General features: G+C 68.7%; 49 protein-coding genes and 2 riboswitches (1 of these 51 cut by a window edge). Of the genes, 20 read left to right on the top strand and 29 right to left on the bottom strand.

The features are described 5' to 3' along the window. On the bottom strand, positions 1–287 hold the 5' portion of the coding sequence (locus tag E3T19_RS18455; RefSeq protein ID WP_134409537.1) for an SDR family oxidoreductase. Its footprint begins 1,285 nt before the window's first position; the window shows 287 of its 1,572 coding nt (coding positions 1–287); the start codon lies at positions 285–287; its stop codon lies beyond the left edge, outside the window. A 109-nt stretch (positions 288–396) separates the two neighbouring features. On the opposite strand from E3T19_RS18455, the gene E3T19_RS18450 reads away from it, so the two are divergent. Next, positions 397–1,302 (top strand): TOMM precursor leader peptide-binding protein, encoded by a 906-nt coding sequence (locus tag E3T19_RS18450; protein ID WP_166788925.1) that lies wholly within the window; start codon positions 397–399, stop codon positions 1,300–1,302. On the opposite strand, the gene E3T19_RS18445 is transcribed toward E3T19_RS18450, so the two are convergent. Both E3T19_RS18445 and nudC read right to left on the bottom strand, forming a co-directional pair. Continuing rightward, on the bottom strand, positions 1,193–2,914 hold the full coding sequence (locus E3T19_RS18445) for an ATP-dependent helicase (protein ID WP_241980347.1): 1,722 nt from the start codon (positions 2,912–2,914) through the stop codon (positions 1,193–1,195). The two genes, E3T19_RS18450 and E3T19_RS18445, sit on opposite strands and share 110 nt — an antisense overlap. After that, entirely contained in the window at positions 2,907–3,869 is a 963-nt protein-coding gene (gene nudC, locus E3T19_RS18440) for an NAD(+) diphosphatase (RefSeq protein WP_134409535.1), read from the bottom strand. The genes E3T19_RS18445 and nudC overlap by 8 nt, the downstream gene beginning before the upstream one ends. Before the next feature lie 93 nt (positions 3,870–3,962). Here nudC and E3T19_RS18435 point away from each other — a divergent pair, with 93 nt between their 5' ends. Beyond that, a complete protein-coding gene (locus E3T19_RS18435) occupies positions 3,963–5,201 on the top strand; it encodes a phosphotransferase (protein WP_088455641.1) in 1,239 nt (412 codons plus the stop codon). On the opposite strand, the gene E3T19_RS18430 is transcribed toward E3T19_RS18435, so the two are convergent. Then, positions 5,090–8,500: an ATP-dependent DNA helicase gene (locus E3T19_RS18430; protein ID WP_134409534.1), complete on the bottom strand. Its 3,411-nt coding sequence runs from the start codon at positions 8,498–8,500 to the stop codon at positions 5,090–5,092. The two genes, E3T19_RS18435 and E3T19_RS18430, sit on opposite strands and share 112 nt — an antisense overlap. After that, positions 8,497–11,913, bottom strand: coding sequence for an ATP-dependent DNA helicase (locus tag E3T19_RS18425; protein WP_241980346.1), 3,417 nt, complete (start codon positions 11,911–11,913; stop codon positions 8,497–8,499). Before E3T19_RS18425 ends, E3T19_RS18430 begins: the two co-directional genes overlap by 4 nt. A 39-nt stretch (positions 11,914–11,952) precedes the next feature. Here E3T19_RS18425 and E3T19_RS18420 point away from each other — a divergent pair, with 39 nt between their 5' ends. Further along, positions 11,953–12,177, top strand: coding sequence for a DUF3107 domain-containing protein (locus tag E3T19_RS18420; RefSeq protein ID WP_088455638.1), 225 nt, complete (start codon positions 11,953–11,955; stop codon positions 12,175–12,177). Between the two features lie 7 nt (positions 12,178–12,184). Further along, complete coding sequence (locus E3T19_RS18415; RefSeq protein WP_088455637.1) at positions 12,185–12,487, top strand: hypothetical protein; 303 nt, start codon at positions 12,185–12,187, stop codon at positions 12,485–12,487. A 67-nt stretch (positions 12,488–12,554) separates the two neighbouring features. On the opposite strand, the gene E3T19_RS18410 is transcribed toward E3T19_RS18415, so the two are convergent. Further along, positions 12,555–13,256, bottom strand: a complete 702-nt coding sequence (locus E3T19_RS18410) for a ferritin-like fold-containing protein (protein WP_240632414.1) — start codon at positions 13,254–13,256, stop codon at positions 12,555–12,557. A 183-nt stretch (positions 13,257–13,439) separates the two neighbouring features. Between E3T19_RS18410 and E3T19_RS18405 the strand changes: the two genes are divergently transcribed. Beyond that, entirely contained in the window at positions 13,440–14,930 is a 1,491-nt protein-coding gene (locus E3T19_RS18405; protein WP_134409533.1) for a DEAD/DEAH box helicase, read from the top strand. Positions 14,931–15,109: 179 nt separating this feature from the next. Here the strand turns inward: E3T19_RS18405 and E3T19_RS18400 are convergent, their stop codons facing one another. After that, positions 15,110–15,982: a PHP domain-containing protein gene (locus E3T19_RS18400; RefSeq protein ID WP_134409532.1), complete on the bottom strand. Its 873-nt coding sequence runs from the start codon at positions 15,980–15,982 to the stop codon at positions 15,110–15,112. Positions 15,983–16,037: 55 nt separating this feature from the next. On the opposite strand from E3T19_RS18400, the gene E3T19_RS18395 reads away from it, so the two are divergent. Beyond that, entirely contained in the window at positions 16,038–17,096 is a 1,059-nt protein-coding gene (locus E3T19_RS18395) for an endonuclease/exonuclease/phosphatase family protein (protein ID WP_134409531.1), read from the top strand. A 42-nt stretch (positions 17,097–17,138) separates the two neighbouring features. Next, a complete protein-coding gene (locus E3T19_RS18390) occupies positions 17,139–18,695 on the top strand; it encodes an aminopeptidase P family protein (protein WP_134409530.1) in 1,557 nt (518 codons plus the stop codon). 105 nt (positions 18,696–18,800) lie between these two features. Here E3T19_RS18390 and E3T19_RS18385 read toward each other — a convergent pair whose 3' ends face one another. Next, the gene (locus E3T19_RS18385) at positions 18,801–19,502 is read right to left on the bottom strand and encodes a general stress protein (protein ID WP_240632413.1); all 702 of its coding nucleotides are present in this window, start codon (positions 19,500–19,502) and stop codon (positions 18,801–18,803) included. Positions 19,503–19,682: 180 nt separating this feature from the next. On the opposite strand from E3T19_RS18385, the gene E3T19_RS18380 reads away from it, so the two are divergent. Genes E3T19_RS18380 through E3T19_RS18365 form a run of 4 tightly spaced genes read left to right on the top strand, consistent with a single transcriptional unit; the run spans position 19,683 to position 24,413 of the window. Further along, the gene (locus E3T19_RS18380; RefSeq protein ID WP_088455632.1) at positions 19,683–21,014 is read left to right on the top strand and encodes a magnesium transporter MgtE N-terminal domain-containing protein; all 1,332 of its coding nucleotides are present in this window, start codon (positions 19,683–19,685) and stop codon (positions 21,012–21,014) included. Further along, entirely contained in the window at positions 21,001–21,642 is a 642-nt protein-coding gene (locus E3T19_RS18375; RefSeq protein ID WP_088455631.1) for a DUF1003 domain-containing protein, read from the top strand. The genes E3T19_RS18380 and E3T19_RS18375 overlap by 14 nt, the downstream gene beginning before the upstream one ends. Further along, entirely contained in the window at positions 21,635–22,804 is a 1,170-nt protein-coding gene (locus E3T19_RS18370; protein ID WP_241980345.1) for a P-loop NTPase, read from the top strand. Before E3T19_RS18375 ends, E3T19_RS18370 begins: the two co-directional genes overlap by 8 nt. 43 nt (positions 22,805–22,847) lie before the next feature. Next, entirely contained in the window at positions 22,848–24,413 is a 1,566-nt protein-coding gene (locus E3T19_RS18365) for a succinic semialdehyde dehydrogenase (protein ID WP_241980344.1), read from the top strand. A gap of 95 nt (positions 24,414–24,508) precedes the next feature. Here E3T19_RS18365 and E3T19_RS18360 read toward each other — a convergent pair whose 3' ends face one another. Next, positions 24,509–25,162: a hypothetical protein gene (locus tag E3T19_RS18360; protein ID WP_134409529.1), complete on the bottom strand. Its 654-nt coding sequence runs from the start codon at positions 25,160–25,162 to the stop codon at positions 24,509–24,511. A gap of 204 nt (positions 25,163–25,366) precedes the next feature. Continuing rightward, positions 25,367–25,750: a twin-arginine translocase TatA/TatE family subunit gene (locus tag E3T19_RS18355; protein WP_088455627.1), complete on the bottom strand. Its 384-nt coding sequence runs from the start codon at positions 25,748–25,750 to the stop codon at positions 25,367–25,369. Between the two features lie 88 nt (positions 25,751–25,838). On the opposite strand from E3T19_RS18355, the gene E3T19_RS18350 reads away from it, so the two are divergent. Continuing rightward, positions 25,839–26,471: an O-methyltransferase gene (locus E3T19_RS18350; protein ID WP_088455626.1), complete on the top strand. Its 633-nt coding sequence runs from the start codon at positions 25,839–25,841 to the stop codon at positions 26,469–26,471. Between the two features lie 76 nt (positions 26,472–26,547). Here the strand turns inward: E3T19_RS18350 and E3T19_RS18345 are convergent, their stop codons facing one another. From E3T19_RS18345 to dapE, 3 genes are all read right to left on the bottom strand, one after another. Continuing rightward, positions 26,548–26,724 (bottom strand): DUF3117 domain-containing protein, encoded by a 177-nt coding sequence (locus E3T19_RS18345; RefSeq protein ID WP_088457918.1) that lies wholly within the window; start codon positions 26,722–26,724, stop codon positions 26,548–26,550. A gap of 62 nt (positions 26,725–26,786) precedes the next feature. Next, positions 26,787–28,028 (bottom strand): hypothetical protein, encoded by a 1,242-nt coding sequence (locus E3T19_RS18340; RefSeq protein WP_241980343.1) that lies wholly within the window; start codon positions 28,026–28,028, stop codon positions 26,787–26,789. Positions 28,029–28,031: 3 nt separating this feature from the next. After that, the gene (dapE, locus tag E3T19_RS18335) at positions 28,032–29,144 is read right to left on the bottom strand and encodes a succinyl-diaminopimelate desuccinylase (protein ID WP_103459493.1); all 1,113 of its coding nucleotides are present in this window, start codon (positions 29,142–29,144) and stop codon (positions 28,032–28,034) included. A 31-nt stretch (positions 29,145–29,175) separates the two neighbouring features. Between dapE and dapD the strand changes: the two genes are divergently transcribed. Next, positions 29,176–30,159: a 2,3,4,5-tetrahydropyridine-2,6-dicarboxylate N-succinyltransferase gene (dapD, locus tag E3T19_RS18330; RefSeq protein ID WP_088455624.1), complete on the top strand. Its 984-nt coding sequence runs from the start codon at positions 29,176–29,178 to the stop codon at positions 30,157–30,159. Between the two features lie 60 nt (positions 30,160–30,219). Here the strand turns inward: dapD and E3T19_RS18325 are convergent, their stop codons facing one another. The 5 genes from E3T19_RS18325 to E3T19_RS18305 all read right to left on the bottom strand — a co-directional run bounded on the left by E3T19_RS18325 (position 30,220) and on the right by E3T19_RS18305 (position 34,690). After that, positions 30,220–31,515 carry a citrate synthase gene (locus E3T19_RS18325; RefSeq protein WP_198414983.1) on the bottom strand — a complete coding sequence of 432 codons (1,296 nt, stop codon included), beginning with the start codon at positions 31,513–31,515 and terminating at the stop codon, positions 30,220–30,222. A gap of 275 nt (positions 31,516–31,790) precedes the next feature. Then, complete coding sequence (locus tag E3T19_RS18320; protein WP_088455623.1) at positions 31,791–32,165, bottom strand: hypothetical protein; 375 nt, start codon at positions 32,163–32,165, stop codon at positions 31,791–31,793. A gap of 54 nt (positions 32,166–32,219) precedes the next feature. Continuing rightward, a complete protein-coding gene (dapC, locus tag E3T19_RS18315) occupies positions 32,220–33,332 on the bottom strand; it encodes a succinyldiaminopimelate transaminase (protein WP_134409528.1) in 1,113 nt (370 codons plus the stop codon). A gap of 2 nt (positions 33,333–33,334) precedes the next feature. Continuing rightward, on the bottom strand, positions 33,335–33,658 hold the full coding sequence (gene fdxA / locus E3T19_RS19230; protein ID WP_066594116.1) for a ferredoxin: 324 nt from the start codon (positions 33,656–33,658) through the stop codon (positions 33,335–33,337). Positions 33,659–33,694: 36 nt separating this feature from the next. Next, entirely contained in the window at positions 33,695–34,690 is a 996-nt protein-coding gene (locus E3T19_RS18305) for a hypothetical protein (RefSeq protein WP_134409527.1), read from the bottom strand. 173 nt (positions 34,691–34,863) lie between these two features. Between E3T19_RS18305 and efeU the strand changes: the two genes are divergently transcribed. The 3 genes from efeU to efeB are packed head-to-tail and all read left to right on the top strand — an operon-like array spanning position 34,864 to position 38,267. Continuing rightward, a complete protein-coding gene (gene efeU, locus E3T19_RS18300; protein ID WP_088455620.1) occupies positions 34,864–35,727 on the top strand; it encodes an iron uptake transporter permease EfeU in 864 nt (287 codons plus the stop codon). A gap of 37 nt (positions 35,728–35,764) precedes the next feature. Then, on the top strand, positions 35,765–36,934 hold the full coding sequence (gene efeO, locus E3T19_RS18295) for an iron uptake system protein EfeO (protein WP_134409526.1): 1,170 nt from the start codon (positions 35,765–35,767) through the stop codon (positions 36,932–36,934). 1 nt (position 36,935) lies between these two features. Then, positions 36,936–38,267, top strand: a complete 1,332-nt coding sequence (gene efeB, locus E3T19_RS18290; RefSeq protein WP_134409525.1) for an iron uptake transporter deferrochelatase/peroxidase subunit — start codon at positions 36,936–36,938, stop codon at positions 38,265–38,267. Positions 38,268–38,373: 106 nt separating this feature from the next. Here the strand turns inward: efeB and E3T19_RS18285 are convergent, their stop codons facing one another. From E3T19_RS18285 to E3T19_RS18260, 6 genes are all read right to left on the bottom strand, one after another. After that, on the bottom strand, positions 38,374–38,832 hold the full coding sequence (locus E3T19_RS18285; RefSeq protein WP_134409524.1) for a hypothetical protein: 459 nt from the start codon (positions 38,830–38,832) through the stop codon (positions 38,374–38,376). 113 nt (positions 38,833–38,945) lie between these two features. Continuing rightward, positions 38,946–40,856: a translational GTPase TypA gene (gene typA, locus E3T19_RS18280; RefSeq protein ID WP_088455616.1), complete on the bottom strand. Its 1,911-nt coding sequence runs from the start codon at positions 40,854–40,856 to the stop codon at positions 38,946–38,948. Positions 40,857–41,102: 246 nt separating this feature from the next. Then, positions 41,103–42,851, bottom strand: coding sequence for an ABC transporter ATP-binding protein (locus E3T19_RS18275; protein WP_088455615.1), 1,749 nt, complete (start codon positions 42,849–42,851; stop codon positions 41,103–41,105). Further along, entirely contained in the window at positions 42,848–43,792 is a 945-nt protein-coding gene (locus E3T19_RS18270; RefSeq protein WP_088455614.1) for an ABC transporter permease, read from the bottom strand. The genes E3T19_RS18275 and E3T19_RS18270 overlap by 4 nt, the downstream gene beginning before the upstream one ends. Next, entirely contained in the window at positions 43,782–44,711 is a 930-nt protein-coding gene (locus tag E3T19_RS18265; protein WP_088455613.1) for an ABC transporter permease, read from the bottom strand. Before E3T19_RS18265 ends, E3T19_RS18270 begins: the two co-directional genes overlap by 11 nt. 115 nt (positions 44,712–44,826) lie before the next feature. Continuing rightward, positions 44,827–46,446, bottom strand: coding sequence for an ABC transporter substrate-binding protein (locus tag E3T19_RS18260; protein ID WP_134409523.1), 1,620 nt, complete (start codon positions 46,444–46,446; stop codon positions 44,827–44,829). A 313-nt stretch (positions 46,447–46,759) separates the two neighbouring features. Here E3T19_RS18260 and E3T19_RS18255 point away from each other — a divergent pair, with 313 nt between their 5' ends. Both E3T19_RS18255 and E3T19_RS18250 read left to right on the top strand, forming a co-directional pair. Then, positions 46,760–47,152 (top strand): thiol-disulfide oxidoreductase DCC family protein, encoded by a 393-nt coding sequence (locus E3T19_RS18255; protein WP_134409522.1) that lies wholly within the window; start codon positions 46,760–46,762, stop codon positions 47,150–47,152. Then, positions 47,128–47,994, top strand: coding sequence for a CPBP family intramembrane glutamic endopeptidase (locus E3T19_RS18250; RefSeq protein WP_241980342.1), 867 nt, complete (start codon positions 47,128–47,130; stop codon positions 47,992–47,994). Before E3T19_RS18255 ends, E3T19_RS18250 begins: the two co-directional genes overlap by 25 nt. 15 nt (positions 47,995–48,009) lie before the next feature. Here the strand turns inward: E3T19_RS18250 and gcvP are convergent, their stop codons facing one another. The 3 genes from gcvP to gcvT form a co-directional block, all read right to left on the bottom strand. Next, positions 48,010–50,907 (bottom strand): aminomethyl-transferring glycine dehydrogenase, encoded by a 2,898-nt coding sequence (gcvP, locus tag E3T19_RS18245; RefSeq protein WP_134409521.1) that lies wholly within the window; start codon positions 50,905–50,907, stop codon positions 48,010–48,012. A gap of 38 nt (positions 50,908–50,945) precedes the next feature. Beyond that, entirely contained in the window at positions 50,946–51,317 is a 372-nt protein-coding gene (gene gcvH, locus E3T19_RS18240; protein ID WP_088455608.1) for a glycine cleavage system protein GcvH, read from the bottom strand. 125 nt (positions 51,318–51,442) lie between these two features. Continuing rightward, the gene (gene gcvT, locus E3T19_RS18235; protein ID WP_134409520.1) at positions 51,443–52,606 is read right to left on the bottom strand and encodes a glycine cleavage system aminomethyltransferase GcvT; all 1,164 of its coding nucleotides are present in this window, start codon (positions 52,604–52,606) and stop codon (positions 51,443–51,445) included. A 72-nt stretch (positions 52,607–52,678) separates the two neighbouring features. After that, positions 52,679–52,814: riboswitch (glycine riboswitch) on the bottom strand. Position 52,815: 1 nt separating this feature from the next. Next, positions 52,816–52,914: riboswitch (glycine riboswitch) on the bottom strand. Between the two features lie 109 nt (positions 52,915–53,023). Between gcvT and E3T19_RS18230 the strand changes: the two genes are divergently transcribed. Both E3T19_RS18230 and E3T19_RS18225 read left to right on the top strand, forming a co-directional pair. Next, the gene (locus tag E3T19_RS18230) at positions 53,024–53,785 is read left to right on the top strand and encodes a DUF222 domain-containing protein (RefSeq protein ID WP_134409519.1); all 762 of its coding nucleotides are present in this window, start codon (positions 53,024–53,026) and stop codon (positions 53,783–53,785) included. Further along, on the top strand, positions 53,727–54,059 hold the full coding sequence (locus E3T19_RS18225) for an HNH endonuclease (RefSeq protein ID WP_166788923.1): 333 nt from the start codon (positions 53,727–53,729) through the stop codon (positions 54,057–54,059). The genes E3T19_RS18230 and E3T19_RS18225 overlap by 59 nt, the downstream gene beginning before the upstream one ends. 24 nt (positions 54,060–54,083) lie before the next feature. Here E3T19_RS18225 and E3T19_RS18220 read toward each other — a convergent pair whose 3' ends face one another. Further along, positions 54,084–54,572: a GNAT family N-acetyltransferase gene (locus E3T19_RS18220; RefSeq protein WP_088455605.1), complete on the bottom strand. Its 489-nt coding sequence runs from the start codon at positions 54,570–54,572 to the stop codon at positions 54,084–54,086. Positions 54,573–54,693: 121 nt separating this feature from the next. Continuing rightward, positions 54,694–57,330, bottom strand: a complete 2,637-nt coding sequence (locus tag E3T19_RS18215; protein WP_134409517.1) for a hypothetical protein — start codon at positions 57,328–57,330, stop codon at positions 54,694–54,696. Positions 57,331–57,490: the final 160 nt, after the last annotated feature.

Raw genomic sequence — 57,490 nt, 5'->3', positions numbered from 1 at the left:
GCCGCGGTGCGTTCGGTCTGCTCGAAGTCGCCCCTGGCTCCCATCGAGTGCACCAGGTAGTAGAGCACGTCGATGCCGGCGCTGGCCCTGTCCACCGAGGCCCGATCGCCGAGGTCGCCCTCGACGATCTCGACGTCATCGGCCCACGGCACGTCGGTCAGTTTCTGGGGCGAGCGCACGAGCACCCGCACGGTATGACCGGCCTCGAGGAGTTTGGGAACCAGTCGGCCCCCGATGTAGCCGGTGGCTCCGGTGACCAGTACGCGGCGTGCGGTCTTCTCAATCATTGCGTCAGCCTAGGGGTGGAGTCTGGGCTGGACCTGCATATTCCCAGGCGGCAATCCGGGCCTGTGGATGGATCCGACGGCGACGGCCGGTCTGAGGGAAGATCGCCGGATGATCCTTCGACTCGACCCGCGGTATCCGCTCGTCTGGCGCACGCCGGACACCATCCAGCTGGGCATCGACCGGCCGTTGGCGATCGTACCGGGGGTGACGGCTCCGCTGGAGAGCGTCATCGCCGCGCTCCGGGTGGGGATTCCCCGGTCGGGTGCGCTGATGCTCGGGCGACAGTCCGGTGCGACGGATGCGGCGACCGCCGCCCTGCTCTCCGCCCTGGCCCCCGCGCTGGTCGGCCTCGACACTCAGCCGGCGGAGCCCGGTACCGACACCGTCCCTCTCACAGCCACCTGGTTCGGCAGCAGGAGGGCCACCCCGGTGCACCGCGGCAACCGTCCGGTGGTCTGCGTGGACGGCGCCGGGGCCACCGCCGACCGCATTCGGCACCTGCTGGTCGACCTGGGCATCACGGTTGCGACGCCAGGGCAGCTCCCTGACCTGGCCGTGATCGTGGACCATTTCGTGCTCGCTCCGGAGCGGCACGGTCACTGGTTGCGGCGGGATGTGCCGCACCTGCCGGTGCTGTTCAGCGACGCCGAAGTGCGGGTCGGCCCGCTCGTGGAACCCGGGGCCGGCCCGTGCCTGACCTGCCTGGACCTCGAGCAGGTCGACCTCGACCCGGCCTGGCCCGCGATCGCCAGCCAGTTGCTGCACCGCACGGCACCCACCGAAACGACCCGGCTGGGCATCGAGGTGGCCTCGACGGCGGCCGGCATCGTGCACGAGCGGGTGTTCGCGTCCTCGAACGAGTTCGCGGCCGCGTCACTGGCGATCGACGCTGAATCGCTGACGGTCAGACGCCGCGCGCACCGGCCGCACGAGCGGTGCGGATGCCGATTTCTGCCAGAAAGCGTGATCGTTCTCGCGGGGAACGCTGCTGGCTTCCGGCCGCGGACCAGCTGAGCGAGAGGCGTTTCCGCGCCCGGGTGACACCCACGTAGAGCAACCGGCGTTCCTCGTCGACCTGCTCGAAGGTGCCGGCGTAGCTGATCGGCACCAAACCCTCGGAGAGCCCCACCACGAACACGGCGTCCCATTCCAGGCCCTTGGCCGAGTGCAGGGTGGCCAGGGTCACCGCGGCGACGGTCGGTTCGTGCTGGCCGGCCTGGCGTTCCATCAGCTCGTCGGTGAACTGACGGAAGGTGGTGCCGGGGGCGGCCTGGTCGACGAGCCCCATGATCGCGTTCAACGCCTCCCAGCGGTCGCGCACCGCGCCGCGGGTTTCCGGCGCGGTCTGGCTCCAGCCCAGGCCCCGCAGCACGTCGCTGACCGATTTGAACAGCGGTTCGCCCATTATCGACACGGATGCCGCGCGCAGCGACATCACCGCCTGCTTCACCTCGGGCAGGTCGAAGAACCGCTTCGATCCGCGGATCTGGAAGCTCACGCCGACATCACCGAGCGCGGTCTCGAGCAGCGCGGCCTGCACGTTGACCCTGTACAACACCGCGATGTTCTCCGGTGGCACCCCGGCTTCGACGAGTTCGAAGATGCTTTGGGCCACCCCGCGGGCCTCGGCCATGTCGTTGGGGTATTCCCGTACGGCGGGCTCCACCCCGGTCTCGGCGACGGCGGCGTGCAGCGACAGCGCGCCGGGCCGGCCGCGCATCAGCTGGTTGGCGGTAGCGACGATGGCGGCCGTTGACCGGTAGTTCTGTTCCAGGCGTACCACTGTGGCGTCCTCGTAGTGCTTGGGAAAGTCGAGCAGGTAGTCGCTCCGGGCCCCGGCGAAGGAGTAGATGGTCTGACTGGCATCGCCGACCACGCACAGGTCCCGCCGGTCGCCGAGCCACAGTTTGAGCAGGTCGTACTGCAGCGGGGAGACGTCCTGGAACTCGTCGACGACGAAGAACCGGTACTGCTCACGCACTTGCAGCGCCACGGAGGGTTCGGCTTCGATCATGCCGGCCATGGCCAGCAGCACGTCCTCGAAGTCGATCTGTTTGCGGTCGTCCTTGAGCCGTTCGTAGCCGGCCTGCATGTCCAGGGTCTGGTCGATGTCGAGCCGGCCGGGCAGGGCACGGCCGGCGGTGGCGTACTGGTCCAGGCTGAGGCCGCTGGTTTTGCGCCACTCGATCTCGCCGGCCAGGTCGCGCAGGGTGGCGGTGTCCAGCTTGAGTTTGAGGACCTCGGCGGCGTGACCGAGCAGCCGGCCCTTGCCCTCGAGGATGCGGGGCGCTTGGCCGCCGACGACGTGCGGCCAGAAGTAGTTCAGCTGGCTCAGCGCGGCCGCGTGGAAGGTGCGCGCGGCGACGCCGCCGGCGCCGAGCTGGCGGAGCCGGCCGCGGAGCTCCGCGGCGGAGCGGGCGGTGAAGGTGAGCGCCATCACCCGGTTCGGCGAGTAGGCGCCGCTCATCACGCCGTAGGCGATGCGGTGGGTGATGGCGCGGGTCTTGCCGGTGCCGGCGCCGGCGAGCATGCAGACCGGCCCGATCAGGGCTTCGGCGGCGATGCGCTGTTGCTCGTCGAGTCCGGTGAGCAAGGACTCGGCGGTGGGGGTCAACCGGTCAGACACCGGGCTGCTCCGGCTGAGCCAGCCAGTCGTCGAGGAGCGCGCGGGCGATCGACGATGGGCCGGGCAGCATGATGCCGTTTTCGGGGTCGGCGAGCTCGGCGCGGCTGAACCAGCGCAGATCCAGGATCTCGGTGCCGTCGGGTACCAGAGAGCCGGCCTGCTGGCTATCGGCCAGACGGGCGGTGAAGCCGACCATGATCGACGCCGGAAACGGCCACGGCTGCGACCCGCGGTAGACCGGGTCGGTGACCCGCATGCCGGATTCCTCGAACACCTCACGCACCACGGCGGACTCGAACGATTCGCCGGGTTCGACGAAGCCGGCCAGCAGCGAATACCGGTTCGCCTCCCACATGGCGTTGGAGCCCAGCAGCACCCTGTCGCGGTCGTCGGTGATCAGCACGATCACGGCCGCGTCGGTGCGGGGGAAAATCTGGCTGCCGTCCTCGGGGCAGTGTCGCACCCAACCGGCTGTGGTCACGTCGGTCGCCGCGCCGCAACGCGGGCAGTGCGGGTGCGAATCGTGCCAGTGCAGGATGCCGAGGGATTCGGTGAGGATGCCGGTGTCCCGGTCCGAGAGGAGGGTGGCGTAGTCGCGCAGGCCCACCCACCTCGACGCGTCGGGTTCCAGCGCGGCGGCCTGGTCATCGTCCAGCGGCACGGCCACGAGCGGGGTGCCGACGGGTTCGGCGGCGTCGGCGTCCAGCGACAGGCCGAGGTAGACCCGCAGGGCGGCCGCCGGGTCGATGGTGAGATCGGCCGGCTCGAGCAACAACAACCGGGGCCGGTCGTTCCCGGCGGCGGCGAGCAGCACGGTACCGCGCCAGAGCGGCAGAACCCGGGTGCCGGCATCCGCCCAGAGCCGCTCGAACAAATCGGGTTGGGCGCGGGCGTCGTTGTCGCGATCAACGGCGTGCCTGGACAGTGGCAGCGTGGCCGTGAACCTGAACGACATGAGACCCCTCAAAAATCGGGCAACACGTGCCGAAGTTGTCTGCAGGCGTGGCGAATGGCCTCACCGGGAGGAACTCGACCTAACCTAGTAGGCATGGCCAGATCCCACCTCACTCTAGCCGCGTTGGCCACCAATGCAGTGCCGGAGCTCGACGTCGCCCACGCCCGAAACCACAGTCTCGGCGGCGGCGGGTTGTTCGACTCTGCCTTGCTGATCACCCGCGATGAGAAGGAACTGATCATCAGGGTTCCCACGTCGCAGGCGGCCGAAACCGAGCAGTCAGCCGACCTCGTGGCGTTGCGCGCTCTGACGACGGGCAACCGCAGCAGGCTGCCGTTCGACGTGCCGGTGTTCGTGGGCCAGGCGCCGTTCGAAGGCACCAGGGCTGTGGTCTACGAGCGTCTGCCCGGCGCCTCGTACGATGCGGATGCGCTCACCGGGCATGAGGGAGTGTCCGGGTCGATCGGCCGCGCGATCGCCGCCATCCACGGGCTGCCGTCGGCATTCATCGGCGACGCCGGCCTCGTGCAGCAGAGCGCCCAGGATTGCCGCACCGCCACCATCGACCTGATCGACCGGGCCGCGAACACCGGCAAGCTGCCCGCAGCGCTGCTGCGGCGCTGGGAACTCGCCACCGACGACAACGCTCTCTGGCAGTTCGCGCCGACGGTGATCCACGGGTCACTCACCGCGGAGTCCTTCCTGATCAGCGACGACGCCGTGTGTGGGGTGCTCGGCTGGTCTGGACTCTGTGTCGGCGACCCGGCCCGCGACCTGAACTGGTTGCTCGCCGCGCGCGGTGACGCCGCCGAGACTGCCGTGGCCACCTACACCGCAGCGCGGCAGGGCAACGACCCGCTGATCACCCAGCGGGCGATGCTCTACGCCGAGCTGGAACTGGCCCGCTGGCTGCTTCACGGCGTCGACACCCACGACGAGGCCATCGTCGACGACGCGGTGTCGATGCTGGACGGTCTGGTCGACAACGTGCACAGCCACACCATGAACTCGCTCTCCCCCGATACCGGGCCCATCCTCAGCGTCTCCGACGTCGAGTCGATGCTCAAGGACACCCCGCGCACCCAGGCCACCGGGTCCGCCGGTCGCAACAGCGACGACAACTCCGAGTACGGCACCAGCGAGTTCGCCGACACCGGCTCGTTCAGCAGGGTCACCAGCTTCGACGGCACCGGTTTCGACGGTGCCGGGTTCGATACCGGTTACGGCGACGACTCGACGGGTCCGATCCCCACGGTCGACGGCACGGCAGACGGCCGCGCGGACGACCCGGCCACCGACGACCACGCCGCCAGAAGGTCCTCCTCCGAGTAGAGCCGCTCGGGTGCGACGATGCGGTCGTCCGCGACGAAGTAGAAGACAGCGTCGACGCTGGCCGGGTCGATGCCCTTCCAGCGGGCGTAAGCGAGCCGGTACAGGGCCAGCTGGGTCTGCTTGAGTTCGAGGTCGGCGGCGTCCTTGGGCGCCTTGCCGGTCTTCCAGTCCACCACCTGATAGCCGGTGGGGGTCTTGTAGACGGCGTCGAGTTTGCAGATGAAGACCTGATCACCCAGCACGTGGTGGATCTCGATCTCCACCTCCTCGGGTGCCAACGTCGCCCAGGGCGACCTCTCGAAGGTGGCCTTGAACCGGTCCAGCTGTTCCAGCTCGAGCGGCATCCCGTCACCGGTGTCGGTGTCGACGTCGACGTCGAGTTCGTCCGGCCCGACGTCGATGAGGTCACCGGATGAGGCCCCGGCGGAGCGCTGTTCGACCCAGGAATGGAACAGGGTGCCCAGGCGGGTGGCCCGGTATGGGCGCTCCGGCATCGGCCGGCGCAGCCTGGCGAGCACCGCGGCGGGGTCGTCGACGTAGTCCTTGAACCGGGAGGCCGGGATGCGGGTGGGCACGCCGAGGACGCCGGGTCCGGCCAGGCGTTGGGCGCGTTCGGCCAGCAGCAGGGTCACCTCCCTAGACCAGGGCGTTTCGATGCGGGCGCCGTCGTCTTCGGCATCCGTGCCCGTGTCATCGTGCGCGCGCACCAGGGCAGCGGCGGCCTCGACCACGGGGCGGCGGGTGCCGAGCGGGTCGAACGGCCACACCTCGGTGGCGTCTTGGTCCGTCTGCGGCTTCTCGTCGAACTCGCTGCCCTCCGGCAGGGCGTCGATGAGACCCGCCTCGGCCAGTTCGAGCAGGTACCGGCTGGCCTTCCGCACGGTCGTGCCGCCGCCCCAGAACGCCCCGGTGAGCAGCAACTGCTGCTGGGCGCGGGTGGTGGCCACGTAGATCAGCCGGCGTTCCTCGGCGTCGTGCCGGTCGGCGAGCTGCTCTTTGTACAGCTCGAAATCGATGTCGAACGACATCTGGGTCTCATGGCCGAGGCGTTTGAGTTCCGGCAGCTCCGCCCGGTCGCCCCGGCAGGGGTAGGGCAGCTCACCGAAGCGCAACCAGCCGGAGACCTCGCGGGACGGGGCGGGCAGGTTCTTCTCGGTGAGGCCGGGGATGGCCGCATAGTCCCACTCCAGTCCCTTGGAGCCGTGGATGGTGAGGAGCTGCACCGTGCCCGGTTCGGCGGCCTCGCCGCGCGGGCCGAGGTCGTCCTGGCGTTCGGCGCGGGCCAGCCAGCGCAGGAAGCTGGCCAGGGTGCCCTGCTCGTCGCTGTCCAGGAACGCCGAAACGGCATCGTGGAAGGCATACAGGTTGGCCAGGGCCCGGCCGTGGCTCTCGTTGGCGACCAGTTCCAGGTCGAGCAGGGTTTCCTGTTCGATCAAACGCACGAAGTCGAGCAGGCCCAGGCCCGAACGGCTGCGGAGCCAGGCCAGCTGCCGGCCGGCCTGGCGCAGGCGCTGCCGGCCGTCGCCGCTGAAGGCGGCCAGTTGGCCGTGCGATTCGGGTGCGGAGGCCACAAAATCCAGCGCGTCCACGAGCGACCGGCTCTCCTCGGTGGCCACGGAGGCGCGCAGCTTGGCCTTGAGTTCGTCGGTCACGGCCTTCTGCGCCCAGTCGTGCGTGGCCAGCCAGCCCGCCACACCGGAGAGGGCCTGCAGGTCGCGCACGCCGATCCGCCAGCGGCCGCCGGTGAGCAGCCGGATCAGGTCGCTGCCGGCGGACGGGTCGTGCACCACGCGTAGCACGGCGAGTACGTCGGCCACTTCCGGGGTCGACAGCAGGCCGCCGAGGCCGAGCACGTGCGCGGGCACACCGTGTTCGCGCAGCACCTCGGCGTAGAACTCCATGTCGCGGCGGGCGCGGAACAGCATCGCGCCGGACTCGGGCTCAGCATCCACGCCGGCCGGCGCCGTGCCGAGCCTGGCGGCGAACCAGCGGGCGATCGCGGCGGCCTCGTCGGCGATGCTCTCGTACATTGCCGCGTCTACCCGGCCGGCGGCCTTGCCCGGCGGCACCTTGAGGGTCTCCACCTGAATGCCGTTGGGCCGGGCGCGCAGCTGCGCGCTCAGGGGCGCGACCAGGGCGTTGGCGGTCTCGAGCACGGTGACCGGGTTGCGCCAGGTGAACGAGAGCGACATCGACGGCGCCTCGGTGTTGGCCAGAGCAGCGAAGTCGGTGGAGAAGCCGAGCAGGTTCGCGGAGCTCGCGCCCCGCCAACCGTAGATGGACTGGTGCGGGTCGCCGACGGCCATCACCGGGTGGTGGGCGAACAGGGTGCGCAACAGCTCGGTCTGCAGCACCGAGGTGTCCTGGTACTCGTCGAGCAACACGATGCGGTACTGCTCGCGGTAGCGGGCCACCACGGCCGGCACCTTGCGGCAGACCTGCAGGGCCAGGGCCACCTGATCGGAGAATTCGATCAGGCCCTGGCGGCGTTTCTCGGCCCCGTAGGCATCCGCCAGCTCGGCCAGCACCGGCAACGGAGCGACGGCGCTGATGGCCTCCAGCACCGAGTCGTAGGCCTTCTTCTTACGCGGGTTGCCGAAGGGCAGGTCGGCGAGGTAGCCGAAGCTGTTCGCCAGGCGCGCGAGGTCGTGCGGCACCGGCTCCTCGCCGGGCACGAACGGGGGCGGGTTCTCGGCCAGGGCGCGGCTGAGCGAGAGCACGGCGTCGGTGACGGCGTCGACGCCCTTGCCGTACTGCACGAGCCGGCCGTCGCCGTTGGCCACGACCACCCGGCGGGCGAGCAGCCAGGCGCTGGTTTCGCTGAGCAGCACCGATTCGGGTTCGCGGCCGAGCAGCAGCGCGTTGTCGGTGAACAGCCGGCTGGCGAACGAGTTGTAGGTGGAGACCGCGGGGGCGTTGAACAGGTCGGCGGAGTCGAGGCTATGCATGGAGCCGGGTGCCGGCGGTGCGGTATCCGCATCGGCGCTCGTGGGCATCAGCCCGGCCTCGCTGAGCTGGCGGATGCGATCGTTGATGCGTTCAGCGAGCTCGCCGGCGGCCTTGCGGGTGAAGGTGAGCCCGAGGATCTGGTCCGGCCTGGCATGCCCGTTGGCCAGCAGCCAGAGCACCCGGTTGGCCATGGTCTCGGTCTTGCCACTGCCGGCACCGGCCACCACCAGGGTGGGCGTGAGGGGCGCCTCGATCACGGCCTGCTGCTCGCCTGTGGGCGGGAACATCTTCAGCGCCGCTGCGATGTCGAGGGCGGAGACCGCCCTGTTCTGAGAAGACGGGGTACTCATGAGCTGACCTGCTTGATGACGTGGATCCGGCACGAGCCGTAGGAGCGGGGGTTGAGGCAGTGGTCGGCGATCTCGGCCACGAAGGTGGCGCCGCCCATGCCGGCGGCGTCGTCGGTGACCCTGGTGGTGAAGGCCGCCAGTTCGTCCGGACTGAAGGCCGGCTGGGTGGGATTGCGGTAGTTCTGCTTCTGGGTGCCGGAGGACACGATCACCAGGCGCGCGCCGGCCAGCTCCATGCCGGGTTCTATGCCGTCGATGACACCGGCCGAGAAGGCCAACTGGTAGGCGCCGAGCTGCGGATGCTCGGCCACCCCGGTGTCGCTGGTCGGGTCGCCCTTGCCGGTCTTCAGGTCCACGATCACGGCGCGGCCGTCCGGCAGCCTCTCCACCCTGTCGATGGTGCCGGAGAGCACGGCGCCGTCCAGCTCCAGGGCGAACCGGCCCTCGGCGCTGAGCAGTCGGGTGCCGTCGCGGGCACCGTCGCCGAGGTACGCGGCGAGCCTGTCGGTGAGTTCGCGGGCCTGGGTCTTCTGCACCCTGGACTGCCAGTCGGCGTCGAAGACGAGTTCGTCCCAGCGGGCCTCGACGCCGGCCCAGAGCGCGTCGGCGGTGATCCCGGCCGGGTCCGGCGTGCGGGCCGGGTCGGTGGCGTCCTCCATCACCTTGTGGATGATGGTGCCGAGGTTGGCCGCGGTGCTGGAGTCGCCGCCGCCGATCTGGCCGATCAGCCAGTGCAGCGGGCAGGTTTCGAACGCGCTCATCCGCGACGGCGACACGCGCACGGGTCCGTCGCCGGCCTCGGGATCGTTGAGCGGCCGGACCGTGCTGGCCGGGCGGAGGCCGTACCAGTCGTCGGGTGACGCGCCGGGCACCTTCTCGCCGGCCAGGCGGGCGAGGGTGGCGGCGGCATCCGTGGCCCTGGCCGGCAACACGGCGGGCAGCGCGGCGACGGGGTCGGCTTCGGCCCCGTCGGCGGGCTGCAGCCGGGGTCGCAGGGTCTGGGTGAGGTCCCGGCGGAGGCGCCCGACCAACCCGCGCAGCGACAGCGGGTACCGGGCCAGCGGGGCGGGGTCGGGCTGCGGCAGCAGACGCAGGAACGCGGAGGGCTGGTTCTCATCGTTGTCGACGGCGGTCACCATCAGCTCGGTGGTGCTGCGGGAGGCGGCCTGGGCGAACATCCGCAGCTCGTCGTGCAGCACACTCGTGCGGGCGCCGGCCGGGTCGGGGGTCTCCCCGGCTGCCAGCAGGGCCAGGTCGCCGGCTCCGAGCAGCGAACCGCGGATGCGCAGGTCGGGCCAGACGTTCTCCTGCACTCCGGCGAGCACGACCAGGTCGAAGTCGCGGCCGATGGTGCCGCTGGGGGTGGACACGAGCACGGACTCGGCCAGGGCGCGGGGGGCGAGGGTGTCTTCGGGCACATCGGTGTCGACGAGGTGTTCGACGAAGAGCACGGGCGGGGCCGCCGGGGTGCGTTCGACGAAGCGCTGCGCGGCGGAGAACAGGGCCACGACGGCGTCGAGGTTGTGGTTGGCCTCGTCGGCGTCGATGCCGGTGCCGGTGGACTGCTCGGCCCAGGCCGGGGCGAGGCCGCTGCGCTGCCAGAGGCCCCAGAGCAGTTCCTCGATGGTGGCGCCGGCGGCGTAGGCGGTGCGGGTCTGCCGGAGGTTCTTGGCGCAGGATGCGGCGCGCCGGGCGGTGCGGTTGTCGATGCGCTCGAGCAGGGCCGGGCTGTGGAAGACCTCCACGAGCAGGTCGTCCGCGCTGCGGGCGCCGTCGGCGGTGAGTTCCTCGTGGCTGAGTTCCTGTTGGCGCAGCGCCGCGCGCAGCCGTCGCAGGGTGATCGGGTCGAGGCCGCCGAGCGGGCCGCGGAGCAGGTCCACCGCCGCGTCGGCGTCGAGCGGGCGGCGGCCCAGGGTGATGTCGAGGGCGAGGACGAAGGCGCGCACGGCCGGTTCGTCGCGGAGGGCGGTCTGCGCGGCGGCCACCTGGGTGGGCACCTCGAGCGCGGCCAGCCCCTTGGACAGCGCCGGCACGAGCGCGCCGGTACGCACGATCACGGCCATCCGCCCCCAGGGCAGGCCGTCGAGCACGTGGCGTTCGCGCAGGCGCCGGGCGATCACGGCAAGCTGGTCGGCGGGGCTGGCGGTGACGACGGTCTGCACGGCGAGCGGCGCTGCGGCGGTTTCCGGAGTGGTCGGTGCGAGCTCGGCACTGGCGGCCGCGCGTTGGGTGCCGGCGGCGGCGGCGCCGATCCGGCCGGTGAACTCGCGGATGACCGCGCGCAGCTCGGTGCCGTGCCGGTACACGGTGTCGAGGGTGAGGGTGGTTACGTCGGGCAGCCGCAGGTAGTGGCCGAGCCGGCCGAGGGCATCCGGGTGGGCGCCGCGGAACGACCCTGTGCTCAGGTCGGGGTCGCCGAACGCCACGATCGTGACACCACGGGCGGCGAACTGGGCCAGCAGGGCCAGGGTGGACTCGGTGGCCTCCTGGGCGTCGTCGAGCACGATGAGTTTGAGCGCACCGAGCGGGCCGAGCGGGTTGCCCGGCGTCACGGCGGCCAGGGTCGTGGGTCCGGCGGTGCCCGCCGGCCTGGCGGGCAGGCGCGGGGCATCCTGCACGATCGCCGCGGCGAACTGCACGAGCTCGGTGGAGTCGAACTGGCCGGGCCGGCTCTGGTCCTTGATGTCCTGGTAGTCGTCGATGAAGGCGGCCGCGGCGGCCCACTCCGGGCGGTCGTTCGCGGCGGCGAGGGTGGCCAGCCGTGCCGGGGTGACGCCGTACTCCACGGCGCGCATCATCAGGTCGCGCAGTTCGGTGCGGAAGCCGCGCAGACTGCGCACCTCGGCGTCGAGCGGGCTCGGCCAGGCCGGTCCGGTGCCGGAGGCGATGTCGCCGGCCAGGATCTCGGCGATGATCTGGTCCTGCTCGCCGCCGGTGAGCAGGGTCGGGCTGGTGCGGCCGGCCGCCACCTCGGCATCCCGCACGATCTGGAAGGCCACGGAGTTCATGGTGCGAGCCAGCGGGCCGTTGGTGGGCACCCTGAGGCGCAGGGCCAGCCTGTCGCGAAGCACCGTGGCGCCGGTGCGGGTGGGCACCAGCACCAGCACTTCGCTGGGCGAGATTCCGTGGGTCAGCACCCGGTCGGCGACGAACTCGACGAGGGTGTGGGTCTTGCCAGAGCCCGGGGCGCCTATCACGGCGGCCGACCTGTCCAGGCCCAGGCGCAGGACGGCCTCCTGGGAGGCATCCAGGCCGAGGGTACGGCCGGGCACACCCGGTTCGGCCGACCACGCCGGTGTCTCAGCAGCGTCGGAGACGGCGGGATCGTCGAGCAGTTCGGACACCGGGTTCATCACGGTCCAACGGTAACGGGTTGCGCCGACAGTGAACGTGGCGGGCCGAGCATGGGGCATGTCGTAATCTGAGCGGGTAGGCAACCGAAAGGCGCATCCGTGGACATTCGCATTGGCATTTTCAACTCCCCCCGGGAGATCAGCTTCGAGACGGCCCAGCCCGCCAACGAGATCGAGGAGACCGTCGCGGCCGCCCTCGCGGGGCAGACCGGGTACCTCAAGCTCAGTGACAAGAAGGGGCACGTATACATCGTCCCCACCATCGGCCTCGCCTACGTCGAGCTGGGCTCTGAGTCCTCCCGCCGCGTCGGCTTCGTAGCCTAAACCTGCGATGGAGCTCCTGTTCGTCGCCCTCGGCGGCGCGCTGCTCGGGCTGGCGGCTCGGTACGCCCTGCCCCGTCGCCTCACGCACGGTTCCGTGTTGGTGCCGGCGGTGGGTACCGGTGTCGCGTCGCTGGTCTGGGTCGTGCTGACCTGGCTCGGCTGGGCGTGGGACGGCGGCTGGATCTGGTGGGTGTCCTTCGTGGTCGCTGCCATCGCCGCCGTCGTGGTGGATGTGGTTCTGGGCCGTCGCCGCGAGGCCGCGGACCTGGCGATGCTGCACAGGATCAGCAGGACCGGGCTGCCGGCGTAACGTCAGCTGACGAAAAGACCCTCATCGATCTCGATGAGGGTCTTTTTCGCATGGCCGCGAGCGGATGTCACGCGGTGAGGCCGAGGCCGTCCATCCGGCGGGTGTGCGCGGCGATCAGCTCGGTGAAGACCGGTTCGATGCGGGAGTCCTGCGTCACCGCCATGGCCGATCGTGCCACGAGCAGGGTGTCGCCGACCAGGCGTCGACCCCACAGTGCCAGGCGGGATTCGAGCGCCGGCTGCGCGGCGATGGCCGCGGCCAGCTCGTGCACCAGGACGTCGGCACCGCCGTGCTCGCCGAGCAAGTGGGCGATGCGCGGGCCGACATCGCCGGGCAACGCGTCGGAGAGCCTGATGAAGAAGTCGTCGAGCAGGCCACCGGTCAGGTAGCAGCTGAGCAGCAGCTCCTGCCAGTCCTCGCCCGCGGTGATCGCGCGAAAGTTATCCAGTGCGGGAACGAACGGGCCCATCACACTGGCCGGTTCACCATCACGACGGCGGATCTCCTCGATGAGTCCGTGGTGCTTCGACAGCGCACGCCCGGCGGCCAGGCTCAGGCCCTCCTTGGCGGCGAGGGTGGGCGCCGTGATGACCGCCGTCGACAGGCTCTCGAACATGCCCAGTTCGAAATAGGCGGCCTGCCCAAGGTAGGTGAGCAGGTCCGGCACCAGTTCGGTGATGTCCACCTTCGTGGTGGCGCGCCGGTCGCCCCGGGCCGACAGCCGCGGCGTCTCTGCCCGTTTCGGGCGTTCACCTAACCAGGAGATCACTTGCCAAGCATAGGTCCACGTCCCCGGCTTCGTTGCGAATAACGTGCCTGGTGCGGTGCGCCCACGGGCTGTTGCCCAGGGCCGCACTATAGTCTGGTGTCATTCACCGGCGCAGGATCGGTGGACTTGCGCCTGAGGCAAAGACGGGCGCATCCCGCTTCGAGCTAGACAGGCAACCAAAACGTGACCTTTTCCGAACTCAATATCGACCAGGACATGGTCGAGGCTCTCGCCGCCAAGGGCATCCTCGAACCGTTCCCCATCCAGACCCAGACGATCCCCCTCGCCCTCAGCGGCCAGGACATCATCGGCCAGGCCAAGACCGGTACCGGCAAGACCCTGGGCTTCGGTCTGCCGCTGATCCAGCGTCTCGGCCTCAACCCCGAGCCCGGTGTGCAGGCGCTCGTCGTCGTGCCCACCCGCGAGCTGTGCGTCCAGGTCAGTGAAGACCTCGAACTCGCCGCGAGCAACCGTGGCACCACCATCGTCTCCATCTACGGCGGCAAGGCCTACGAGGGCCAGATCGAGCAGCTCAAGGCCGGCGCGCAGATCGTCGTCGGCACCCCCGGGCGTCTGCTCGACCTCGCCAGCCAGCGCCTGCTCAGCCTCGCCAACGTGCGCGAAATGGTGCTCGACGAGGCCGACAAGATGCTCGACCTCGGCTTCCTCGCCGACATCGAGAAGCTGTTCTCGCAGACGCCGTCCACCCGCCACACGATGCTGTTCTCGGCCACCATGCCGGGCCCGATCGTGGCGCTGGCCCGCCGGTTCATGACCAAGCCCATCCACATCCGTGCGAGCGACCCCGACGAGGGCCTCATGCAGGCCAACATCGAGCACCTCGTGTACCGCGCGCACAACATGGACAAGGACGAGGTCATCGGCCGCATCCTGATGGCAGAGGGCCGCGGCAAGACCGTGATCTTCACCCGCACCAAGCGTGCCGCCGCCAAGCTCGTCGAAGAACTCGGTGACCGTGGCTTCAACGCCACCGCCGTGCACGGCGACCTCAACCAGGAGCAGCGCGAGCGCGCCATGGCGTCGTTCAAGGCCGGCAAGAAAGACATCCTGATCGCCACGGATGTCGCCGCGCGCGGCATCGACGTGGACGACGTCACCCACGTGATCAACCACACGATCCCCGAGGACGAGAAGGCCTACCTGCACCGCGTGGGTCGCACCGGCCGCGCCGGCAAGACCGGCATCGCCGTCACCTTCGTGGACTGGGACGACATGCCCAAGTGGACACTGATCAACAAGGCCCTCGACTTCGGCACCCCGGAGCCGCAGGAAACCTACTCCTCGTCGCCGCACCTCTACACCGACCTGAAGATCCCCGCCGGGTCGAAGGGCCGCCTGCGTGCGACCCCGATCAAGGAGGCCGTCGCCGGTGCACCGGCCGGACGCGACTCCGGTCGTGGCGGCCGCAGCGACAGCCGTTCCGGTGGTCGCTCTGACGGTCGTTCCGCCGATCGCTCCGGTTCGGGTCGCTCCGCGGACCAGGCTCCCCGCACCCGCGTGCGCGTGGGCTCGAGCACCAACCCGGATGCCCCCGCCGCCACCCCGGCGGCCGGCACCCACGACGGTGGCGGCTCAGAGCACCACGACGGCAACAGTGCGCCACGTCGCCGCAGCCGCACCCGCCGCCGCTCCCCGCAGGCGCCCACCGCATAGCGGGCTCTGCACACCGACTTGCCGCAAACGGCCCCTTGACACCCCGTCAAGGGGCCGTTTGCTTCATCTCGGCGACGGATGCGGTGCCGACTTGCCAGTTGAGGCCTCCTGGGCGTCGCGGACGGGGCACGAACTCGCATGTCACCAGATCGCCGACGTGATGGGCCGGGCGGGCGAGCTCAGGCGGGGAGCACCGGCTCAGAGCCGCGGCCCTCGGCGATGAGGCGCTCGAGCACCTCGGGAGTGGTGGTGTTCTCGCCGAGCCGGTTGGGCTTGCCCTCACCGTGGTAGTCGCTGGAGCCGGTGACGGCCAGGCCGTACTTCACGGCGAGCATGGTCAGCCGGGCGGTGGCCTCCGGCTTGTTCTCGCGGTGCCGAAGCTCCAGACCGAACAGGCCGGCATCCACCAGGGCCGCCAGCCGGCTCTCTGCCATCACGTCGGCGACGCCGCGGGTGGCCGGATGCGCGATCACGGGCACTCCCCCGGCCGCACGCACCAGGGCCACCGCACGCAACGGATCCGGGGCGTAGTGCGGCTGGAAGTAGCCCGCCTCCCAGTGCAGGATCCCGGCGAACGCCTCACTGCGGGTGAGAGCGAGCCCGTTGGCGACCAGGGCGTCGGCGATGTGCGGACGGCCCACGGTGCCGCCCGTGGTGGTCTGGGCGAGAACGTCGTCCCAGGTCAGCTCGTAGTCGGCGCCGATGCGGGCCACCATCTGCTCGGCACGGGTGAGCCGGGCCTTGCGGATGTGCGCCGTCTCGGCGACGATCCCGGCATCGGACGGGTCGAACAGGTAGGCCAGCAGGTGGATGCTGGTGTGGCCGACGCGGGTGCTGAACTCCATCCCGGGGATCAGGGTGATGCCCGCTGTCCGGGCGGCGATCGAGGCCTCTGACCAACCCGCCGTGGAGTCGTGGTCGGTGATCGCCACGGTGCCCAGGCCCGCGGCCGCGGCGGCGCGCACGAGCTGCGAAGGCGTCTCGGTGCCGTCGGAGACGCTGGAGTGGGTATGTAGGTCGATCGGACCCGTGGAACGACGTTCGACTGCCATTCCCTCATGCTAGTTGGCGCGGGAATACAGCTTGGTCGCCTACAGTGACTCATCTATGCTCTCCACGCTCATTCGCACCATCGTCGTGCTCGCAACCTTGGCCTTCCTCACCGTGCTGGCCTGGCCCGCGATCGCCGGGCTGCAGAACTCCTGGGTCATCGCGCACGCCGTGTCCTTCCGCGGCCTCGCCGTGGCGGTGGCCATCGCCCTGCTGTCGCTGCTGGCAATTCTGCTGCTCCTTGTTCGGCCGCTGCGCGCCACCACGGCTCTGTTGATGGTGCTTCTGGTAATTTTCGGCGCCGTCAATTCCGGCATCCTGCTGCACCGCGGTCTGGGCTCGGATGCGGCGGCGGCCCTTGCGGCGGAGCCCACCGACGCGGCGGTCACGGTGCTGAGCTGGAACACCCTCGGCGACGCCCCGGGGGCCGCGGCCATCGCCGACCTCGCCCTCGCCGAGGAGGCCGATGTGCTCACCCTCCCCGAGACGACCGAGGAAACCGGTGTGCTCATCGCCGAGGCCATGCGTGCCGCCGGCCGGCCGATGTGGGTGCACACCGTCTCCTTCGACCTCATCTCCAAGGCACGGTCGACGACCCTGCTGATCAGCCCGGACCTCGGCGACTACACGGTCACCTCGGCCGCGGGCTCCGGCCCGCCCGGCAACACCAACGTGCTTCCCACCGTCATCGCGGAGCCCGTGGACGGCGCCGGCCCGACGATCATCGCCGTGCACGCCGTCGCCCCGATCCGGTGGGAAATGGCCAACTGGAGATCCGACCTGGACTGGTTGGCCGAGCAGTGCAGCGGCGGGTCCTCCGGCGGCGACGGCGTGATCATGGCCGGCGACTTCAACGCCACGATCGACCACTTCGCCGGGCGGGCCACCTCCGACGGCGCCGTTCTCGGCGACTGCCGGGATGCCGCCGCAGCCACCGGCTCCGGCGGGGTGGGCACCTGGCCGGCCTGGGCGCCCGCCCTGCTCGGGGCCCCCATCGACCACGTCCTGGCCACGCCAGACTGGCGGGTCGAGCGGATGCGCGTGATCGGTACCGAGGACACCGCCGGCAGCGACCACCGTCCCGTCGTGGCCACGCTGTCCCCCGCCACCGAATAGGCAACCGGCGGGCTCCAAGCCGGCGAGTGGGACAATGGAGGAATGGCTGACTCCACCGACACCGCACCCGCACCCACCCCGGCCGCTCCGGCCGCCCGCTCGAACGAGAACCGCTCGACCACGCCGGGCTCCGCGGGGTTCAAGGAGTACATCTCCAGCGGCTGGGCCGACCGCGCCGAAACCGTGCCGCCCGCCCGCGAGCAGGCCCCCTTCGCGGCCGCCCGGCGGGAGCGCATCTCCCAGCAGTACCGCGGACACCGCCTGATCGTGCCCGCCGGGCGCCTCAAGCAGCGCGCCAACGACACCGACTACCCGTTCCGCGCCCACTCCGCGTTCGCGCATCTCACCGGTTGGGGCAGCGACTCCGAGCCCGGCGCCGTGCTCGTGTTCGAACCGACCGCCACCGGCCATGAGACCACCGTGTACTTCCGGGAGCGCGCCGGCCGCGACTCCGACGAGTTCTACGCCAACTCCGAGATCGGCGAGTTCTGGATCGGCCCGCGGCCCTCCATCGCCCAGGTCGCCGGCGACCTCGGCATCACCGTGCGCGGCATCGACGGTTTCGCCGACGTACTCCGCCGCGTCGACAGCGAAACCCTGCTCGTGCGCGAGGCAGACCCGTTCCTCACCGGCCAGGTCGACGACGCACGCCTGCGCAACGCCGCCGAGAAGATGATCACCGGCAACGGCTCTGACGCCCCGTTCAGCATCGAGATCAACCACGAGCACGACGCGGATGCCGGTCTCGCCCGCGACCTGTCCGAGCTACGGCTCGTGAAGGACGCCTACGAAATCGGCCAGATGCGCCTGGCCGTGGCGGCCACCGCCCGTGGTTTTGAGGACGTCATCCGCGACCTGCCCCGCTCCAGCACGCACCAGCGTGGTGAGCGTCTGGTCGAGGGTGTCTTCAACACCCGCGCCAGGGCCGACGGCAACACCGTCGGCTACGACACCATCGCGGCCTCCGGGCCGCACGCCTGCATCCTGCACTGGACCCGCAACGACGGCCCGGTTCTGGCCGGCGACGTCATGCTGCTGGATGCCGGTGTCGAGGTGGACAGCTACTACACCGCCGACATCACCCGCACCCTGCCGATCGACGGTTCCTTCACCGATGTGCAACGCCGGGTGTACGACGCCGTCCGCGAGGCCGCCGATGCCGCGTTCCTCGTCGCCCGTCCCGGCGCGATCTTCCGGGAGGTGCACGCGGCCGCGATGGCCGTGATCGCCCGGCACACCGCCGACTGGGGCATGCTGCCCGTCACCGCCGAGGAGGCGCTGCAGCCGGAGAACGGCCAGCACCGCCGTTACATGGTGCACGGCACCAGCCACCACCTCGGCCTCGACGTGCACGACTGCGCGCAGGCCCGCCGCGACATGTACATGGACGGCGTGATCGAGGCCGGCATGGTCTTCACCATCGAGCCCGGCCTGTACTTCCAGCCCGACGACCTCACCGTGCCCGCCGAGTACCGGGGCATCGGCGTGCGCATCGAAGACGACATCCTGATCACCGAGACCGGCGCCGAGAACCTCTCCGCCGGCATCCCCCGCGACTCCGCCGCGGTCGAAGCCTGGATGGCGGAGCTGCAGGCCTAGCCGCCCGTCCCCTTCAGGGAGCTAACTGTTCCCGAAGCGGACAATTGGTCCCGGTACGCCGGGCACAATTGTCCGCACGGGCAACAGTTGTCCGCACGGGCGCGATTAGCGGGCGGGGTCGACCGGGCCGGCGATCGGCGGCTGCGGGTCCGACGGCCCGGCCGCGGGCGGCGCCGATACCGGCGGGGCCGGCTGACCGTAGGCGGGCGGCGCTGTCGGCTGGTCGCCCGCGGGGTCACGTGGTGCGTCCACCGGCGGCAGGGGCACGGACCTCGGCGGGTCGGACGGGTGCGGAGCGGCAGCACCGTCGGGCTCCACGTGTCCGGCCAGCAGGTTGCGGGCCTTGTTCAGCAGCTCCACGTTCACGATCACCTGGTAGTTGCCGGCGATCACCTGCATTGTCGAGGTGAAGTCTTTGCGCCGACGGTTGACGGCGTAGCTGACCAGGCCGAAGAGCATGCCGAAACCGGCACCCATCAGCACGGCGGCGAACACGAACGGCAGGCCGGCCGCGTCAGGGGAGAAGATGAAAAAGAGCAGGCCGAAGAACACCCCGAGCCAGGCCCCCGATGCCGCGCCGGCCAGCGCCACCCGGCCCCAGGTGAGCTTGCCCGTGACACGCTCAACGGTCTTGAGGTCGTTGCCCAGGATCGAGAGCTGCTTCACCGGGAAGTCGGCCTTGGCGAGGACGTCCACGGCCAGCTGGGCCTCGTTGTAGGTCTCGTACGTCGCCACGACCTCGCCCTTGGGCAGAACGGGGTACAGCGCGGCGGCGGCACGACCGCCGAAGGGGCTCTGATTGCTCATGCAGCCATTCTTCCACGCCCACCGGGAATCCCCGATGAGCTGGCTGTGCATCCGTTGGGAGAATGGCTCGATGATCAGCCAAACGGTTGCGCCGCCCGCCCGGGCCCGCACCGTACCGGAGGTGCGGCTCCGCGCATCCGGCACGGCGGTTGTGGAGCCTGCACAAGCTAAGTTATAGGTGTGGCAAACACCAGAGTCTTCGTCGCCCGCCTGGCCGGGTGCAACGTCTTCGACCCCGCGGGCGACCGTGTGGGCAAGGTTCGCGATGTGCTCGTGGTCTACCGAAAAGACGACCCGCCCCGCGTGGTCGGCCTGATCGTCGAAATTCCCGGCAAGCGCCGGGTGTTCGTCTCCATCGGCAGGGTCACCAGCATCGGCAGCGGCCAGATCATCACCACCGGGCTGATCAATGTGCGCCGGTTCGAGCAGCGTGGCGGCGAGGTGCGCGTGATCGCCGAGATGCTCGGCCGCCGGGTCGCGTTCAACGACGGTTCAGGCGAAGCGTCCATCGAGGACGTGGCCATCGAGGAGTCCGCCCAGGGCGACTGGGCCATCAGCCAACTCTTCGTGCGCCGCCCCAAGACCAGTTCATCGCCCTTCACCAAGGGGGCCACGGCGTTCGCCAACTGGGCCGAGGTCTATGAGAAGGTCACGGCCGGTGAGGCCCAGTCCGCCGAGCAGCTCATCGCGACCTACTCGGACATGAAGCCCGCCGACCTCGCGAACACCCTGCTCGACCTGCCGCGCCAACGCATGTTCGAGGTGGCAGAGGAACTGCCCGACGGCCGCCTGGCGGACGTGCTCGAGGAGATGCCCGAAAGCGAGCAGGTGGGCATCCTCACCCGGCTCGGCGACTCACGCGCCGCCGAGGTGCTCGACCACATGCAGCCGGACGACGCGGCCGACCTCATCGCACAGCTGCCAGAGGAGCGCGGCGAGCACCTGCTCGACCTGATGGAGCCCGAAGAAGCCGACGACGTCAGGTTCCTGCTCTCCTACGCTCCAGACACCGCCGGTGGCCTGATGACCACCGAGCCGATCATCGTCTCCGCCGACGCCACCGTCGCCGAGGGGCTGGCCCTCATCCGCCGGCACGACCTCGCGCCGGCGCTCGGTGCGGCGATCTGCGTCACCCTGCCGCCCTACGAACCGCCCACCGGCCGGTTCCTGGGCATGGTGCACTTCCAGCGGATGCTGCGCTACCCGCCGCACGAGCGCCTCGGCACGCTGCTGGACCTCGGTCTGGACCCGGTCACCGCGGACACCTCGGCGGCCGAAGTCAGCCGCATCCTCGCCAGCTACGACCTGGTCTCCGTTCCCGTGGTCGACGAAAACCACCGACTCGTCGGGGTGGTGACGATTGATGACGTGCTCGACTACCTGCTGCCGGACGACTGGCGAAGTCACGACGACGGCGACGAGGTACGCAAACGTGCCACGGCCAGAACCCAGCTGGTAACAGGAAGCATCCCGCTGCCGGGAGTACGGAGGCACGGCAATGGCACGCGCTAACAAGAGCGAACTGCGCCTCGACACCCCCAAGGGCCTGCGCACCACCAACCTCGTCGGTCGTAAGCGCAACGGGCGCAGCAACGACAGGTTCGGCCGGTTCACCGAGGCGATCGCCCGCGGCATGGGCACGCCCTGGTTCCTGCTGGGGCTGAGCGCCCTCGTGGTCTTCTGGGTCGGCTGGAACACCCTCTCCCCCGAGGGCCTCCGTTTCGACTCCATCGAGCTGGGCTTCATCGCGCTCACCCTGGTGCTGTCGCTGCAGGCGTCCTACGCGGCACCGCTGATCCTGCTCGCACAGAACCGGCAGGATGACCGTGACCGGGTGCAGTTCGAACAGGACCGTCAGCGCGCCGAACGCAACCTCGCCGACACCGAGTACCTCGCCCGTGAGGTCGTGGCGCTGCGCTTGGGCATGAAGGACCTCGCCTCGAAGGACTTCCTGCGCGCCGAACTGCGCGCCCTGCTCGACAACCTCGACCAGCGCGACGAACAGGAACGCCGCGAACGCGAGGCCGCCAGGGACCGGGACAGCCGGGAGCTGGAAAGCCGGGAACGTGAGGCCAGTCCCCGCGACAGCCGCGGCACCATCGAGCGCTCCGCCCCGCACGAGGCGCACCCGTTTGACTGACCACCACTCGGCCGACGACAGGGTGCGTGCCGCTCTGACCCGCGTCATCGACCCGGAGATCCGCAAACCCATCACCGAACTCGACATGGTCTCCGACGTCACGATCGACGCCGACGGCGGCGCGACGGTGAGCATCCGCCTCACCATCGCCGGCTGCCCCGCGGCGACCCGGATCGAAACGGATGTGCGCGAAGCCACCGAGTCGGTCGTCGGCGCTGGCCTGGCCCGGGTGCTGGTCTCGGTGATGACGCCGGAGCAGCGCCGGGCCATGACCGAGAAGCTGCGCGGCGGTCAGGGCGCGCGCAGCCTGCAGTTCTCCCCCGACTCGCTCACCCAGATCTACGCCATCACCAGCGGCAAGGGCGGCGTGGGCAAGTCCACCGTCACCGCCAACCTCGCGGTGGCCCTCGCCGCGCGGGGCCTGCGGGTGGGTATCGTCGACGCCGATGTGTACGGCTTCTCGATCCCCGGGCTGCTCGGCTTGGTCACCCCGCCGGCGACCCCCGGCGGTCAGCCCGGCATGGTCAAGCCCACCCAGGTCGGTGACATGATCCTGCCGCCGATCGGCTTCGACGTGAAGGTCATCTCGATCGGCATGTTCGTCGACGACACCTCGGTGGCCGTCGCCTGGCGCGGACCGATGCTGCACCGCACCATCACCCAGTTCCTCACCGAGGTGTACTTCGGCGATCTCGACATCCTGTTGCTCGACCTGCCGCCGGGCACCGGCGACATCGCCATCTCGGTGGGCCAGCTGCTTCCGCACGCCGAGGTCATCGTGGTCACCACACCGCAACCGGCCGCGTCCGACATCTCCGAACGAAGCGGCGCCGTCGCCAGGCAGACCGGCCAGAAGATCTACGGAGTGATCGAGAATATGTCGGGGCTGATGCAGCCGGACGGCACCCTGCTGGAAATCTTCGGCGCCGGCGGCGGCGCCGACGTGGCCGCCCGGCTCTCGGCGGGCCAGGACAGCCCGGTGCCGCTGCTCGGCCAGGTGCCGCTCAGCGTGGCCCTCCGTAGCGGCGGCGACACCGGACTGCCCGTGGTACTCGGTGACCCCGCCGACCCGGCCGCCGAGGCCATCCAGGCCATCGCCGCCACGCTGGCCACCAGGGGCCGCGGCCTGGCCGGGCTGAGCCTGGGCATCAGCCCGCGCTGAGCGCCCCCGCCGCTTGTCGGTAAGCCTGTCTAAACTGGCCAGCATGACTGCGCCAATGCTGACCGCAACCGCCCCGGTACTCCCGTTCACCGTCGAATTGTCCCGCGACATCTGCTCGACGACGGGTGAGACCGTGGGCGTCATCGGCCCGTTCACCGGCACAGAGCTGCACTCCCTGCCGGTGAGCAGCACCGTAGATGTGGCGGATGCGTACGCTCGCGCCCGCCTTGCCCAGATCGGTTGGGCCCGCGCGGGTTTCGCGCACCGCCGGGCGGTGCTCTTGCGCGCCCACGACCTGCTGCTCGCCCGCCGGGAGAGCCTCCTGGACACCCTGCAGACCGAGACCGGCAAGACCAGGGGGCAGGCGTTCGAGGAGGTCTTCCAGGCCGCCGGCGTCACCCGGTACAACGCCGTAGCCGCCCGCCGGGTGTTGGGCGGGGAAACGCGCCGCTCCGGTCTTCCGGTCCTGGTCACCACCCGGGTGCGGCACCGACCCAAGGGCGTCGCCGGGGTCATCACGCCGTGGAACTTTCCGCTGAGCCTGGCCGCGATGGACGTGGTGCCTGCGCTGGCCGCCGGCTGCGGGGTCGTGCAGAAGGCCGACAACCAGGGGGCGCTGAGCATCCTGCTGCTGCGCCGCGCGTTCATCGACGCGGGCGTGCCCGCCGACCTGTGGGCCGTGGTGACCGGCGACGGCGCCGAGATCGGCGGGGCCGTCACGGCCGGCGCGGACTACGTCTGCTTCACCGGGTCGACCGCCACCGGGCTGCGGGTAGGCGCCCAGGCGGCGAGCACCCTCACCGGGGCGTCGCTGGAACTGGGCGGCAAGAACCCGATGATCGTGCTCGACGACGTCGACCCGCACCGCGCCGCCGCGCAGGCCGCCTACGCCTGTTTCTCCTCGATGGGTCAGCTGTGCGTGTCGATCGAGCGCATCTACGTGCAGCGCGCGGTGTTCGATCAGTTCCTGCGCGAGTTCGTCACGGTCACCCGCGCCCTGATCCTCGGTTCGGCGCTGGATTACAGCACGGATGTGGGGTCGCTCACCTCACAGGCGCAGCTCGAGCGGGTCACCGAACACGTCGCCGACGCTCTCGCCCACGGCGCCACCGTGCAGGCCGGCGGGCGGGCCCGGCCCGACCTCGGCCCGTATTTCTACGAACCGACCATCCTCACCGGGGTCACCCCCGGCATGCTCTGCCACGCCGGCGAGACTTTCGGCCCGGTGGTGGCGGTGTCGGTCGTCGACTCGGAGCAGGAGGCCATCCTGGCCGCCAACGACAGCGACTACGGGCTCAACGCGTCGGTGCTCAGCGGCTCGGCCCGGCGTGGTCTGCGGGTCGCCGAGGCGCTGGAGGCCGGCAGCGTGAACGTCAACGAGGGCTACCGAGGGTCGTTCTCCGCCGTGGACGCCCCGATGGGCGGGGTGAAGGACTCCGGTCTGGGCCGTCGCAACGGACCGGAAGGCTTGCTGCGCTTCGTGAACCCGGTCACCATCTCCCGGGCCACTGGCGTGCTCACTCTGCCCGTCAACGGGCAGCAGTTCGGCCGCATGGTCGGCCCGATGCTCCTCCTGGCGCGCACCCTGAAGGCGGCGAGGCGGCGTTAGCCGCCCGCCGCCGACGCGAGTTGCCCCGCGGCGGACGAGTTGCCCCGGCACAGCCGGGCAACTCGTCCACAATGGGGCAGGTCGCGAGAGGACAGTTAGTTGTTGCCGTCGTTGCCGGTGACGTGCACCGCATAGCCCCAGCAGCCGGCATCCGCCCAGTGATAGTAGTCGCCGCCGCCGGTGTCGCCGTCCAGGGCGAGGGTGAACCCGGCCTGCAGTCCGGGTTCGACGTCTCCGAGCCTGGTCATGTCGACGCCCGCGAATTCACCGTCGACGGTGTGCCTGACGGCGTGCCAGTCGTAACCGGCCTCTGCCATGCACTGGCTGATCAATCCGTAGAAGTACTCGTACTCAGCGGGGGTATCGGGAATGGCATCGGGGTTGGGCGTGCGCACCTCGACGACGTTGCCGTCGCCCTCGGCACCGCTGCCGGATGCGTCACCGCCGGTCGCTTCGTCGCCGGCGGTGCCGTCGGTGTTCGTCGTCTCGTCCGCCACGACGACCTCGTCGGGGGTGTCCGCCCCGGCACCCGTCGCCGCCGCGGCGGCAGTCGGTGTCGCTACCGGCGCGGGAGCCGTCGACGGTGTCGCCGATGGCGTGGCCCTGGCGGTCGGAGCCGATGCTGCTGCCAGCACGTTCGTCGTGGGCCGCGAATCCTGCCCGGCCGCGTAGGCCGTCGCACCCACCGACAGCACGGCGACCCCCGCGACGATTCCCACCATGATGAGACGGCTACGTGTATTGCGCATGATGCGACCTTCCCCCGGGGTATTCAGCAACACGGTGCCGCCCCACTCTCTCTGGCAAGGCTACGCCTGGTCCACGCCGGAGAGCGCTCCACGACTCCCCCCTTCCGGGGCGACCGCGCACTGCAACTCGCGAGTTGCTCCCGTGCGGACGAGGTGCCCCGGCACACCGGGGCACCTCGTCCGCAGCAGGGCAACTCGGCGGCGCTAGGTGGCCTCGGAGTCGAACGGCGCGGGCCCGGTTAGGGCGCCTTCCCTGGCACGCTTCCGCTGCAGGTAGGCACTGTCGGGGTTCGGCCCGGCGCGGCCGACCACGGCGGACTTGCCCTTCACGGGCTCGTCCTCGATGAGGGCTTCACGGATGATCCGGCGCGGGTCATACTGCCTGGGGTCGAGTTTCTTCCAGTCGACGTCGTCGAATTCCGGACCCATCTCGTCTTTCATCCGGTCCTTGGCGCCATTGGCCATGTCGCGAAGCTGGCGCACCAGCCGGCCGAGTTGGGCCGCATAGTGCGGCAACTTCTCGGGTCCGAGCAGGAAGACGGCGATGATCCCGATGAGCAGGAGTTTCTCGAACGTCAGACCGAACATGCCCTCAGAATATCCCCCCGGCGAGGCATCCCCGAACCACGGGCCGCACAGCCGTAGTCTTGACCTAATCATCTACTGGAGTTGCGGAATGTCTGACAAAGATCTCAATTGGAAATTCGCCGACGACTCGGTGGTGGAGAGCGACGCCCTGGCACGAGCCCGGCAGCAGTCCCTCGAGCTCGGCATCGACGCCATCGCCCCCTCGGTGGGCGCGCAGTCGGCCGTCATCGCCGCGGCCACCGGAGCCCGCAGCATCCTCGAGGTCGGCACGGGTGCCGGCGTGTCGGGCATCTGGCTGCTCACCGGTGCTCCCGGTGCCACCCTCACCTCGATCGACATCGAGGTTGATCACCTGCAGCACGCCAAGGCCAATTTCCACGAGGCCGGCATCCCCACCAACCGGGTACGCCTCATCACCGGACGCGCCGCCGAGGTCCTGCCGCGCATGAACGAGAACTCCTACGACATCGTGTTCGTGGATGCCGACCCGCAGTCGGTCATCGAGTACGTCGAGCACGGCCTGCGCCTGGCCCGGCCGGGCGGCACCGTCCTGGTGGCGCACGCGCTCTGGCGTGGCCGGGTGGCCGACCCTGTGCAGCGCGACGACGTCGCCACGGGCTTCCGCACCCTGCTCAACGAGATCGCCTCGTCCAAGGCCGTGATCAGCGCGCTCTCCCCCGTCGGCGACGGCCTGCTCCAGATCACGAAGCTGCGCGCGTAGCCTCGCTCCGGATACAGCAATCGGCTGTGCGGAGAACCGCACAGCCGATCAGCTGAACACCTGTCTTACAGAATTACTACACGGCCGGGGCAACTACGCCCGCGAGCGCATCGTGAAGCTCCTTGGCTTCTGCGTCGTTCACAGAGACGACGAGCCGACCCCCACCTTCGAGCGGTACACGCACGATGATCAGGCGCCCCTCCTTTACAGCCTCCATTGGTCCGTCTCCGGTCCGTGGCTTCATGGCCGCCATGAACTCCCCTTCCATTCGTAGTCTGTACTCCTATTATCGACCATTCGGCCGTCAGACAGTAATTAGGGCGGGGTCCAATCCGCACCGTCCACGCCCCAACAGAGCAAAAGCCAGCCCCACTGGGCGCAGATCAACGCCAGTGTGACCACAACGCGGTACACGGCGTTTCGCGGCGTGGCGAGCGCTCCGAGCAGCGGGAACATCGGCATCAGCAGCCTGAACACACTCGACTGCGGAAAGAACACCGCGAGCAGGTAGAGCGCGTACGAGGCTACCCAGAGCCGCAGGTCCACACCCAGGCTCTTCACCGCCGGCGAGAACATCACCAGTGCGAAGGCGACGATCAGCGCGACAACGGCGATGATGCCCAGAGGCGACCCCAGCCACCACACCCCACTCTGGAACCAGGCCGCAAACGGCACCAGCTCCTGGTAGCCGATGTACGCCGACCGCCAGGCCAGTTCGGTGTCGGTGTACGCGGTGACGGACCCCGTCACCAGCCAGGCGATCCCCGGCCAGGCAAGGCCCATCACCCCACTGAAAACGGCCACGAATGAGGCGGTGACAGCTTCGCGCACCGGGAACGGGTCGCGGGCGCGGCTGTACCAGCGGTAGCCGACGTGCAGGGCCAGGAACAGGGCGAAGGCCAGCCCGCTAGGCCGGGTCAGTGCCATCACGGCGATCACGGGCACCAGCACCAGGTAACGCCGCTCCAGCAGGAGCAGCAGGGCCAGGGTGAGCAGCAGCAGGTGCATCGACTCGGCGTAGCCGAACTGCAGCAGCGGCGAGAGCGGGGCGACGCAGAACAGCAGCACCGAGAACAGCGCCGTTGACGGCGTCTGCACCCGCCGCATCAGCCGGTAGAACAGCAGCGCGGTGCCCAGGCTGCAGACCACCGACACGAACACCGCCACCGGCGCCCACGGGGCCCCGGTGACCAGCATCAGAACCCGCACCACGGCCGGGTAGCCCGGCATGAACGCCCAGGCGTTCTCGCCGACGTGACCGTCCGCGGTGACCGGCAGCACCGACGGGTAGCCGCCGACACCGACGATGTTGTACCAAAGGCCGTCCCACATGGTGGCGAACGCCGTGTAGCCGGGCTTGGCCAGCGTCCAGGCGTTCTGCCCCTGCACGCTGGCCAGCACCAGCACCAGTGAGGTGGTCACCAGCCGGGAGGCCAGCCAGATGACAGAGACTTTCAGCCACCAGGGCACAAGCCGGTAGCGGGCCTGCCAGCGCGCAGGTAGAGCACCGGTGGGGCCTCGGCGAACCGGCAGGGCCGGTGAGCGGGTGTGCGCCACCGGTCAGCCGATGGGCGCGGTCAGCCAGGCGCGCAGGGCGTCCTCGCAGTCGGTGATCTGGGTCAGCGCCACCCGCTCGTCATCGGCGTGCGCCTTGAGCGGGTCACCGGGGCCGTAGTTGACGGCCGGGATGCCCAGGGCGGAGAACCTGGCGACGTCGGTCCAGCCGTACTTGGGGCGCGGCTCCGCGCCGACGGCCTCGAGGAACTTGAGCGCGAGGGGGGCGTCCAGGCCGGGGCGGGCGCCCTCGGCGAGGTCGACCACGGTGATGTCGAAGCCGGCGAAGAGGTCTTCCAGGTGCGCCACGGCCTCCGCGGCCGTGCGGCTGGGCGCGAACCTGTAGTTCACGTGCACCATGCACTCGTCGGGGATGACGTTGCCGGCGATGCCGCCGCTGATCCCCACGGCGTTCAGGCCCTCCCGGTAGACCAGGCCCTCCACCTCCACCTCACGCGGGGTGTAGCCGGCGAGGATGTCCAGGATCGGGGCGGCCTTGTGGATGGCGTTCTCGCCCACCCAGGCGCGGGCGGAGTGCGCCCGCTTGCCGAAGGTGCGCACCTCGATCCGCACGTTGCCGTTGCAGCCGCCCTCGACCTGGCTGTTGCTCGGTTCGCCGAGGATCGCGAAGTCGCCCTCGAACAGGTCGGGACGGTTGGCGGCCAGCCGGCCGAGCCCGTTGAGATCGGCGTTGACCTCCTCGTGGTCGTACCACATCCAGGTCACGTCGACGCTGGTGTCGGCGAGCTCGGCGGCGAGTTTGAGTTGCACGGCAACGCCGGCCTTCATGTCCACGGTGCCGCGACCCCAGAGGTAGTCGACGTCGCCGTCGGTCTCGAACCGGGTGGGCAGGTTCTCGTTCAGCGGCACGGTGTCGATGTGCCCGGCGATCACCACGCGCTGAGCACGGCCCAGATTGGTGCGAGCCACGATGGTGTCGCCGTCGCGGATCACTTCCAGGTGCGCGGAGCCGGCCAGTGCGGCCTCGATCGCGTCGGCGAGCGGCGTTTCGTTGCCGGACACCGACTCCACATCGCAGAGGGCGCGGGTCAGCTCGATCGACGAGGCAGACAGGTCGAGGGCGGGAACGGACGGGTCTATCGTTCGGTCGGAAGGCACTGTACCAATCTACGGCTACTAATCTAGAGCCATGGTCACCGCCCCTCCCCCCGCAGAACAGACAGCCGCCGCCACTCACGCCTGGGGGTATGGCCTGGCCACGATCGCCGGTGACGGCACCGTGCTGGACACCTGGTTCCCGGCGCCGAAGCTGGGTGCGCTGCCCGCCGACCGCGACCGGTGGATCGTGCCCACAGAGCTGGAAGAGGCTGCCGGCCCCGACGCCCGCCGCAACGTGCGTCTCGAGGCCGTCACCGTCGAGATCGACCTGCAGTCGCCCCCCGCGAGCACATCGGATGCCTACCTCCGCCTGCACCTGCTCTCACACCTGCTGGTCAAGCCGAACACGCTCAACCTCGACGGCATCTTCGGCCACCTGCCCAACGTCGTCTGGACCAACGCCGGCCCGGTGCTGCCCGCCGACTTCGATCGCCTGCGGCCGTCGCTCATGCGCCACGGCATCGCCGCCACGGGCCTGGACAAGTTCCCGCCGCTGCTCAACTACGTCTCCCCGGAGCGGGTGCGCATCGCCGACGCCTCCAGGGTGCGCCTGGGTGCCTACCTGTCCCCCGGCACCACCGTCATGCACGAGGGCTTCGTGAACTTCAACGCCGGCACCCTGGGCGTCTCGATGGTCGAGGGCCGCGTGTCCCAGGGTGTCGTGGTCGGTGACGGCGCCGACATCGGCGGCGGCGCATCCATCATGGGCACGCTCTCCGGCGGTGGCACCCAGCGGGTCACCATCGGGGAGCGCGCGCTGCTCGGCGCCAACTCGGGCATCGGCATCTCGATCGGTGATGACTCCGTGGTGGAGGCGGGCCTGTACGTCACCGCCGGCACCAAGGTGGTGCTGCTGGATGCCGCGCGCACGGCCGACGGCGCCCCGCGCACGGCCAAGGCCAAGGACCTCTCCGGTGTGCCGAACCTGCTCTTCCGCCGCAACTCCCTCACCGGCGCGGTCGAGGTGCTCCCCCGCACGGCCGGCATCGTGCTGAACGCCGCCCTGCACGCCTAACGACCTGCCCAAGAAAAAAGCCCCTTCCCGATGGGAAGGGGCTTTTTCGCATCCGCCGGCTTAGCGCTGCGGGTAGTCGCGGGCGACCGAACCCGTGTACAGCTGCTGCGGGCGGCCGATCTTGGTGGTCGTGTCCAGGTTCATCTCGCGCCAGTGCGCGATCCAGCCGGGCAGCCGGCCGATCGCGAACAGCACGGTGAACATGCGCGGCGGGAAGCCCATCGCCTTATAGATCACGCCGGTGTAGAAGTCGACGTTGGGGTAGAGCTTGCGCTCCTTGAAGTAGTCGTCGTTCAGTGCGATGAACTCGAGCTCCTTGGCGATGTCGAGCAGGTCGTCCTTGACGCCGAGGGCCTCGAGCACCGCGTCGGCGCTCTCCTTGACCAGCTTGGCGCGCGGGTCGTAGTTCTTGTAGACCCGGTGGCCGAAGCCCATCAGGCGCACGCCGGCTTCCTTGTTCTTGACCCGCTCGACGTACTTCTGCACGCCTTCGCCGGAGGCCTTGATCTCGTGGAGCATGGTCAGCACGGCCTCGTTGGCGCCGCCGTGCAGCGGGCCGGAGAGAGCATTGATGCCGCCGGAGACCGACGCGAACAGGTTGGCCTCGGTGGAACCGACCAGGCGCACGGCCGAGGTGGACGCGTTCTGCTCGTGGTCTTCGTGCAGCATCAGCAGACGTTCGAGTGCCTTGCTCACGACGGGGTTCACCACGTACGGCTCGGCGAGGGTGCCGAAGTTGAGCTTGATGAAGTTGTCCACGAAGCTCAGCGAGTTGTCCGGGTACAGGAACGCGTGGCCGATGCTCTTCTTGTGCGCGTATGCGGCCATCACGGGCAGCTTGGCGAGCAGCCGGATCATCGACAGTTCGACCTGTTCGGGATCCTTGGGGTCCAGGGAGTCCTGGTAGTAGGTCGACAGCGCGGAGACGCCGGCCGAGAGCACCGACATCGGGTGCGCGTTGTGCGGCAGGGCGTCGTAGAAGCGGCGCAGGTCTTCGTGCAGCAGGGTGTGCCGACGGATGCGGGTGTCGAACGCGCTCAGTTCGGTTGCGCTGGGCAGTTCGCCGTAGATCAGGAGCCACGCGGTCTCGAGAAAGCTGGAATTCTGGGCGATCTGTTCGATCGGGTAGCCGCGGTATCGCAGGATCCCGTGTTCGCCGTCGATGTAGGTGATGGCTGACTTCGTTGCCGCCGTGTTCACGAATCCGGAGTCGAACGTGGTGTAGCCGGTCTGCTTGGTGAGCGTCGCGATGTCGATGCTGGACGGGCCGTCTGTGCTGCCCAGGATCGGGAACTGCGCCGTGCCCCCCGGGTAGGTCAGAGTGGCCACCTGCGGACCCGGTACGGGCCGATCGATGAACTGCGGCTCATTGGATGGTGTTCGCTGCGCGACGTCGCTCACGGCGCCTCCCTGGATTTCAAAGCCTTGCGGCTGTTGGTCTGTGGTGGTCCGCCGCAGCACGCTCGTGGTGCTTGGCAACGATAACCCGCTTACAGCCTATTCCGCCGAGGGGCATACTGTTGCATCCGCCAAGATCGACCAGAGTCCATTGGCCCTAGGTCACAGCCGATTTCGGACCGGGCGCGCCGAGCTTTCCGGCCCGCAGCCGCCCGCCGACCCGACCTCGTGGCTCAGCGGGTCGGGCGGGTCAGGCCGAAGTGATAGGCCTCGTCGAGCACCTCGATCCAGGCGCCCACCCCGGCCTCGGCCGGCAACCGCACCCATTCGCGCATGGTGCGCCGTCCCATCACAACAGGCCGCCCGGTGTGCTGGGAGACCAGCTGGCGCACCCGGGATTCCGGAACCTTGGCGACGAGGTCGCCGTTGCGGCCGATGAACGCGAACACCTTCTCCTGCACCTTCACACCGTCGCCGTTGAAGATCTTTCCCCGCGTCACGGGCGGATGGGCCGGCAGCTCGGACACGAGCGCGTACAGCGCCCCGACGCTCACGCCGTAGCTGTCCTGAGGAGCGCTGTCGTCGACCGGATGCGCGGTGTCAGCCATGCCCTCAGCCTAGGCAGGCCGCCGCTGGTGTCCAGCCCCGGCAATGGAGCCGGGTCAGGACGTGACGAAAGCCCGCAGCCGGGCGGCGGCGGCGTTGATGCGCTCGTCGTCGGCGGTGAGCGAGAACCGTACGTGCCGGGGATAGAAGTCGCCGTAGAACGGGCCGGGACCGGCCAGGATGCCGAGCTCGGCGAGCTGCCGGATCGAGTCCCAGGCGTCGACACCGGCGGTCGCCCAAAGGTACAGGCCGGCCTCGCTGTTCTCGATGCGGAATCCCGCGGCGACCAGCGCCGGCAGCAGCACCTCGCGGCGGGCGCGGTAGCGCTCGCGCTGCACCCTCACGTGCTCGTCGTCGCCCAGGGCGGCGACCATGGCGGCCTGCAACGGGGCGGGCAGCATCAGGCCGGCGTGCTTGCGCACGGTGAGCAGACGGCCGAGCACATCGCTGCTGCCGGCGGCGAAGGCGCCCCGGTAGCCGGCCATGTTGGACTGCTTGCTCAGCGAGTAGATCGCCACGATGTTACGCGTGTCCCCGTCGGTGACGCGGGGGTCGAGGATGCTCGGGATCGGCTCCGCGTCCCACGGGGCGGCCCAGCCGAGTTCGGCGTAGCACTCGTCATTGACGATCACGGCGCCGAGTTCGCGGGCGCGGGCCACGGCGGCGCGAAGCACCTCGACGGGCAGCACCCGCCCGTCCGGGTTGCCCGGGCTGTTCAGCCAGATCAGCCGCGTCGTCTCCGGCCACTCGGCGGGATCATCGGAGGGGAACGCATCCGCCCCGGCCATGGCCGCGCCGATCGCGTAGGTGGGGTAGGCGGCGCGCGGGTGCACGACGGTGTCGCCCTCGCCGACGCCGATCATGAACGGCAGCAGCGCTACCAGTTCCTTCGAGCCGATGGTGGGCAGCACGTTCTCCTCCGCCAGCCCGGTCACACCGCGGCGACGGGCGTACCAGTCGATGATGGCGTTCTGGAGCGCCGGGGTGCCGGTGGTCTGCGGGTAGGCGTGCGCATCCGTCGCGGAGGCCAGGGCGGCCTGCACGACGGGCGGGGTGGGGTCGACCGGAGACCCGATGGAGAGATCGACGATGCCGTCGGCGTGGGCCCTGGCCAGCTGCGCGAACGGCAGCATCGCATCCCACGGGTACTCGGGAAGTGGTTTGAGCACCTTTAGTGCTGAACCTGGGGCGGGAGCACCGAGATCACCGGGTGGTCCTTGGCGATGACGCCGACCTTGGCGGCGCCGCCGGGCGAGCCGATGTCGTCGAAGAACTCGACGTTGGCCTTGTAGTAGTCGGCCCACTGTTCGGGCAGGTCGTCTTCGTAGTAGATGGCCTCGACCGGGCAGACCGGTTCGCAGGCTCCACAGTCGACACACTCGTCGGGGTGGATATAGAGGGAGCGTTCACCCTCGTAGATGCAGTCGACGGGGCATTCGTCGACGCAGGCGCGATCCTTGACGTCCACGCAGGGCAAGGCGATGACATACGTCACAGTGGCAGGATTCCCTTCACGAACAGAGTGATCAGTCTACGCCGTCGGCCGACGGGCGGGAATTCGGGGCCACGCGATGACGAGGGCGGCGAACAGCGCGGGCGCCATCGACCAGACCGTGCCTGGCACCCCGGCTGGCACCAGCACCGAGCCGCCGGTGCTGCGGAGCGACAGCAGGAACACCGTGGCGACCAGGCCGATCGCCGCGGCGAGGACCACGAGCCTGTCGTGCACAACCAGGCGTAACCCGAGCAGGAGGGTGCCGCTGGCCAGTAGTGCCAGGGTCAGGCCGACAGGGATCGTCAGGGAGCCCAGTTCGATCGTGGTCTGGTGCGCCACAGTGCCGAGAACACCGAATAGCGCGCCGGCGAAGAGAGCCATCAGGACGGCCAGCAGCCTGGATCCGACCGTTGGCGCCTCGAGCTCGGCCGGCTGGGCGGGGCCGCTACCGCTGGCATAGGTTTCGGTGCCGGTGACGAGGGCCTCGGTGCCGTCGTCAAGACGCACCACCCGGCCGTCCAGCCGCCACCGGCCGGGATACGCGGCCAGGGCCGCCAGTTTCTGGTCAATGTGGTCGCTGACGTCGATCGCGGTGAGCCGCACGCCGGGAACCGCCGACACCCGGCTGCTGAGGAACACCGGCACACCCTGCTCGCCTGCCGCGTCGACGGCGGCCTGGCGCAGGGCCGGGTCCACGGCGGCGGCCACGATGGCGGTGGCGTGCGCTTGGGCGAAGGCATCGCCCAGCACCGCGCGGCGCTGCGCACCCTGCGGCTCGCCGGCCAGGACCCGCCACTGTGCAGGGTCGGTCTCACCGAGTGCCGCCCGGGCGGCTGCCACATCCGCGGCGCCGGCGGATGCCGGAGTCGGTACGGATGCGTCGCTGTCGTACGGCGTCGCCGACCCGAAGAGCACGGTGACGTCGGCGCCGTCATCCAGGAGCCGGGCGATGGTGCCGCCGGTGTGCAACGATTCATCGCCGGGTGCGTCGAGCACGAAGACCACCCGTTCGCCGTTCCCGGACATAAGCATGGGTGACTCCTGAACAACGTGGACGAGCGCGGTTGGCAAGACGTGCTGCGGCACCGGGGCCGCTGACAAATCTTAGCTGGACACATCCGGCGTTCTTACGTAGAGTGGGTGGGTAAGGTAAGCCTTACCAATTGTTGGCCCCATCACCCCACCCACAACAACCGGGAAGCACTGTGCTCGCAAACTACCTGATCGGCCTGCGCGAAGGACTCGAAGCCGCGCTGATCGTGACGATCCTGATCGCCTATGTGGTCAAGATCGGCCGCCGCGACGTTCTCCCCCGGATCTGGGCGGGCGTCGGCCTCGCCGTGCTTCTCGCCCTCCTGTTGGGCGCCATCCTCACCTTCGGCACCTACGGCCTGAGCTTCGCCGCGCAGGAGACCATCGGCGGGCTGCTCTCCATCATCGCGACGGGGCTGGTGACCTGGATGGTGTTCTGGATGCTGCGCACCGCCCGCGACCTCAAGGGGCACCTGCACGGCAACATCGACAAGCACCTCACCGGCACCGGAATGGGCCTGGTTCTCGTCGCGTTCCTCGCCGTCGGCCGCGAGGGCATCGAAACGGCCCTGTTCATCTGGGCGGCCGTGCAGGCCACCGGAGCGACCACGCTTCCGCTGGTCGGGGCGAGCCTGGGCATCCTCACCGCAGTCGGCCTGGGCGCCCTGATCTACTCCGGCATGCTCAAGATCAACCTGAGCCGGTTCTTCACCTGGACCGGTGCCATCCTCATCATCGTTGCCGCCGGAGTGCTCTCCTACGGGGTGCACGACCTGCAGGAGGCCGGCATCCTGCCCGGACTCAACGCCCTCGCGTTCAACGTCTCCGCCGTGATCCCCCCGGACAGCTGGTACGGCACCCTGCTCAAGGGCACCCTCAACTTCTCGCCGGCCACCACCTGGCTGGAGATGTTCGCCTGGATCGCGTACGTGGTGCCCACCCTGACCCTCTTCATTGTGAAGAGCCGGCAAGCGAAGCCGACGCCGACGCCGTCCGCCGTACTCCCCCAGACCGCACCCGCGGTTGTCACCCACTGACCCCACGCCCCGCACCGCCTCCCTTCTAAGGACCCCCATGCGAGCCCGCCTCCTCCCCCTCGTAGCCGCCTCAGCCGTCGGCCTGCTTGCCCTCACCGGTTGCGTCGCCAACGCCACCGGCAGCGACTCGGCCCAGGCCGCCCTCACCGTCGACAGCAGCGCGGATGCCTGCACGGTGTCGGCCGCCGAGGCGCCGTCCGGCAACCTCAGCTTCACGGTCACCAACTCGGGCGACCAGGTCACCGAGTTCTACCTGCTCGCCGAAGACGGCCTGCGCATCGTCGGCGAGGTCGAGAACATCGGCCCCGGCCTCAGCCGCGACCTGGTCGTGCAGCTCATGCCCGGCCGCTACGTGACCACCTGCAAGCCCGGCATGGTCGGTGCGGGCATCGACCAGAAGGCCTTCACCGTCACCGACTCCGGTACTGACGTCACGGTGGATGCCGACCTGGACGCCCGCATCGAGGTCGCCAACGCCAACTACGCCGCCTACGTGCGCGATCAGGTCGCTCAGCTCCTCACCGGCACCCAGGCCTTCGCCGACGCCTACCTGGCCGGCGACGATGACACCGCCCGCGCCCTGTACGCCCCCACCCGCGCCCACTGGGAACGCGTGGAGACCGTGGCGGAGTCTTTCGGTGACCTCGACCCGCAGCTGGACCTCCGTGAGGCCGACCTCGAGGAAGGCCAGGACTGGACCGGCTGGCACGCGATCGAGAAGGACCTCTGGCCCGCCGACGCGGAGGCCGGCTTCGCCGCGTACACGCCTGAACAGCGCCAGAACCTGGCTACCTTGCTCGTCGCCGACACCACGACGCTGAACGAGAAGGTGCAGGATTTGGACTTCACCCTGTCCCAGCAGACCAACGGCGCGATCGGCCTGCTCGACGAGGTCGCCACCGGCAAGGTCACCGGCGAGGAAGAGTTCTGGTCGCACACCGACCTGTGGGACTTCCAGGCCAACATCGACGGTGCCAAGGTGCTCTACGCCGGGGTGCGCGACATCCTGCTCGAGGAAGACGCCGACCTGGCCGCCGACCTCGACAGCGAGTTCGCCGAGCTGCAGGAGCTGCTCGATGCCCAGCGTGTCGGCGAGGACTTCACCCTCTACACCGACCTCACGCCCGCCGAGATCAAGGCCTTCGCCGACCAGGTGAACGCCCTCGGCGAGCCGCTGAACCAGCTGACCGCAACGCTCGTGCTCTAACATGACCGACGCCACCAGCTCCGATTCCCCCACCGCAGACGGCCCAGACACCGGCGCGGGTCCGCAGGCACCCCGCGGCCTGTCCAGGCGCGGTCTATTCGGCCTGGCCGGCGTCGGGGTGGCCGGCCTCGGGCTGGGCGTCGCCGGCGACAGGGCCGCGCTGGCCGTCGCGGCGTCCTCTGCACAGACCAATGCCGGCACCGTCTACCCGTTCTATCAGGAGCACCAGGCCGGCATCGTCACGCCTGCCCAGGACCGGCTGCACTTTGCCGCGTTCGACGTGGCCGACGGCACCACCCGCGCCGACCTCATCGAACTGCTGCAGGACTGGACCGTCGCGGCCGCCGCGATGACCGCTGGCCGTGATGTCGGCGACTACGGTTCGGTCAGCGGCCCGTACGACGCCCCACCGGAAGACACCGGCGAGGCCCTCGGCCTGCCTCCGGCCGGCCTGACCATCACGTTCGGGTTCGGGCCCACCCTCTTCCAGACCGCGGCCGGCGTGGATCGCTTCGGCCTGGCCGCCCGTCGACCGGCCGAGCTGGTCGATGTACCGCATTTCCCCGGCGACATGCTCGAGGAGACCAGGAGCGGCGGAGACCTCTGCATCCAGGCCTGCGCGGACGACCCCCAGGTCGCCGTGCACGCCATCCGCAACCTGTCCCGCATCGCCTTCGGGCGTGCGGCGATCCGCTGGTCCCAGCTCGGCTTCGGCCGCACCTCGTCCACGAGCACCAGCCAGGCCACCCCGCGCAACCTGTTCGGGTTCAAGGACGGCACCGCCAACATCAAGGCCGAGGAACCGGCCGCGGTGACGGAACACCTCTGGGTGGGAGCCTCCGACGGGCCCGCGTGGCTGGCGGGCGGGTCCTATCTCGTGGCGCGGCGCATCCGGATGACCATCGAAACCTGGGACCGCACCAGCCTGCGCGAGCAGGAGACCGTGATCGGCCGCAACAAGGGCGAGGGTGCGCCGCTATCCGGCGGCACCGAGTTCACCGAACCTGATTTTGAGCTCGCCGGGCGCGCCGACCAGCCGTTGATCGACACCGCGGCGCACGTGCGGCTGGCTCATCCCAGCCAGAACGACGGTATCCGGATGCTGCGCCGCGGCTACAACTTCGTGGACGGCAACGACGACCTCGGCCGCCTTGACGCCGGGCTGTTTTTCATCAGTTTCCAGCGCACCCCCGCCAGCTTCACGGCCGTGCAGCTGAATTTGGCCCGCCACGACGCCCTCAACGAGTACATCCGCCACGTCGGCTCCGCACTCTTCGCCGTCCCGCCCGGAGCAGCCAAGGGCTCCTACGTGGGCGCGCCCCTCTTCGCCTGACACCTGCGTCGGTCGAGCCTGTCGACGCCGTGCTGAGCCTGTCGAAGTGGAGCCGTAGACCGAGCCGCCGGGTCTCGACAAGCTCGACCAACGACGGAGCGCGTTATCAGGCCGGGGCGACCGTGTAGAGCACGCCGTCGGGAGTGCCGGCGATGGTCACGATGTGGGTGGCGTTTTTCAAGGCAACCACGCCGACGTCGCCCACGTTGGCCGAGGCGCTGGTGTCAGGTACGAAGCCGGCATCGACGAGCTTCTGCTCGGCGTCGGCCAGCGGGTCCGCTGCGCCGGAGGCGACCGTGACGACCCAGCCCTGGTCGCCGTTGGTGGTGTTGCCGGCGCCGAACTTGATCTCGCCGTCGATCACGGGGATCTCCGCCGGCCAGCCGTCGGGCAGCGCGCCGCCGAGGCTCACGTCGCCGTCGGTGGCTCCCTGCACGGCGCCGTTCACGGCATCCTGCACCTGCGCGTCGGAGCAGCCGGCCAGCGCCGGCGCTACGGCCAGCACCGCCGCCAGGGCCAGGCCCATGCGCAGCGGCGACATCTTCGTCTTCAATCCAGGGGTCATGGGGTCCTCACGGTGCGGGGCTCCCGCTTGAGCGGGAACGACTGACAAAAAACCGCAGGCACCCCGCGCCGGAAAACCGGAACAGGATGCCTGCGGTCAGATCAAGCTGCGAACTAGTTCGCGTCCTGCTTCTTCAGACGCGACACGTTGCGCTGACGAGCGGATGCGGCGAGCTCCACCTTGCGGATACGAACGACGGCGGGGGTTACCTCGACGCACTCGTCTTCGCGGGCGAATTCCAGGCACTGCTCGAGGGTGAGCTGCTTGGACGGCGTCATCGACTCGAAGGTGTCTGACGTGGACTGACGCATGTTGGTCAGTTTCTTTTCCTTGGTGATGTTGACGTCCATGTCGTCACCGCGCGAGTTCTCGCCGATGACCATGCCCTCGTAGACCTCTTCGGTCGGGTTGACGAAGAACTGCATGCGCTCCTGCAGGGCGATGATGGCGAACGGCGTCACAACACCGGCACGGTCGGCGACGATCGAGCCGTTGGTGCGGGTGTTGATGGTGCCGGCCCAGGCCTCGTAGCCGTGGAAGATCGCGTTGGCGATACCGGTACCGCGGGTGTCCGTCAGGAACTCGGTGCGGAAACCGATCAGGCCGCGCGACGGAACGATGAATTCCATGCGGACCCAGCCGGTGCCGTGGTTCGCCATGTTCTCCATGCGACCCTTACGGGCGGCGAGGAGCTGGGTGATCGCACCGAGGTACTCTTCGGGCGAGTCGATGGTGAGGTGCTCGTACGGCTCGTGGATCTTGCCGTCGACGCGCTTGACGACCACCTGCGGCTTGCCGACGGTGAGCTCAAAGCCTTCACGACGCATCTGCTCGACCAGGATGGCGAGAGCGAGCTCGCCACGGCCCTGGACTTCCCAGGCGTCCGGACGGCCGATGTCGAGAACTCGGAGCGAGACGTTACCGACGAGCTCCTTGTCGAGACGGTCCTTGACCATGCGGGCGGTGAGCTTGTGGCCCTTGACCTTGCCGATGAGCGGCGAGGTGTTGGTGCCGATGGTCATCGAGATGGCGGGGTCGTCGACCGTGATGGTCGGCAGCGGGCGCACGTCATCGGGGTCGGCGAGGGTCTCACCGATGGTGATGTCGGGGAAACCGGCGACGGCGACGATGTCACCGGGGCCGGCGCTCTCGGCCGGGTACCGGTCAAGTGCCTTGGTGATCATGAGCTCGGTCACGCGCACGTTGGAAACGGTGCCGTCGTGCTTGACCCAGGCCACGGTCTGGCCCTTCTTGATGGTGCCCTGGAAAACGCGCAGCAGCGCGAGGCGGCCGAGGAACGGCGAGGAGTCGAGGTTGGTGACCCAGGCCTGCAGCGGGTGCTCATCGTCGTAGACGGGAGCGGGGATGTGCTGGAGGATCGCTTCGAAGAGCGGCTCGAGGTCGTCGTTGTCGGGCAGTGAGCCGTTCTCCGGCTTGGTGAGACTGGCGGCACCGGCACGGCCGGACGCGTAGACGACGGGAACGTTGAGGACCAGGTCGAGGTCCAGGTCGGGCACGTCGTCGGCCATGTCGGAAGCGAGGCCGAGGAGCAGGTCCTGGCTCTCTTCGACGACCTCATCGATACGGGCGTCGGGACGGTCGGTCTTGTTGACCAGGAGGATCACGGGCAGGTGCGCCTCAAGTGCCTTCCGGAGCACGAAGCGGGTCTGCGGCAGCGGGCCCTCGGAAGCGTCGACGAGGAGCACAACACCGTCGACCATGGACAGGCCGCGCTCGACCTCGCCACCGAAGTCGGCGTGGCCGGGGGTGTCGATGACGTTGATGGTGATGGGGCCGTCAGTGGCGTGGATGCCCTTGTACGAGATCGCCGTGTTCTTGGCGAGGATGGTGATGCCCTTTTCGCGCTCGAGCTCGTTGGAGTCCATCGCACGCTCTTCGGTGTGCGAGTGCTCGGCGAACGAGTTCGTCTGCTGCAGCATCGCGTCGACCAGCGTCGTCTTGCCGTGGTCAACGTGGGCAACGATTGCAACATTCCGGAGGTTATTGCGGGTAGCAATCGCCATAAAAATAGATCCTTACGAAGAATGGATGCCGCGTAAAATCACGTGCGGCGCAGAGTGGATGAGTGGGATCTCTATGGACCCAAGGGTCTATCGTACCGTATTCGGCCCGTCTCGCGTCGGGCGAGTATCGATCGCTCCTATATACAGTGCGTTCCCGGCACCTGAACAGCCGGCAAACGCTCCCCACCCCCAGATGACGACTGCCCCCCGGCGCAGGCCGGGGGGCAGTCATTTCACACGCGGACCCTAGCGGCCGAACTGGAAGTTACCGCCGGGAATGGCGGCCAGCAGCTCCTGCGTGTATGCCTGCTGTGGGTTGTCGAACACGTCGTCAGTCGACGCGGCCTCCACGATCCGGCCCTTCTGCATCACGCACACGTTGTCGGCGACGAGGCGCACCACGGCGAGGTCGTGGGTGATGAACAGGTAGGTCAGGCCCAACTCGGTCTGCAGCTCGGTGAGCAGGTTCAGCACCTGCCCCTGCACGAGAACGTCGAGTGCCGACACGGCCTCGTCGAGCACGAGCACGTCGGGCTTGAGCGCGAGCGCTCGCGCAATGGCGATGCGCTGGCGCTGACCGCCGGAGAGTTCACTCGGGTACCGGAATCGCGACGACCACGGCAGCGAGACCTGGTCGAGGAGTTCCTTGACCCGCTCCTGTCGTTCTTTCGCAGTTCCGACGCCGTGCGCTAGCAGCGGCTCCGCGATGGTGTTGCCCACGCTGTACTGCGGGTCGAGGGACCCGTACGGGTCCTGGAAGACCGGCTGCACGCGGCGGCGGAACTTGAGCAGTTCCTTGCCCTTGAGCCCGGCGACGTCCTGACCGTCGAACTCGATCGAGCCGCTGGTGATGCTCTCCAGCTGCAGCACGAGCTTGGCGACTGTGGACTTGCCCGAGCCGGACTCGCCGACGAGGGCCGTGGTGGTGCCCTTCTGAATGCCGAAGGTGACGCCGTCGACGGCCTTGAGCTCCTCGCTGCGCAGACCCTTCTTGCGGATCCGGTACACCTTGGAGATGTTGTCGATCGAGATCAGGTCCTTCACGGGAGCGAGGCTCTCGCGCTCGGCAGCCCTGGCGACCAGGGTGTCGTCCAGGGAACCGCCGCCGTAGATCCCGGAGTCGCCGACGGACGCGTGCTTGGCCGACTGGATACGCCGGGAAGCCAGGCTCGGTGCCGCAGACACGAGCCGCTGCGTGTACGGGTGCTGCGGGTTCGCCAGGATCTCCTGCGAGGGACCGGACTCGACGATCTTTCCCTTGTACATCACCACGAGCTGTTCGGCGCGCTCCGCGGCCAGGCCCAGGTCGTGCGTGATGAACAACACGCTGGTGCCGTAGTCGCGGGTCAGGGTTCCCAGGTGGTCCAGGATCTGACGCTGCACGGTGACGTCGAGCGCCGAGGTGGGCTCGTCGGCGATGAGCAGCTTCGGCCGGGCGGACAGGCCGATGCCGATCAGCACGCGCTGGCGCATGCCGCCGGAGAACTGGTGCGGGTACTGCTTGAGTCGGTCCGCAGCGTCGCTGAGTCCGGCTTCCTGCAGCACCTGGATGGTGCGGGCGCGCGCTTCCTTGCCTTGAGCGAGTCCGTTCGCCTTGATGGCCTCCTCAACCTGGAAACCGATGTTCCACACCGGGTTGAGGTTGGACATCGGGTCCTGGGGTACGTAACCGATCAGGTTTCCGCGCACCGCCTGGATGTCTTTGGGGCTGAGCTTGGTGAGGTCACGGCCCTCGAAGAGCACCTGGCCGCCGGTGATCTTGCCCGCGCCGGGGAGCAGGTCGATGATCGCCTGCGCCGTGGTGGTCTTGCCGGAGCCCGACTCCCCGACGATGGCCAGCGTCTGGCCGGAGTACAGGGTGATGTCCACGCCGCGCACGGCCGGAACGAGGCCGCGCTGGGTCTGGAAACCGACCTCGAGGTTGCGAATCTGCAGCAGGGGCTGCTCGTCGCTCTCGACGCCCCCTGGGTTGGTGTCTGTCAGTGTCTGGCTCATCGAAGCGCCCTCGCCTTCGGGTCAAGCGCGTCGCGCAGAATGTCGCCGAGCATCAGGAACGCGAGCACCGTGATGGACAGGGCGGCCGCGGGGTACAGGAGCACCTGCGGGTTGGTGACAAGGGATGTCTGGGCCTGGCTGATGTCATTACCCCAAGACATCACGCTGGTCGGCAGGCCGATGCCCAGGAACGACAGGGTCGATTCGGCGACGATGAACGTGCCGAGTGACACCGTGGCGATCACGATGACCGGGGCGATCGAGTTGGGGATCACGTGGCGCAGCAGAATCCGGAACTTCGACACACCGAGAGCTGTCGAGGCCATCACGTAGTCGGAGTTCGTGGCCGACAGCACCGCACCGCGCATGATGCGGGCGATCTGGGGCCAGGCGAAGATCGACAGCACGAAGGCCACCGAGGTGGGCGTCGCGGCCGGAAGCACCGACATCAGCACGATGGCGCCGAGGATGGTGGGGATGGCGAAGAAGATGTCGCCGACGCGGGAGACGATTGCGTCGAGCCAGCCGCCGTAGTATCCCGCGAGGGAGCCGAGGATGACTCCCATGAGGGTGACGAGTCCGGTGGCCAGGAGGCCGACGGTGACCGAGGCCCGGGTACCGAAGATGGTGCGCGCGTACACGTCGCAGCCCTGCCGGGTGAACCCGAACGGGTGACCGGCTTCTGGACCGCCGTTGCTGTTCGCCAGCTGGCAGTCGAGGTTCGGCGACACCGAGGTGAACAGTCCTGGGAACAGTGCGACAAGGGCGATGATCAGGATCAGCACTGAGGAGATCCAGAACATCGGCCGGCGGCGCATCGAGTCCCAGGCATCCGCCCAGGTGCTGCGAGCCTTCTGCGACTCGTCGAGACGGTCAATCGGGGCTACCGGGGTGTCTTCCAGCTCCGCGACGAAGTGGGCCTGGCCACTCTTATTTGGCATAACGAATCCTTGGGTCCAGAGCTGCGTACAGCAGGTCGACGAGCAGGTTGGCGAGAACGAAGATGACCACCATGACGGCGATGAATGACACCACTGTGGTGCTCTCGCCGAGGACGATCGCCTTGTACACGGTGCCACCGACGCCGTTGATGTTGAAGATTCCCTCGGTGATGATCGCACCGACCATAAGCGAACCGAGGTCGACACCCAGGAACGTCACGACGGGAACGAGGGAGTTGCGCAGCACGTGCACCGTGACCACGCGGCGCCTGGAGAGGCCCTTCGCGGTGGCGGTGCGAACGAAGTCGGCGTTGAGGTTGTCGGCGACGCTGGCGCGGGTGAGGCGCACGATATAGGCGAAGGACACACTGGCCAGAACCAGGGCGGGGAGGATGAGTTCGCCCCACGGAGCCTCACTGCTCACTGTGGTTCTGAACCAACCTAATTGCACGCCGAAAATGAGCCTGAACAGGAAGCCGAGTACGAAGGTCGGCACGCTGATCAGGAGCAGGCTCACCACGAGGGCGCTGGCGTCGAACCACTTGCCCTTGCGCAGGCCCGCGACGAGTCCGACGAGGATGCCGGCGAAGGCTTCGAAGACGAGGGCCAACATGGCCAGGCGGAAGGTGATCGGGAACGCCCCGGCCATCACGTCGCTGACCGGTCGTCCGGAGTAGGTGGTGCCCAGGTCGCCCTGGAAGAAGTTGCCGATGTAGATCAGGTACTGCTGCAGCAGCGGCTTGTCCAGGTTGTACTGGGCTCGGATCTGTTCGATCACGCCGGGTGCCGGCGGGCGGTCGCCGTACAGCGCCGCGATCGGGTCGCCCGGTAGGGAGAAGACCATGAAATAGATCAAGAATGTCGCCCCGAAGAAGACGGGGATCATTTGGAGGACGCGCCTGCCTGTGTACCACAGCATCAGGTGAGCTCCGAGAATCTTTTATGCATGAGGATCGCAATCACTGAATGAGTCTAGTCAGTGCAATGTCCGGGGCTTGACGCCCCGGACATTGCACTGCGGGTGGAACTAGGAATTAACCCTTGGTGATCTGGTGGTAAAGCGGGACGGAATCCCAGCCGAACACCACGTCGCTGACGGTGTCAGCCCAAACGCCGTTGACGTTGGAGTACCACAGCGGGATGGACGGCAGGTCCTTCAGCAGAACCTCCTGTGCAGCCTGGTACTTGGCGGTTGCGTCCTCGACGGTTTCAGCCGCGGCGCCTTCCTTGAGGAGGGAGTCGAACTCTTCGCTCGAGTAGTCCTCGTAGTTCGAGCCGGCACCGGTCTGGTACAGCGGAGCGAGGAAGTTGTACATCGACGGGTAGTCGCCCTGCCAGCCGGCGCGGGTTCCACCGGTCAGTGCGTCGTTCGAGCGGTCTTCGAGTGCTGCGGCGAAGGTCGGGTACGGCTTGCCGGTCGCGGAGATGCCCAGCGTGTTGACGACGCTGTTGATCACGGCGTCGACCCAGGCCTGGTGGCCACCGTCGGAGTTGTAGGCGATGTCGAACGTGGAGTCGCCGTACGGTGCGATGGCGTCAGCCTTGGCCCACAGCTTGACGGCCTCTTCCGGGTTGTATTCGAGAACTTCGGCGCCTTCGAGCTGGTCGGAGTAGCCGTCGATGACGGGAGAGGTGAAGTCGGTTGCCGGGGTACGGGTGCCCTGGAAGATGACGTCGGTGATTTCCTCGCGGTTGATCGACATCGAGATCGCTGCACGACGCAGCTTGCCCTCTTCGCCGCTCCAGTGCTCGAGGTAGTACGGCATGTTGAAGCCCTGGAAGATGGCTGCAGCCTGGTTCACCGAACGCTCGCCGAATTCGGCCTCGTAGGTTTCGAACGCGGAGTCCGGAACAGCGTCCAGCACGTCGAGGTTGCCGCCCTGTACGTCCGCGTACGCGGCGTCCTGGGTGGAGTAGAACTTGATCTCGAGTCCACCGTTGACGGGCTTGCGCACGCCTTCGTAACCGGGGTTGGTCACGAGGCTGATCTTCTCCTCGTGAACCCAGGCACCCTCGCCATCGAGCATGTACGGGCCGTTGCCGATCGGGTTTTCACCGAAGGCGGCCATGTCGTCGTACGCGGCGGACGGCAGCGGCATGAAGGCCGTGTAGCCGAGGCGCAGCGGCCAGTCGGCCTCGGGCGAAGCGAGCTCAACCGTGAAGGTCGTGTCGTCGACGACCTTCAGGCCGGTCAGTTCGGAGTCAACCTCGTAGTCGAAGCCCACGATGTCGTCGAAGAAATAGGAGGCGCTCTGGGCGTTGCTGAAGAGCGCGCCGTAGTTCCAGGCATCCACGAAGGACGAAGCCGTGACGGGTTCGTCGTTGGTGAAGGTCCAGCCCTCTTCCAGCGTGACGGTCCAGTTGGTAGCGTCGTCAGACTCGATCGACTTGGCGACCTCGTTCTCGATCTCGCCGTCAGCGTTGTACGAGACCAGGCCCGCGAAGATCGACGTGGCGATCTTGCCGCCGCCGGTCTCGGTGGTGTTGGTCGGGATCAACGGGTTCTGCGGCTCGCTGCCATTGGTGCTGACAACTGCGGACGCGTCGCCGGCCGAAGTGGCCTCTTCGTCGTTGGATGTCGCGCAACCCGAAAGCGCCAGAGCGCTCACCGAAATGAGCGCGAGGGCGCTGAGGCCCATGCGGGATCTCTTCAAAATTCCTCCTGTGCAAAGGTGAAGGCGCCGCCGTGGCCGAAGCCCATAGCAGCGCGCTAGTTATCAAAACCCTAGGTACGTCAGGCGCCGGGAGCAAAACCTGACGGTAAACGTTACACAGCAGTAATGAAAGACGCACGATTCTTGCGCTTCACGCCGATTTCGCGGTTTTTTCTGCGAATCCTGCGAGGATCTCTCACGAAGCTTGGGACCAAGGTCCCTCCGACGCATGCAAGCGTTTTCAAATCCCACCGCGTAAGGATCAATTGGCCCGAAAACACGCGTGCGAGCACCAAGGGCGCAAAATAGAGGAATGCCGACCACCCCGCCCGAACAGCCCGCCACGCTCATCTTCGACGGCGACTGTGGGTTCTGCACCACCGCGGTGCTGTGGCTCCAGCGTACGCTGCCCCGGGTGCCGGCCACCGCGCCGTTCCAGTGGACCGACCTCGCTGCCTTCGGTCTCACCGAGCAGCAGGCCAGGAGCCGAGTGTGGTTCGTCGCGGGGGGCCGGCACCACGGCGGCGCTGCCGCGGTGGCAGCGTTGTTGCGTGGCCAGCCGGTTGCCGCACTGCGGATGCTCGGTTGGCTCGCCACGGTGCCGCCGTGGTCGTGGGCGGCCGCGGCCGGTTACAGCCTCGTGGCCCGCTACCGCTATCGGTTGCCGGGAGGCACCCCGGCGTGCCGGATGCCGAACGCGACATGAGCGACTACTCCTCCGACCCGGCCGATCCCCCGGTCCCCTCCGCGCAAACCCGCTCCCCCTCGGCGGCCGCCGATACTTCGGCGTTATCGAGGGTGCGGCTGAAATGGGAGATCGCGATCGTGCTCGGGCTCTCGCTCGGTGCCTCTGCCGTGTACTCGATAGTGTCGATCATTTCCCGACTCACGGCCGAGGTCGCGCTCAGCGATCAGTCGGCGACCATCAACGGGTCGCAGTCGACGCGCGAGTGGCTGGACTTCACCTACCAATTCCTCGGCATCGTCTTCACGTTGTTCCCGGTGGCCCTGGTGCTCTACCTGCTCTGGCGGCCCGGGCAGAGTGGGTTCCGTCGGCTCGGGGTGGATTTCACCGAGCCGCGCCGGGATCTGCTCCGCGGCGGCGGCCTTCTGCTGCTGATCGGCATCCCGGGACTCGGGCTCTACCTGGCCGGCCGCGCGCTGGGCTTCACGGTGGCCGTGGTGCCCTCACCGCTGGACACTTTCTGGTGGACGATCCCGATCCTGATCTTCTCGGCGATACGGAGCGCACTGAGCGAGGAGCTCATTGTGGTGGGCTACCTGTTCACCCGGCTGCGCGAGCTGGGTTGGAGCGCCTCGACCATCATCATCTCGGCAGCTCTGCTGCGCGGCAGCTACCACCTCTATCAGGGCATCGGGCCGTTCATTGGCAATGCCCTGATGGGAGTGGTATTCGGTTGGTGTTACCTGCGCTGGGGCCGGGTGATGCCCCTGGTGATCGCGCACTGGGTGCTCGACATCGTCTCATTCGTCGGCTACCCGCTCGCCCTGCTCTGGTGGCCTGCGCTCCTCGCCCCCACAGCGTAAGCCCTGAGGCCGGGGTTACTCGAACGCCTCGGGCGGCGGGCAGGCGCAGACCAGGTTGCGGTCGCCGTAGGCGTTGTCGATGCGACGCACCGGCGCCCAGTACTTGTTGCGGATCAGGGTGCGCACCGGGTAGACCGCGGTTTCGCGGTCGTACGGATGCGTCCACTCCCCTTCGATCACCGACTGGGCGGTGTGCGGGGCGTTCCGCAGCGGGTTGTCGTCGGCCGGCCAGGTGCCGGCGGCGACGGCATCCGCCTCGGCCTTGATGCCGATCATGGCGTCGATGAACCTGTCGATCTCGCCGAGGTCCTCACTCTCGGTGGGCTCCACCATCAGCGTGCCCGCGACCGGGAAGCTCATCGTGGGCGCGTGGAAACCGTAGTCGACGAGGCGCTTGGCCACGTCGTCGACAGTGACCCCGGTGGCCGCGGTGAGCGGGCGGAGGTCCAGGATGCACTCGTGCGCGACCAAACCGTTGTCGCCGGCGTAGAGCACCGGGTAGTGGCCGCTGAGCTGCTTGGCCACGTAATTCGCGGCGAGCACCGCGGCACCGGTGGCCTGCTTGAGCCCGTCGGCGCCCATCATCCGCACGTAGGCCCACGAGATGGGCAGGATGCTCGGGCTGCCATAGGGCGCGGCCGAGACGGGTCCGCCACCGTGGACGACGGTTTCGGTACCGGTGCTGCCGAGCAGGTAGTGCTCGTCGTCCTGCGCGAGCGGGTGCCCGGGCAGGAACGGGGCCAGGTGCGCCTTGGCCGCGACAGGTCCGACGCCGGGTCCTCCCCCGCCGTGCGGGATACAGAAGGTCTTGTGCAGGTTCAGGTGCGACACATCGCCGCCGAAGTCGCCGAAGCGAGCGAAGCCGAGCAGCGCGTTGAGGTTGGCGCCGTCCACATAGACCTGGCCGCCGGCGGCGTGCACGGCGGCGCAGATCGTGCCGACCTCGTGCTCGTACACGCCGTGAGTGGAGGGGTAGGTGATCATCAGCGCGGCGAGGGTCTCGGCGTGCAGGGCGATCTTGGCATTCAGGTCGTCGAGGTCCACGTTGCCGAGCTCGTCGCAAGCCACGACGACGACGCGCATGCCGGCGAGGACCGCGGAGGCGGCGTTGGTGCCGTGGGCACTGGACGGGATCAAGCAGACCGTGCGGTCCACCTCGCCGTTGGCGAGGTGAAAACCGCGGATGGCGAGGAGACCTGCGAGTTCGCCCTGGCTGCCGGCGTTCGGCTGCAGCGACACGGTGTCGTAGCCGGTGACGTCGGTGAGCCAGGTTTCGAGCTGGCGGATGAGTTCGAGGTAGCCCTCGACATCGGCGCGCGGCGCGAACGGGTGCAGTCCGCCGAACTCGGGCCAGGTGACGGCCTCCATCTCGGTGGCGGCGTTGAGCTTCATAGTGCAGGAGCCCAGCGGGATCATGCCGCGGTCCAGTGCGTAGTCGTAGTCGGCGAGGCGCTTGAGGTAACGCATCATGCTCGTCTCCGAGCGGTGCGTGTTGAACACGGCGTGGGTGAGGTACTCGCTGGTGCGGGCCAGGTCGCCAGGAAGGCCGTCCTGGATCGCAGTCAGGTCGACGTGGCCGAAGGCGTCGCGGCCGCCGAAGAAGCCCACGACGGCGGCCAGGTCGGCCGCGGTGGTGGTCTCGTCGACCGAGATGCCGATGGTGGTGGCGTCGACCTGGTGCAGGTTGTAGCCGGCAGCAGCGGCCTGCGCGACGATGTCGGCGGCGCCGGTCGGGACCGAGACCCGCACGGTGTCGAAGAAGCTGCTGTTGATCGGGTCCACGTCGATCGCCCGCAGCGCCGCGACCAGAGCGCCGGCGCGTTCGTGCACCTCGGTGGCGATCGCTTTGAGGCCCTGGGGCCCGTGGTAGACCGCGTACATGCCCGCCATGACGGCCAGCAGCACCTGGGCGGTGCAGATGTTCGAGGTGGCCTTGTCACGACGGATGTGCTGCTCGCGCACCTGCAACGACAGCCTGTAAGCGGGGTGGCCGGCGGCGTCGACGCTCACGCCCACGAGGCGACCGGGCATCTGGCGCTCCAGGCCCTTGCGCACGGCGAGGTAGCCGGCGTGCGGTCCGCCGAAGCCCATCGGCACGCCGAAGCGCTGGCTGGTGCCCACGGCCACGTCGGCGCCGAGTTCGCCGGGTGAAACGATCAGAGCGAGCGCGAGCAGATCGGCGGCGACAATGGCGAGGGCCTTGTTCTCGTGGGCGAGTGCGATCACGCCGGCGGGGTTCCAGACGCGGCCGGAGGCTCCCGGGTACTGCACGAAGATGCCGAAGTAGTCGCCGAGGTCCTCCGCGGTGGTGTTCTCGTCCAGGGGCAGCACGGTCAGTTCGATGCCGAGCGCGTGCGCGCGGTTGCCGAGCAGCGCGTGGGTCTGGGGCAGCGCATCCGCGTCGACGATGAACCGGTTCGACGGCGACTTGGAGGCGCGGCGGGCCAGCAGCATGCCCTCGACCACGGCGGTGGATTCGTCGAGCATCGACCCGTTGGCGGTGGCCATGCCGGTGAGATCGGCGACCATGGTCTGGAAGTTGATGATGGCCTCTAGGCGGCCCTGGCTGATTTCCGGCTGGTACGGCGTATACGCGGTGTACCAGCTCGGGTTCTCCAGCACGTTGCGCTTGATCACGGCGGGCGTGATCGTGTCGTAATAGCCAAGCCCGATCATCGAGCGCTTCACGGTGTTCTTGTCGGCCAGGCCGCGCAGCTCCTGGATGGCCTCTCGCTCGGTCGCAGCCGGCGGCAGGGTGCTGTCGCCGCGGGTGCGGAACTGCTCGACCTGGATGGAGGCCGGAACGGCCGCGTTGACGAGCGACTCGACGCTGTCGTGGCCGAGGACGGACAGCATGCGGGACTGCGCGTCGGCATCCGTGCCGATGTGACGCTGGGTAAAGGGCTGCGACATGTGGGGAAGGCTCTTTCCGGGGTCTGGTTCGGTGGTGCTTATTCGCCGGTGATGGCGGTGTATTCGGCGTAGCTGAGCAGCGCCGGGAGGGTCTCGAAGGTGATCTTGATGAGCCAGCCCTCGCCGAGCGGGTCGCTGTTGACGAGTTCGGGGCTGTCGACGACGGCGTCGTTGATCTCGGCGACGGTGCCGTCGATGGGGGCGAAGAGTTCACCCACCGACTTGGTCGACTCGATCTCGCCGACGACGGTCCCCGCGGCGAGGGCGCTGCCCACCTCGGGGAGTTCCACGAAGACCACGTCACCGAGCTTGTCGGCGGCGTAGGCGGTGATGCCGACGGTGGCGGTGTCGCCGTCGACGAGCACCCACTCGTGCTCGGCGGTGTACTGCAGTTCGGTCTTGTCTGCCATGGGGTTCCTCTCAAGGGGATGATCACGGGGTTGATCAGTACGGGGTTGATCAGTGCGGGGCGATGCGCGCTGTGGCGACATCGGGTGAGCGGATGCCCGAAGCCGGGCCATCCGCGGAGAGTGCGCTACTTGCGGCGCTTGTAGAACGGCAGCGCGATGACCGTGGCCGGCGCGCGGGTGCCACGCACGTCGATGAACACCTCGGTGTCGAGTCGGGCCAGCGCCGGCGGCAGGTAGGCCATGGCGATCGGGTAGCCGAGCGTGGGCGACAGCGCGCCACTCGTGATGACACCCTCCGCTTCGGTGGCGTCGGTGCTGCGGAAGATCCGGTACCCGGCGCGGCCGGCACGCTTGCCGGCCGAGACCAGGCCGACGAGTACGGGCGCATCGCCGGACGGACCCTCTTCGCTGGCGGTGCGACCCACGAAGTCGGTCGGCTTGGCGAGGTTGACGACCCGGCCCAGGCCCGCCTGTGCGGGGTACGTCGAGGTGGTCAGCTCGTGGCCGTAGAGCGGCATGCCGGCTTCGAGGCGCAGGGTGTCGCGGCTGGCGAGCCCGGCCGGAACCAGGTCGTGCGGCACGCCGGCGACGACGATGGCGTCCCAGAGGGCGAGGGCGGCGACGCCCGGCAGGTAGATCTCGAAGCCGTCCTCGCCGGTGTAGCCGGTGCGGGCGATGAGCACCGGCGTGCCCGCGAACGTGGCCGCGAGGGCGCGGTAGTAGCGGAGGCCCGTGAGGTCGCCGTCGATGGTGAGCCCGGCGGTGGACTGCACGATGGCGAGGGCGTTGGGGCCCTGCACGGCGATGAGGGCGGTGTCGTCGCTCTCATCCGTGACGGCGACGTCAAAACGCGCGGCACGCGCGGTGAGGGCGTCCAAGGCCTGGTCGTGGTTGCCGGCGTTGGCGACCACGAGAAAGTCGGTCTCGCCGGTGCGGTAGACGACGAGGTCGTCGATGATACCGCCGCGTGAGTTGAGGAGCAGGCTGTATTTGGCCTGCATAAGGTCGATGACCGAAAGCTGACCGGCCAGGGCGTGGTCGAGGAACTCGCCGGCCTGCGGGCCGCTGACCCGGATCTCGGCCATGTGCGACAGGTCGAAGAGTCCGGCGGTCTTGCGTACTGCGTGGTGCTCGGCGAGGTCGCTGGAGTAGCGCACGGGCATCTGCCAGCCGGCGAAGTCGGTGAAACTGGCGCCGGCGGCGACGTGGGCGGCGTGCAGCGGCGAGAAGCGTTCGGTCGCGGCGGCGGCGTTCGAGGAGGAGGTGGGGTCAGGGCTGGCCGAGGTCATGAGTTCTCCGGTTCGTCGCCGGGCAGATGCCGGACGAGTTGCTCCGGGGCTCGTTCGAACCCCGTTGGGAACTCCCCCTCTGTCGTCTGGCCTGAGAGCTTCACCGGCGCGTGCGCCGGCTTTCACCGTGGGCGGGACTTGGCAGTTCTGACCGGATCCCGCTGACGCGAAACCCGGACGCGCTGTGCTCGTCCGCTTTTCAGAGTGGCCCGTTCGATGCGGTACGAGTACCTGAGAGATTGTCGGGGAGGATTGCTCCTTCGGTGTTCGCTCGTCTCTACGACGTCGAACTCTCCCGCATCGACCGTGTGGCCCGATTTTCAGTTGATTGTCGTGCGAATGAAGTCTATCCGACCAGCGCGCCCGGGTGCGTGGCGCAGTGGGTGCAGTGTCGGTGGTAGGTGAGACGATCTCAGTATGAGTATCGCTGACGAGGTACTACCGCCCGCTCCGGACGATGACGACTACTCTCCGGAGCCCATCCTGGACGACCGTGTCCAGGCCGATCTGGTCCGGCACACCGAACGGATCGCGGCCGATGACCGCCTCATCGCCCGGGCCCAGGCCCGCCGGATCGAGCACCTGCTGGACCTGCAGGACTGGAGCGAACAACCCCAGGTCGCCCGCCGCACCATCGTGAGCGAGACCGCGTGCATGACCCGGGTGGACGAGCGCACCATCGACCGGCAACTAAACGAGGCGCGGTTCCTCAGCTCGTACGCACCGGCGACGTTCGCGGCGTTCTCCAGAGCGGAGATCAGCTACCGGCACGCCACGACCCTCCTCGGGCAGCTACTCACTCTGCCCGATGGGGGCCAGGCGGCGTTTGAAGAGAAGGTGCTGCCCGACGCGAAACGCCTGCCGGTGGGCCGGTTCCGTGACAAGGCCCGCCGGCTGCGGGAGAGACTGCACCCGGAATCGATCGTGACCCGGCACCGGAACGCGCTGGCAGACCGGCGTTCGTACTGGGAGGCCGCCCCGGATGGAATGGCGTGGCTGCACTGGTACGGCACCGCGCACGACACCAATGCCGCCTACGACCGGATCAACGGCATGGCCGTGCAGCTCAAGCACCTCGGCGACCCGAGCCCGGCCAACCAGACGGATGGCGCCAGCAGCGGTGACCAGCGACGTCGACCACACCGACCCCAGGGCCGGCGGCGGCAGCACCGACAGTGACAACCTCGCCCACCTCTGCGAACCCCACCACCGACTCAAACACCTCAGCCAGTGGCGGGTCACGCAGGAACCAGGTGGGATCCTGCACTGGACCTCACCGGGCAAACGCAGCTACCGCACCGACCCCGCCAACCCGATCGGCCCACCCCGACCCCGACCACCGGTCGCCGGGCCGAAAACCCGGAAGCGACCCGCCGACGAGACCTACCTGACTCCCCGGCAGCGGCCGACCCGGCACCCGACACCGCCGGTACCGGAGAACCCGCCGTTCTAGAAGCCGGAGGAGCAGCCAACGAGGCTAAAGGAGCAGCTTGAAACCCACGTGGGAGGAGGCGAAGCCGAGGCGCTCGTAGAAGCGGTGAGCGTCGAGACGGGAGGCGTCGGAGGTGAGCTGTACCAGCCGACAACCGCGTCCGCGCCCGTACTCAACCGCCCAGGTCAGCATCTCGCTGCCGAGGCCGTTGCCGCGAAGAGCGGCGCTCACGCGCACCGCCTCGATCTGCAACCGGGTAGCGCCGGACCGGGCGAGCCCGGGCAGCACCGTCAGCTGTTGAGTGGCCACCACCTTCCCGGCGGGATCGTCGACGACAACGAGCAGTTGGTCTGCCGCTTCGTCGATCGCGGTGAAGGCAGCCAGGTAGGGCGCCAGATCCTGCGCCGCGGTGGATTCCTCATCGGATCGCAGCTGGTCGTCGGCGAGCAGGCCGATGATCGCGGGCACGTCCTCAGCGAGCGCTTGTCGCAGGGTGAATGGTCCGCCGGGTAGGTCGAAAACAGCCTCAGTCATCCATCCAGCATGCCAGCGCACGTTTGTCAGCGCGGACCCGAAATGCCGCACGCCCGGACCGCCGCCGCCCACGACAGGTGGGCGGTGGCGATCCGGGCGTGTGTGCCGATGCCTCGGCCGGTTAGTAGCTGTTCGAGAAGACCGGAGCGCCGTCGACCATCTTCACGGTCCCATTGACCGAGAAATTCATGGTTGCCGTTTCCGGCGACGCCTGGCCCCGATAGTCAGTGTTCGTGTAGGTCACGGTCGCCGAGCCGCGATCTTCCGTGGCGAGGTACCACTCGTTCTTGTACGAGTTGCCCAACGACGTCACGGCCGGCTCATCGATGGTCCAGACGACATCGGTGATGGTGCCGTAATCGAACACGTAAATCGGGCAGTCGTCGGCATTCAGCACCTTCTGCGCCGCGCAGCCGGCGAGATATTCCGCCACCTGCTCATTTATGGACGAGGTGAACTTCGCCGTCGGTTCGAGCTTCAACTGCGCACTACCTGATGAAACAACCATTCCGACCTGGACCGTCTGCGGCTCGGCTGCAAGCCACTCGGCGTCCCCTGCACTGCCGATGACATAATCTCCGGCGAAGGCGAGAACCTCCAGATAACCGGACTCCTGGACTTCACTGGTCAGCTCGATGACGGTGCCGTTGACATCGACCGATTCGATACCCGGCGCGACGGAGACCGACACCGTCGGCAGCCAGACCGGGTCCAGGGTCCAATTATCGAAGAACAGGGCCGTCTTCCCGGACTTCGTCAAGGTGTAGCTCGCATCCTCCTTGACCCCGTCCAGATCGATGTCGGCAGTCACCGTGGCGGTGTCGCCTGCGGTGCTGACATCGGTGATCGTGAATCCGGTGATCCGGCCCTCGGTCGCCTTCAGCACCTTGTCGGTGAGCAGCACCCCCTGCTCCCCGGAGCCGTCGACATCACCGATCGCCACGGCAGCCGATGCGTCACCGGCCACGAGCGCGTCCAGGTAGCTTTCCACCTGGTTCTGCGGGCTGTAGACCATCTGATTGACGATAGAAACGGCGATGGATGCGCCGAGCACGACGACGACACCGGCCCCGACGGCGGCGAGCACAATCCGCACCCGACGCTTCTTCTCCGGGGTCATCGGCACGGTCGCGGTAACACCATCATGCTGGGGCAGGACCACGGCGGGCTCTCCAGAGCCGACGGGCTCTCCGGTTGCGCCGGGGGCGGCGCTGGCGGCGGGAACCTTGGTCGGCTCCGGCAGCACATACGTACCGGGCACCGCGAACGGCACGCCGACCAGTCCGGTGATCTTGGCCGACCGGGTGAGGACGGCGGCGGGGAGGAGCTGCACCAGGGTCGGGGCCGCGAAGACCGCGACGACCTCGACGAGGGCGCCCAGCGCGGCGAAGACGATGAATGTCCACGCGGCCAGTCCGACGACGCCGGAGGCAGCGGCAGCCCCTTCGATCAGGGAACCGGCACCCGCGAGAAGGCCGTCGAGGCTCTCGCCTGCGCCGGCCGTGTCGACGCTCGTCCAGCCGCCGATGCCACCCACAATCGAGATGACGATGCCCGCGACAGCGAACGACACCACCGTGGTCACCCACGACATGGCCGCAGACAACCTCAGCTGCCCGCGACGAAGACGCAGCACGGTACCCGTGACCAGGATGAGCAGAAGGTTGGCCACCAGGATCAGCACAGTGGCCCAGCCGGGCAGCTCAGCGGGCATCCAGAAGCTGTTCGACGAACCGGTCAGCCCACCCAGGGCGGCCAGAGAACCACCGAACGTGAGCGGTGCGAGGTTCACGAAGCCGAGGCCGTCGACCACAGCGGTCGGAAGCCAGAAGAACGCCGTCAGGAGAGCGTTGACGCCGCCGTTGATCACGGACCAGACCAGCAGTCCCACGGTGACCAGAACGGCGAGCACACCGAGGTGCAGCCCGACGACCGGCAGCGTCGACCGCACGGATGCGAACACGGTGGTGGCGGCCGGTGCCACGACGGCAGGCGTGATGCCGGCGGCCGCGCGGGCCACCCGGGCCCGGGCGACATACGAGGCGAGGGTGCCCAGAACGACAGCGCCCAGGAAGGCCGTGAATGACGCCGACGTCGCGGTCCCGGTGGCGGTCGTGAATCCCAAGTAGCTTTCGGAACCGTCACCGAGCACATAGGTGAGCGGTGTGACGGCCGCGACGATGACGACAAGAATCGCCAGCACCACACCGCTGAGCGCCGACAGCAACCAGCGGATGCCGCGCGTCCGGCTCGGCGCGATCCGTTCGTCCCTGCGGGCCACGAATGCGGTGGCGATGATCAGGAAGGTGGTGACCAGCAGCGGAAGCCAGAGCACGGAGACGGCGGCCGAGATCCCCATCACCGTGGCGCCGATGGTGAGCGTGCCGGCAACGGCCAGGCCAACGATCTGAGCGGGCGCCTGGAAGGCCAGTCCCCAATCGAGGGATGCGTCAGCGGCGGCGACGAACACGAGCAGGGTGAACACCAGCGCCAACAGCCAGGTGGCGGCGTAGACAACTACCGGGGCGATCGCGGCGGCGATGAACCGTTCGGCCGGGATGCCCCGCACCATTGAGGCGACGCGGGTGCCGACGGTCGGTCCGGTCGGCGCCGGTATGGTCGGCAGCGTGGCACCCGGAGTACCGTACGGAGCCGCGACCCGCTCAGTCGGCGCGGGCGGCGCAGCGGCCGGACCTGCTGCCGGATCTGCTGCCGGTTCTGCTGCCGGTTCTGCTGCAGCGGCCGGCTCAGTTGCCACCGCGCTTTGGTCTGTATTGTCTGTGCCCGTTCCGGAATCGTCTCCGGAATCGGGATTCCCACCCAATTGTGAATTATTCATGCTTCCCCCAGTTATCGTTTCGAAGCGTATCGCAATCAAACAGCTGGCCAGCGGCCAAGTCCGTTCCCCGTGTAACGAT

Origin of the sequence: Cryobacterium sp. TMT4-31 (assembly GCF_004403385.1) — a bacterium.
GTDB lineage: Bacteria > Actinomycetota > Actinomycetes > Actinomycetales > Microbacteriaceae > Cryobacterium > Cryobacterium zongtaii.
The sequence above is the reverse complement of the archived record's forward strand: the minus strand, read 5'-3'. Positions and strand labels throughout refer to the sequence as shown.

What these genes read in the sequence shown, in the direction of transcription:
- E3T19_RS18450 (WP_166788925.1), top strand. Translation starts at nt 397, where the DNA reads ATGATCCTTCGACTCGACCCGCGGTATCCGCTCGTCTGGCGCACGCCG.
- nudC (WP_134409535.1), bottom strand. Translation starts at nt 3,869, where the DNA reads ATGTCGTTCAGGTTCACGGCCACGCTGCCACTGTCCAGGCACGCCGTT.
- E3T19_RS18435 (WP_088455641.1), top strand. Translation starts at nt 3,963, where the DNA reads ATGGCCAGATCCCACCTCACTCTAGCCGCGTTGGCCACCAATGCAGTG.
- E3T19_RS18430 (WP_134409534.1), bottom strand. Translation starts at nt 8,500, where the DNA reads ATGAGTACCCCGTCTTCTCAGAACAGGGCGGTCTCCGCCCTCGACATC.
- E3T19_RS18425 (WP_241980346.1), bottom strand. Translation starts at nt 11,913, where the DNA reads ATGCCCCATGCTCGGCCCGCCACGTTCACTGTCGGCGCAACCCGTTAC.
- E3T19_RS18415 (WP_088455637.1), top strand. Translation starts at nt 12,185, where the DNA reads ATGGAGCTCCTGTTCGTCGCCCTCGGCGGCGCGCTGCTCGGGCTGGCG.
- E3T19_RS18400 (WP_134409532.1), bottom strand. Translation starts at nt 15,982, where the DNA reads ATGGCAGTCGAACGTCGTTCCACGGGTCCGATCGACCTACATACCCAC.
- E3T19_RS18395 (WP_134409531.1), top strand. Translation starts at nt 16,038, where the DNA reads ATGCTCTCCACGCTCATTCGCACCATCGTCGTGCTCGCAACCTTGGCC.
- E3T19_RS18390 (WP_134409530.1), top strand. Translation starts at nt 17,139, where the DNA reads ATGGCTGACTCCACCGACACCGCACCCGCACCCACCCCGGCCGCTCCG.
- E3T19_RS18385 (WP_240632413.1), bottom strand. Translation starts at nt 19,502, where the DNA reads ATGAGCAATCAGAGCCCCTTCGGCGGTCGTGCCGCCGCCGCGCTGTAC.
- E3T19_RS18375 (WP_088455631.1), top strand. Translation starts at nt 21,001, where the DNA reads ATGGCACGCGCTAACAAGAGCGAACTGCGCCTCGACACCCCCAAGGGC.
- E3T19_RS18365 (WP_241980344.1), top strand. Translation starts at nt 22,848, where the DNA reads ATGACTGCGCCAATGCTGACCGCAACCGCCCCGGTACTCCCGTTCACC.
- E3T19_RS18360 (WP_134409529.1), bottom strand. Translation starts at nt 25,162, where the DNA reads ATGCGCAATACACGTAGCCGTCTCATCATGGTGGGAATCGTCGCGGGG.
- E3T19_RS18355 (WP_088455627.1), bottom strand. Translation starts at nt 25,750, where the DNA reads ATGTTCGGTCTGACGTTCGAGAAACTCCTGCTCATCGGGATCATCGCC.
- E3T19_RS18350 (WP_088455626.1), top strand. Translation starts at nt 25,839, where the DNA reads ATGTCTGACAAAGATCTCAATTGGAAATTCGCCGACGACTCGGTGGTG.
- E3T19_RS18345 (WP_088457918.1), bottom strand. Translation starts at nt 26,724, where the DNA reads ATGGCGGCCATGAAGCCACGGACCGGAGACGGACCAATGGAGGCTGTA.
- dapD (WP_088455624.1), top strand. Translation starts at nt 29,176, where the DNA reads ATGGTCACCGCCCCTCCCCCCGCAGAACAGACAGCCGCCGCCACTCAC.
- E3T19_RS18320 (WP_088455623.1), bottom strand. Translation starts at nt 32,165, where the DNA reads ATGGCTGACACCGCGCATCCGGTCGACGACAGCGCTCCTCAGGACAGC.
- E3T19_RS18305 (WP_134409527.1), bottom strand. Translation starts at nt 34,690, where the DNA reads ATGCTTATGTCCGGGAACGGCGAACGGGTGGTCTTCGTGCTCGACGCA.
- efeO (WP_134409526.1), top strand. Translation starts at nt 35,765, where the DNA reads ATGCGAGCCCGCCTCCTCCCCCTCGTAGCCGCCTCAGCCGTCGGCCTG.
- efeB (WP_134409525.1), top strand. Translation starts at nt 36,936, where the DNA reads ATGACCGACGCCACCAGCTCCGATTCCCCCACCGCAGACGGCCCAGAC.
- E3T19_RS18285 (WP_134409524.1), bottom strand. Translation starts at nt 38,832, where the DNA reads ATGACCCCTGGATTGAAGACGAAGATGTCGCCGCTGCGCATGGGCCTG.
- typA (WP_088455616.1), bottom strand. Translation starts at nt 40,856, where the DNA reads ATGGCGATTGCTACCCGCAATAACCTCCGGAATGTTGCAATCGTTGCC.
- E3T19_RS18275 (WP_088455615.1), bottom strand. Translation starts at nt 42,851, where the DNA reads ATGAGCCAGACACTGACAGACACCAACCCAGGGGGCGTCGAGAGCGAC.
- E3T19_RS18270 (WP_088455614.1), bottom strand. Translation starts at nt 43,792, where the DNA reads ATGCCAAATAAGAGTGGCCAGGCCCACTTCGTCGCGGAGCTGGAAGAC.
- E3T19_RS18265 (WP_088455613.1), bottom strand. Translation starts at nt 44,711, where the DNA reads ATGCTGTGGTACACAGGCAGGCGCGTCCTCCAAATGATCCCCGTCTTC.
- E3T19_RS18255 (WP_134409522.1), top strand. Translation starts at nt 46,760, where the DNA reads ATGCCGACCACCCCGCCCGAACAGCCCGCCACGCTCATCTTCGACGGC.
- gcvP (WP_134409521.1), bottom strand. Translation starts at nt 50,907, where the DNA reads ATGTCGCAGCCCTTTACCCAGCGTCACATCGGCACGGATGCCGACGCG.
- gcvH (WP_088455608.1), bottom strand. Translation starts at nt 51,317, where the DNA reads ATGGCAGACAAGACCGAACTGCAGTACACCGCCGAGCACGAGTGGGTG.
- gcvT (WP_134409520.1), bottom strand. Translation starts at nt 52,606, where the DNA reads ATGACCTCGGCCAGCCCTGACCCCACCTCCTCCTCGAACGCCGCCGCC.
- E3T19_RS18230 (WP_134409519.1), top strand. Translation starts at nt 53,024, where the DNA reads ATGAGTATCGCTGACGAGGTACTACCGCCCGCTCCGGACGATGACGAC.
- E3T19_RS18220 (WP_088455605.1), bottom strand. Translation starts at nt 54,572, where the DNA reads ATGACTGAGGCTGTTTTCGACCTACCCGGCGGACCATTCACCCTGCGA.